General features: G+C 72.9%; 52 protein-coding genes (2 of these 52 only partly in view). 27 read left to right on the top strand and 25 right to left on the bottom strand.

The features are described from left to right. On the bottom strand, positions 1–128 hold the 5' end (the start) of the coding sequence (locus tag AB0G11_RS17535; protein WP_219505594.1) for a TldD/PmbA family protein. It extends 1,366 nt beyond the left edge of the window; 128 of the gene's 1,494 nt are visible here — the first part of the coding sequence; its start codon is at positions 126–128; its stop codon lies beyond the left edge, outside the window. A gap of 77 nt (positions 129–205) precedes the next feature. Between AB0G11_RS17535 and fabG the strand changes: the two genes are divergently transcribed. Beyond that, entirely contained in the window at positions 206–901 is a 696-nt protein-coding gene (fabG, locus tag AB0G11_RS17540) for a 3-oxoacyl-ACP reductase FabG (protein ID WP_219505592.1), read from the top strand. Position 902: 1 nt separating this feature from the next. Next, on the top strand, positions 903–1,667 hold the full coding sequence (fabI, locus tag AB0G11_RS17545; protein ID WP_219505590.1) for an enoyl-ACP reductase FabI: 765 nt from the start codon (positions 903–905) through the stop codon (positions 1,665–1,667). 60 nt (positions 1,668–1,727) lie between these two features. Here the strand turns inward: fabI and AB0G11_RS17550 are convergent, their stop codons facing one another. Both AB0G11_RS17550 and AB0G11_RS17555 read right to left on the bottom strand, forming a co-directional pair. After that, positions 1,728–2,630 carry a hypothetical protein gene (locus tag AB0G11_RS17550; protein ID WP_219505588.1) on the bottom strand — a complete coding sequence of 301 codons (903 nt, stop codon included), beginning with the start codon at positions 2,628–2,630 and terminating at the stop codon, positions 1,728–1,730. A 127-nt stretch (positions 2,631–2,757) separates the two neighbouring features. Then, on the bottom strand, positions 2,758–3,705 hold the full coding sequence (locus tag AB0G11_RS17555; RefSeq protein ID WP_219505586.1) for an aldo/keto reductase: 948 nt from the start codon (positions 3,703–3,705) through the stop codon (positions 2,758–2,760). A 64-nt stretch (positions 3,706–3,769) separates the two neighbouring features. Between AB0G11_RS17555 and AB0G11_RS17560 the strand changes: the two genes are divergently transcribed. From AB0G11_RS17560 to mshC, 5 genes are read left to right on the top strand one after another with little or no spacing between them, the layout of a single operon-like run. Then, a complete protein-coding gene (locus AB0G11_RS17560; RefSeq protein WP_357586771.1) occupies positions 3,770–4,456 on the top strand; it encodes an MSMEG_4193 family putative phosphomutase in 687 nt (228 codons plus the stop codon). Positions 4,457–4,465: 9 nt separating this feature from the next. Further along, positions 4,466–5,014, top strand: coding sequence for a DUF3090 domain-containing protein (locus AB0G11_RS17565; RefSeq protein ID WP_219505583.1), 549 nt, complete (start codon positions 4,466–4,468; stop codon positions 5,012–5,014). Beyond that, positions 5,011–5,775, top strand: a complete 765-nt coding sequence (locus AB0G11_RS17570; RefSeq protein ID WP_357586773.1) for an SCO1664 family protein — start codon at positions 5,011–5,013, stop codon at positions 5,773–5,775. Before AB0G11_RS17565 ends, AB0G11_RS17570 begins: the two co-directional genes overlap by 4 nt. A gap of 23 nt (positions 5,776–5,798) precedes the next feature. Next, entirely contained in the window at positions 5,799–6,449 is a 651-nt protein-coding gene (locus tag AB0G11_RS17575; protein ID WP_357586775.1) for an NRDE family protein, read from the top strand. A gap of 10 nt (positions 6,450–6,459) precedes the next feature. Continuing rightward, on the top strand, positions 6,460–7,683 hold the full coding sequence (gene mshC, locus AB0G11_RS17580; RefSeq protein WP_219505576.1) for a cysteine--1-D-myo-inosityl 2-amino-2-deoxy-alpha-D-glucopyranoside ligase: 1,224 nt from the start codon (positions 6,460–6,462) through the stop codon (positions 7,681–7,683). Between the two features lie 31 nt (positions 7,684–7,714). Here the strand turns inward: mshC and AB0G11_RS17585 are convergent, their stop codons facing one another. Genes AB0G11_RS17585 through AB0G11_RS17625 form a run of 9 tightly spaced genes read right to left on the bottom strand, consistent with a single transcriptional unit; the run spans position 7,715 to position 17,027 of the window. Continuing rightward, on the bottom strand, positions 7,715–8,689 hold the full coding sequence (locus AB0G11_RS17585; RefSeq protein ID WP_219505574.1) for a UDP-glucuronic acid decarboxylase family protein: 975 nt from the start codon (positions 8,687–8,689) through the stop codon (positions 7,715–7,717). Beyond that, entirely contained in the window at positions 8,686–9,558 is an 873-nt protein-coding gene (locus AB0G11_RS17590) for a glycosyltransferase family 9 protein (RefSeq protein ID WP_357586777.1), read from the bottom strand. The genes AB0G11_RS17585 and AB0G11_RS17590 overlap by 4 nt, the downstream gene beginning before the upstream one ends. Next, positions 9,549–10,223, bottom strand: coding sequence for an SDR family oxidoreductase (locus AB0G11_RS17595; protein ID WP_219505570.1), 675 nt, complete (start codon positions 10,221–10,223; stop codon positions 9,549–9,551). The genes AB0G11_RS17590 and AB0G11_RS17595 overlap by 10 nt, the downstream gene beginning before the upstream one ends. Continuing rightward, on the bottom strand, positions 10,220–11,542 hold the full coding sequence (locus AB0G11_RS17600) for a PfkB family carbohydrate kinase (RefSeq protein ID WP_357586779.1): 1,323 nt from the start codon (positions 11,540–11,542) through the stop codon (positions 10,220–10,222). Before AB0G11_RS17600 ends, AB0G11_RS17595 begins: the two co-directional genes overlap by 4 nt. 11 nt (positions 11,543–11,553) lie before the next feature. Beyond that, on the bottom strand, positions 11,554–12,102 hold the full coding sequence (locus AB0G11_RS17605) for an SIS domain-containing protein (protein WP_357586781.1): 549 nt from the start codon (positions 12,100–12,102) through the stop codon (positions 11,554–11,556). A gap of 2 nt (positions 12,103–12,104) precedes the next feature. Continuing rightward, positions 12,105–13,292: a glycosyltransferase gene (locus AB0G11_RS17610; RefSeq protein ID WP_357586783.1), complete on the bottom strand. Its 1,188-nt coding sequence runs from the start codon at positions 13,290–13,292 to the stop codon at positions 12,105–12,107. Then, positions 13,289–14,404, bottom strand: a complete 1,116-nt coding sequence (locus tag AB0G11_RS17615) for a glycosyltransferase family 9 protein (RefSeq protein WP_219520015.1) — start codon at positions 14,402–14,404, stop codon at positions 13,289–13,291. Before AB0G11_RS17615 ends, AB0G11_RS17610 begins: the two co-directional genes overlap by 4 nt. After that, the gene (locus tag AB0G11_RS17620) at positions 14,401–15,402 is read right to left on the bottom strand and encodes a glycosyltransferase (protein ID WP_357586785.1); all 1,002 of its coding nucleotides are present in this window, start codon (positions 15,400–15,402) and stop codon (positions 14,401–14,403) included. The genes AB0G11_RS17615 and AB0G11_RS17620 overlap by 4 nt, the downstream gene beginning before the upstream one ends. Then, positions 15,399–17,027, bottom strand: a complete 1,629-nt coding sequence (locus AB0G11_RS17625) for a carbamoyltransferase C-terminal domain-containing protein (protein ID WP_357586787.1) — start codon at positions 17,025–17,027, stop codon at positions 15,399–15,401. The genes AB0G11_RS17620 and AB0G11_RS17625 overlap by 4 nt, the downstream gene beginning before the upstream one ends. Before the next feature lie 172 nt (positions 17,028–17,199). Here AB0G11_RS17625 and AB0G11_RS17630 point away from each other — a divergent pair, with 172 nt between their 5' ends. Genes AB0G11_RS17630 through AB0G11_RS17640 form a run of 3 tightly spaced genes read left to right on the top strand, consistent with a single transcriptional unit; the run spans position 17,200 to position 19,016 of the window. After that, entirely contained in the window at positions 17,200–17,781 is a 582-nt protein-coding gene (locus tag AB0G11_RS17630; protein WP_308126249.1) for an HAD-IIIA family hydrolase, read from the top strand. Further along, entirely contained in the window at positions 17,778–18,698 is a 921-nt protein-coding gene (locus tag AB0G11_RS17635) for a glycosyltransferase (protein ID WP_357586789.1), read from the top strand. Before AB0G11_RS17630 ends, AB0G11_RS17635 begins: the two co-directional genes overlap by 4 nt. Positions 18,699–18,728: 30 nt before the next feature. Next, on the top strand, positions 18,729–19,016 hold the full coding sequence (locus AB0G11_RS17640) for a WhiB family transcriptional regulator (protein ID WP_219519072.1): 288 nt from the start codon (positions 18,729–18,731) through the stop codon (positions 19,014–19,016). Here the strand turns inward: AB0G11_RS17640 and def are convergent. Next, positions 18,952–19,434, bottom strand: coding sequence for a peptide deformylase (gene def, locus AB0G11_RS17645; protein WP_308126248.1), 483 nt, complete (start codon positions 19,432–19,434; stop codon positions 18,952–18,954). The genes AB0G11_RS17640 and def overlap by 65 nt on opposite strands. 238 nt (positions 19,435–19,672) lie before the next feature. On the opposite strand from def, the gene AB0G11_RS17650 reads away from it, so the two are divergent. After that, positions 19,673–20,812, top strand: coding sequence for a uroporphyrinogen-III synthase (locus AB0G11_RS17650; protein WP_219519057.1), 1,140 nt, complete (start codon positions 19,673–19,675; stop codon positions 20,810–20,812). Between the two features lie 22 nt (positions 20,813–20,834). Then, positions 20,835–21,689, top strand: coding sequence for a CbiX/SirB N-terminal domain-containing protein (locus tag AB0G11_RS17655; protein ID WP_357586791.1), 855 nt, complete (start codon positions 20,835–20,837; stop codon positions 21,687–21,689). A gap of 70 nt (positions 21,690–21,759) precedes the next feature. Here AB0G11_RS17655 and AB0G11_RS17660 read toward each other — a convergent pair whose 3' ends face one another. After that, the gene (locus AB0G11_RS17660) at positions 21,760–22,614 is read right to left on the bottom strand and encodes a PAC2 family protein (protein WP_219519052.1); all 855 of its coding nucleotides are present in this window, start codon (positions 22,612–22,614) and stop codon (positions 21,760–21,762) included. A 143-nt stretch (positions 22,615–22,757) separates the two neighbouring features. On the opposite strand from AB0G11_RS17660, the gene metH reads away from it, so the two are divergent. The 8 genes from metH (at position 22,758) to AB0G11_RS17700 (ending at position 34,380) form a co-directional block, all read left to right on the top strand. Further along, positions 22,758–26,219, top strand: coding sequence for a methionine synthase (metH, locus tag AB0G11_RS17665; RefSeq protein WP_357586793.1), 3,462 nt, complete (start codon positions 22,758–22,760; stop codon positions 26,217–26,219). 250 nt (positions 26,220–26,469) lie between these two features. Further along, complete coding sequence (locus tag AB0G11_RS17670; protein WP_357586795.1) at positions 26,470–27,114, top strand: HAD family phosphatase; 645 nt, start codon at positions 26,470–26,472, stop codon at positions 27,112–27,114. A gap of 605 nt (positions 27,115–27,719) precedes the next feature. Continuing rightward, positions 27,720–28,202, top strand: a complete 483-nt coding sequence (locus tag AB0G11_RS17675; protein ID WP_357586796.1) for a cellulose synthase — start codon at positions 27,720–27,722, stop codon at positions 28,200–28,202. A gap of 226 nt (positions 28,203–28,428) precedes the next feature. Beyond that, on the top strand, positions 28,429–29,421 hold the full coding sequence (locus tag AB0G11_RS17680) for an ABC transporter permease (RefSeq protein ID WP_219514732.1): 993 nt from the start codon (positions 28,429–28,431) through the stop codon (positions 29,419–29,421). A gap of 46 nt (positions 29,422–29,467) precedes the next feature. After that, positions 29,468–31,237: an ABC transporter substrate-binding protein gene (locus tag AB0G11_RS17685; protein WP_219514724.1), complete on the top strand. Its 1,770-nt coding sequence runs from the start codon at positions 29,468–29,470 to the stop codon at positions 31,235–31,237. An 85-nt stretch (positions 31,238–31,322) separates the two neighbouring features. Next, complete coding sequence (locus tag AB0G11_RS17690) at positions 31,323–32,336, top strand: ABC transporter permease (protein WP_219514722.1); 1,014 nt, start codon at positions 31,323–31,325, stop codon at positions 32,334–32,336. After that, complete coding sequence (locus tag AB0G11_RS17695; RefSeq protein WP_219514720.1) at positions 32,333–33,358, top strand: ABC transporter ATP-binding protein; 1,026 nt, start codon at positions 32,333–32,335, stop codon at positions 33,356–33,358. The genes AB0G11_RS17690 and AB0G11_RS17695 overlap by 4 nt, the downstream gene beginning before the upstream one ends. Then, entirely contained in the window at positions 33,355–34,380 is a 1,026-nt protein-coding gene (locus AB0G11_RS17700; RefSeq protein ID WP_219514718.1) for a dipeptide ABC transporter ATP-binding protein, read from the top strand. The genes AB0G11_RS17695 and AB0G11_RS17700 overlap by 4 nt, the downstream gene beginning before the upstream one ends. Positions 34,381–34,408: 28 nt before the next feature. Here the strand turns inward: AB0G11_RS17700 and AB0G11_RS17705 are convergent, their stop codons facing one another. The 3 genes from AB0G11_RS17705 to AB0G11_RS17715 all read right to left on the bottom strand — a co-directional run bounded on the left by AB0G11_RS17705 (position 34,409) and on the right by AB0G11_RS17715 (position 37,187). Further along, positions 34,409–35,092: a response regulator transcription factor gene (locus AB0G11_RS17705; protein ID WP_219514710.1), complete on the bottom strand. Its 684-nt coding sequence runs from the start codon at positions 35,090–35,092 to the stop codon at positions 34,409–34,411. Then, complete coding sequence (locus AB0G11_RS17710; protein WP_357586797.1) at positions 35,089–36,246, bottom strand: sensor histidine kinase; 1,158 nt, start codon at positions 36,244–36,246, stop codon at positions 35,089–35,091. Before AB0G11_RS17710 ends, AB0G11_RS17705 begins: the two co-directional genes overlap by 4 nt. An 80-nt stretch (positions 36,247–36,326) precedes the next feature. Then, complete coding sequence (locus tag AB0G11_RS17715; RefSeq protein ID WP_219514707.1) at positions 36,327–37,187, bottom strand: RecB family exonuclease; 861 nt, start codon at positions 37,185–37,187, stop codon at positions 36,327–36,329. 158 nt (positions 37,188–37,345) lie between these two features. Between AB0G11_RS17715 and AB0G11_RS17720 the strand changes: the two genes are divergently transcribed. Together AB0G11_RS17720 and AB0G11_RS17725 are read left to right on the top strand one after the other, a co-directional pair. Continuing rightward, complete coding sequence (locus AB0G11_RS17720) at positions 37,346–38,482, top strand: site-2 protease family protein (protein WP_357586799.1); 1,137 nt, start codon at positions 37,346–37,348, stop codon at positions 38,480–38,482. Positions 38,483–38,709: 227 nt separating this feature from the next. Beyond that, on the top strand, positions 38,710–40,290 hold the full coding sequence (locus tag AB0G11_RS17725) for an FHA domain-containing protein (RefSeq protein ID WP_357586801.1): 1,581 nt from the start codon (positions 38,710–38,712) through the stop codon (positions 40,288–40,290). A 95-nt stretch (positions 40,291–40,385) separates the two neighbouring features. Here AB0G11_RS17725 and AB0G11_RS17730 read toward each other — a convergent pair whose 3' ends face one another. Both AB0G11_RS17730 and AB0G11_RS17735 read right to left on the bottom strand, forming a co-directional pair. Further along, entirely contained in the window at positions 40,386–40,946 is a 561-nt protein-coding gene (locus tag AB0G11_RS17730; protein WP_357586803.1) for a hypothetical protein, read from the bottom strand. A gap of 117 nt (positions 40,947–41,063) precedes the next feature. Further along, positions 41,064–42,170 carry a GNAT family N-acetyltransferase gene (locus AB0G11_RS17735; protein WP_357586805.1) on the bottom strand — a complete coding sequence of 369 codons (1,107 nt, stop codon included), beginning with the start codon at positions 42,168–42,170 and terminating at the stop codon, positions 41,064–41,066. A 55-nt stretch (positions 42,171–42,225) separates the two neighbouring features. Here AB0G11_RS17735 and AB0G11_RS17740 point away from each other — a divergent pair, with 55 nt between their 5' ends. The 3 genes from AB0G11_RS17740 (at position 42,226) to AB0G11_RS17750 (ending at position 46,022) form a co-directional block, all read left to right on the top strand. Further along, complete coding sequence (locus AB0G11_RS17740; protein ID WP_219514694.1) at positions 42,226–43,077, top strand: tRNA (adenine-N1)-methyltransferase; 852 nt, start codon at positions 42,226–42,228, stop codon at positions 43,075–43,077. Between the two features lie 204 nt (positions 43,078–43,281). Further along, complete coding sequence (gene arc / locus AB0G11_RS17745; RefSeq protein WP_219514687.1) at positions 43,282–45,045, top strand: proteasome ATPase; 1,764 nt, start codon at positions 43,282–43,284, stop codon at positions 45,043–45,045. 62 nt (positions 45,046–45,107) lie between these two features. Next, positions 45,108–46,022, top strand: a complete 915-nt coding sequence (locus tag AB0G11_RS17750; RefSeq protein ID WP_357586807.1) for a LysR family transcriptional regulator — start codon at positions 45,108–45,110, stop codon at positions 46,020–46,022. A 53-nt stretch (positions 46,023–46,075) separates the two neighbouring features. On the opposite strand, the gene AB0G11_RS17755 is transcribed toward AB0G11_RS17750, so the two are convergent. The 5 genes from AB0G11_RS17755 to AB0G11_RS17775 form a co-directional block, all read right to left on the bottom strand. Beyond that, the gene (locus AB0G11_RS17755) at positions 46,076–47,044 is read right to left on the bottom strand and encodes a serine hydrolase (RefSeq protein ID WP_357586809.1); all 969 of its coding nucleotides are present in this window, start codon (positions 47,042–47,044) and stop codon (positions 46,076–46,078) included. Between the two features lie 194 nt (positions 47,045–47,238). Further along, positions 47,239–48,885, bottom strand: a complete 1,647-nt coding sequence (locus tag AB0G11_RS17760; protein WP_357586811.1) for a D-aminoacylase — start codon at positions 48,883–48,885, stop codon at positions 47,239–47,241. Next, the gene (locus AB0G11_RS17765) at positions 48,882–49,643 is read right to left on the bottom strand and encodes an amino acid ABC transporter ATP-binding protein (protein ID WP_281427413.1); all 762 of its coding nucleotides are present in this window, start codon (positions 49,641–49,643) and stop codon (positions 48,882–48,884) included. The genes AB0G11_RS17760 and AB0G11_RS17765 overlap by 4 nt, the downstream gene beginning before the upstream one ends. Beyond that, positions 49,640–50,479, bottom strand: a complete 840-nt coding sequence (locus tag AB0G11_RS17770; protein WP_219514681.1) for an amino acid ABC transporter permease — start codon at positions 50,477–50,479, stop codon at positions 49,640–49,642. Before AB0G11_RS17770 ends, AB0G11_RS17765 begins: the two co-directional genes overlap by 4 nt. After that, positions 50,476–51,345, bottom strand: a complete 870-nt coding sequence (locus AB0G11_RS17775; RefSeq protein WP_246646524.1) for an ABC transporter substrate-binding protein — start codon at positions 51,343–51,345, stop codon at positions 50,476–50,478. Before AB0G11_RS17775 ends, AB0G11_RS17770 begins: the two co-directional genes overlap by 4 nt. 139 nt (positions 51,346–51,484) lie before the next feature. On the opposite strand from AB0G11_RS17775, the gene AB0G11_RS17780 reads away from it, so the two are divergent. Both AB0G11_RS17780 and dop read left to right on the top strand, forming a co-directional pair. Then, positions 51,485–52,609, top strand: coding sequence for an acyltransferase (locus tag AB0G11_RS17780; protein ID WP_219514673.1), 1,125 nt, complete (start codon positions 51,485–51,487; stop codon positions 52,607–52,609). Between the two features lie 85 nt (positions 52,610–52,694). After that, positions 52,695–54,209 (top strand): depupylase/deamidase Dop, encoded by a 1,515-nt coding sequence (dop, locus tag AB0G11_RS17785; protein WP_246646523.1) that lies wholly within the window; start codon positions 52,695–52,697, stop codon positions 54,207–54,209. Between the two features lie 9 nt (positions 54,210–54,218). Here dop and AB0G11_RS17790 read toward each other — a convergent pair whose 3' ends face one another. Further along, on the bottom strand, positions 54,219–56,529 hold the 3' portion of the coding sequence (locus AB0G11_RS17790) for a LuxR family transcriptional regulator (protein ID WP_219514666.1). The gene runs 326 nt beyond the window's last position; 2,311 of the gene's 2,637 nt are visible here — the last part of the coding sequence; its start codon lies off the right edge, out of view; its stop codon occupies positions 54,219–54,221.

The raw sequence follows: 56,529 nt of genomic DNA on the forward strand, positions 1-56,529 counted from the left end.
GTCTCGGCTCTGATGCGTTCGAGCCGGAAGTCGGCGTGCTCCGCGCCCAGCTCGCGTGCGCGTTGCAGGGCGGCGTCCGCGAGCCGTCTGAGCGGCAGCGCGAGGAAATCGTCATCGATCTGGCGCATGTCCACGATCCTAACGCTGTGATCTTGTATCCCCCGGACAAGCCGGTACCGGCCGGTAGGAGATAGCGTCAGTTCTCATGGCACGCTCTGTACTCGTCACAGGAGGCAATCGCGGCATCGGCCTCGCGATCGCCCGCGAACTGGCCGCGGCCGGCGACGCCGTCGCCGTCACCTACCGATCGGGGGAGCCGCCTGAAGGGCTGTTCGGCGTCCGCTGCGACGTCACCAGCATGGCCGACGTCGAGGCCGCCTTCGACAAGGTCGAGGCCGAGCACGGCCCCGTCGAGGTGCTCGTCTCCAACGCCGGCATCACCAAGGACACGCTGCTGGCGATGATGAAGGAGGAGACCTTCACCGACGTCGTCGACGCCAACCTGACCGGCGCCTTCCGCGTCGCCAAGCGGGCCATCCGCCCGATGATGAAGCTCAAGCGCGGCCGCGTCATCCTCGTCTCCTCCGTCATCGCCATGCTCGGCCAGGCGGGCCAGACCAACTACGCCGCCTCCAAGGCCGGGCTGATCGGCTTCGCCCGCTCCATGGCCCGCGAGTACGGCTCGCGCGGCATCACCGTCAACGTCGTCTCGCCCGGCTTCGTGGCCACCGACATGACGGCCGAGCTCGACACCGACGCGATCGTCAAGAACATCCCGCTCGGCAGGCAGGCGACCCCCTCCGAGGTCGCCCGCGTCGTGCGCTTCCTGGCGAGCGACGACGCCTCCTACATCACCGGGGCCGTGATCCCCGTCGACGGCGGACTCGGAATGGGGCACTGACATGGGACTTCTCGAAGGCAAGCGCATCCTGGTGACCGGCGTGCTCACCGACGCCTCGATCGCCTTCTCGGTCGCCAAGCTGGCGCAGCAGGAGGGCGCCACCGTGGTGCTCACCGGGTTCGGCCGGCTCAGCCTGGTCGAGCGGATCGCCAAGCGGCTGCCCGCCCCGGCGCCGGTGCTGGAGCTCGACGTGCAGAACACCGAGCACCTCGAGTCGCTGGCGGCCCGGGTGGGCGAGCACGTCGACGGCCTCGACGGCGTCGTCCACTCCATCGGCTTCGCCCCGCAGACGGCGCTCGGCGGCAACTTCCTCAACACCACCTGGGAGGACGTCGCCACCGCCGTGCACGTGTCGACCTACTCCTACAAGGCGCTGGCCGTGGCCTGCCTGCCGCTGATGAAGGAGGGCGGCGCGGTCGTCGGCCTCGACTTCGACGCGACCAAGGCGTGGCCGGTCTACGACTGGATGGGCGTGGCCAAGGCCGGCCTGGAGTCGTGCAACCGCTACCTGGCCCGTGACCTGGGCAAGCAGGGCATCCGGGCCAACCTGGTGGCCGCCGGGCCGCTGCGCACGATGGCCGCCAAGTCGATCCCGGGCTTCAAGGAGTTCGAGGACAGCTGGCCGGAGAAGGCCCCGCTCGGCTGGGACCTGGCCGACACGATGCCGGCGGCCCGCGCGTGCGTGGCGCTGATGTCCGACTGGTTCCCGGCCACGACGGGCGAGATCGTGCACGTCGACGGCGGCGTCCACGCGATCGGCGCCTGACCCCGGAGAACCGGCTCGCAGGGCCGGCCTGACGCCGGGCGGGCGCGCCCGGCGGGCGGGTCAGGCGAGCCGGTGGAGGCCGTTGCCGCGCGCCGGCTCGAAGGGGATGGTCTCGCTCTGCTCGCGGCGGTGACGCCGCTGCTGCACGATGCGGGTGGCGGCCACGGCCGTGGCGAGCAGGATGATCGTCAGCGCCGTGCCGACCACGTCGGAGGCGCGGGTGGAGGGCCGTACGACGGGCCGCTCGTCGGCGGGCAGGCCTAACTCCTCGGCGAACGGGTTGGGCCACAGCAGGTCGATCCGGAAGTCCTCCGGGTCGGCCGACGGCTTGTCGCCCACCGGCTCCTGCCGGGAGTCGATCAGGTGCGGCTGGTTGTCCGGCGGCACGACCGTGTCGCCCGGCGGAGTGGTGACGACCTCGGCGGGCACGGCCGTGGTGTCCTCGCGCCGCCCGCGCTCGTCGGCGGGCCGGTCGTCCTCGCCGTCGTCAGGGCCGGTCGTCGTCGGCGTCGGCGTGGTGAGGCCGCCGAGCACGCCGTCCTCGTCGCAGCCCACCACCGGCAGGCACACCTCGTCGAGCGGCTCCGGCAGCAGCTCGGTGACCTTCGGGTCGGGCGGCTCGGGCGGCTCGACGGGGCCCGGGGGGTCGGGCGTGGCGGCGGGTTTGCCGGACGGCTTGCCGGAGGCGCGCGGCCGGCCGGTGGGGACCGCCTCGCCGACCGTGCCGAGCACCGTGTCGGTGGTCTTGTCGAGCCCGTCGGTCACCGGATCGGTGAGCCCGCCGGTGAGCTGGTCGACGGTGCCGGTGACCGCCTCGACGACGCCGCACAGGCTGTCGGTCACCCCGGAGAGCAGTCCGCCGCCGCGCTCGCAGTCGGCGGCCTGGGCGGGTGGCGCCGCGACCGGCACGGCCGCCAGCGCCATCGCCAGCACCCCGGCCGAGATGGCGCTCCTGCTCCCCATTCGTCCCCTCCCGAATCGCTCCCGGAGGAAATCTTTATGGACATCGGCCATCAGACGCAGGTGTTTTCCCGTTAATGTTGCGATTCGGTATCGACTAGTGATACGCGAGTTGAGCTCTCGTTCGCCGTCAATCGGGTGACGACACGTCATCCAGGGCCTCTCGGATCTCGATCGGCAGCACCACGTCCTCGGCCGGGAGGGTGCTCCTGAGCTGCGCCAGCGTGCGGGCGCCGACGATCGCCGAGGCCACCCCGGGCTGGTCGCGCACCCAGGACAGCGCGACGGCCAAGGGCGAGACCCCCAGCCCGTCGGCCGCGGTCATGACCGATTCCACCACCCGGCGGCTGCGTTCGTCGAGATACGGGCGGACGAAATCCGCGAAATGCGGCGTGGCGGCCCGGGAATCGGCCGGGATGCCCGTCCGGTACTTGCCCGTCAGCACGCCCCGGCCGAGCGGCGACCAGGCCAGCACGCCGACCCCGCAGTGCTGGGCGGCGGGCAGCAGCTCGCGCTCGGGGTCGCGGGCCAGCAGCGAGTATTCGGCCTGCACGGCGGTGATCGGCACCCGCCCCGGGGTCGCGCGCTGCGTCACGGCCGCCGCGGCGAGCTGCCAGCCGGTGTAGTCGCACACGCCCGCGTAGACGGCCCGCCCCGAGGAGACGATCGCGTCGACCGCGGCCAGCGTCTCCTCCAGCGGCACCTCGGCGTCGTAGGTGTGCAGCTGCCACAGGTCCACGTAGTCGAGTCCGAGCCGGCCGAGCGAGTCGTCGACGGCGGCGATCAGGTGACGCCGGGAGGCGTCGCGCGGCCGGCGCCCCAGCGGGGTCACCACGGCCTTGGTCGAGATCACCAGCTCGGCCCGCGGCACCGAGTCGCGCAGCATCCGGCCCAGCAGCCGCTCGGCGTCGCCGCCGGTGTAGACGTCGGCGGTGTCGACCAGTGTGCCGCCCGCGTCCATGAACGTGCGCAGCTGGGCCACGGCGTCGTCCGCGTCGGTGTCACGCCCCCACGTCATCGTGCCGAGGCCCATCCGGGACACCGACAGGCCGCTGCGGCCGACATAGCGCTGCTCCATGATCCCGCCAGGTTACCGCTCGGGTGGGTGAAACGCCGTGATAGACGCCTGCGACACTTGGGTCGTGACGACGCTGCTTCTGGCCCGCCACGGGCTCACCGACCTGACGGGGCCGATCCTGGCGGGCCGCACCCCGGGGGTGCACCTCAGCGACGCGGGCCGGGCGCAGGCCGCCGCGCTGGCCGGGCGCGTCGCCTCCGTACGGCTCGACGCGATCGTCTCCAGCCCGCTGGAGCGCTGCGTGGAGACGGCCGAGGCGGTGGCCGGCGGCCGCGGCCTGACGGTGCTGACCGACGAGCGGCTGATCGAGTGCGACTACGGCGCCTGGACCGGGCGCGCGCTCAAGGAGCTGGCGCGGGAGCCGCTCTGGCCGGTCGTCCAGGCCCACCCGAGCGCCGCCGAGTTCCCCGGCGGCGAGTCGCTCGCGGCGATGCAGGCGCGGGCCGTGGCGGCGGTCCGGGAGTGGAATAGACGCCTGGGGGAGAAGGCTGTCTACCTGGCGTGCAGCCACGGAGACGTGATCAAGGCGATCTTGGCCGACGCTCTGGGGCTCCACCTCGATCACTTTCAGCGGATAACTGCTGATCCGGCGGCTCTCACCGTGATTCGCTATGCCCCCTTGCGTCCCTTTGTTCTCAGAGTTAACGATATGGGGGAATTGCGGTTGCCCGAGGATTCGGAGGAGAAAGACGGGGGAGAAAACTCCACCGGGAGCGATGCCGCCGTCGGCGGCGGGCCCGGGACCACGTAAGGTCAGGCTATGCCGGTCTTCGACTACGACCCACCGGAGAGGTTCGTGGCTGGCGCCCTCGGGCGGCCGGGCGCACGAGCCTTCTTTCTGCAGGCCAGGGCCGAGGGCAGACTGACCACCGTGGCGCTGGAGAAGCTGCAGGTCGCCGCGCTCGCCGACAGGCTCGACGAGATGCTCGACGAGGTCCTGCGGCTCAGCGGCGGCACCGCCCGGGTGCCGGCCATCGCCCCCGCCGACCTGGCCGACGACGGCCCCCTCGACGTCCCGGTGTCGGAGGAGTTCAGGGTCGGCACGATGGCGCTGTCCTGGGACGAGGAGAGCTCCCAGGTCGTCATCGAGGCCCAGGAGGTCGTCGACGAGGACGACCTCGACGCGCCCGAGCCCGCGGTGCTGCGGGTGCGCATCAGCGCCGGGGCCGCCCGCGCCTTCACCCAGCGGGCGCTCAAGATCGTGTCGGCGGGACGCCCGCCGTGCCCGCTCTGCGGGCAGCCGCTCGACGCCACGGGTCACGTGTGCGTACGTCTCAACGGCTACCGCGGAGGTGAGGCGGCTTCATGACCGCTCCGGAGAGCGAGCCGGCCGTCAGGCCCACCCCTCTCACGGCCATGAACGAGGAGGAGACGCTCAAGCTGCTCCGCGACGGCCGCCTGGAGGTGGCCGGCCGCCTCGTCGAAGCCACCAACATGACCCTCTACTGCTCGGTCACGCTCGGCTCGCGCAGCGTCGCCTGCGTCTACAAGCCGGTGCGCGGCGAGCGGCCGCTGTGGGACTTCCCCGACGGCACCCTGGCCGCCCGCGAGGTCGCGGCCTTCGAGGTCTCCCAGGCGACCGGCTGGCACGTCGTGCCGCCCACGGTCTACCGCGACGGGCCGTTCGGTCCCGGCATGTGCCAGCTCTGGATCGACACCGAGCGCGAGGTCGACCTGATGCGGCTGGTGCGCAGCCGCAACCCGGTGGTGCGGCGGATGGCGGTGTTCGACGCGATCGTCAACAACGCCGACCGCAAGGGCGGCCACCTGCTGCCGATGCCCACCGGCCACGTCTACGGCGTCGACCACGGCGTCTGCTTCGCCGTGGAGGACAAACTGCGCACCGTGCTGTGGCAGTGGCGCGGCAAGCCGCTGGCCCGCGAGGCGGTGGCGGTGCTCGCCAAGCTGGAGCGCGACCTGGAGTCCGGCTCGCTCGGCCGCCGGCTGCGCGAGCTGCTGACGCTCGCGGAGGTGGAGGCGACGTGGAAGCGGGTGCGCAAGCTCCTCGACACCGGCGTGCACCCCTCGCCCTCCGAGGGCTGGCCTGCCATCCCCTGGCCGCCCATCTAATCCCGTTTACTACGCTTTGCCGCATGTGTACGGTGATCGTGAGAACGGGCCTGCCCCTCACCCTCATGGGGGTGCGCGACGAGTTCGCCGACCGCCCCTGGGAGGGCCCCGGCGAGCACTGGCCCGACTACCCCGGCGTGGTCGGCGGACGTGACCTCAAGGCCGGCGGCACCTGGCTGGCGGTTGACCCGTCCGCCCGGCGCGCCGCCGCGCTCCTCAACGGCCGCGGCCGCGAGGCCCCCGACGCCGTCAAGGTCTCCCGCGGCGACCTGCCGCTGCGCGCCGTCGCCGCCGGCGACCTGCCCGACCTCGACCTGACCCGCTACGACCCCTTCCACCTGGTGCTCGCCGACCCCGGCCGGGCCCGCCTGTTCACCTGGGACGGCGTACGGCTCACCACGACCGGCCTGCCCGACGGCACCAGCATGATCGTCAACAGCGGCCTCGACCCCGCCAGCGAGCGCGTCACCGCGTTCCTGCCCCGGTTCGCGAGCACGGCCGACTGGCACGAGCTGATCACCGATCCGCCCTCCGCCGACCCCGCCGCGCTCATCGTCGACCACACGCTGCCCGACGGCCGCCGCTTCACCACGCTCAGTGTCACCCTGCTCACGCTCGACACCGGCGGAGTGACGTACGACTTCACCGACATGACAGCTGATCGGGACGGATAGGCTCGAAGACATGAGATCGTGGTCCGCCCCCAACATCCCCAAGCTGCCCGGTGAGAGCGTCCCGCTGCGGCTCTACGACACCGCGGCCAAGCAGGTGCGGCAGACCGACCCGGGCCCCACCGCCCGGATGTACGTGTGCGGCATCACCCCTTATGACGCCACGCACCTGGGGCACGCCAACACCTACCTCGCCTTCGACCTCGTCGGCCGCCTCTGGCGCGACGCCGGACACGAGGTGCACTACACGCAGAACGCCACCGACGTGGACGACCCGCTGCTGGAGCGGGCCGAGAGCACCGGCGTCGCCTGGCAGAGCCTGGCCGAGCGCGAGATCGAGCTGTTCCGCACCGACATGGAGGCGCTGCGCATCCTGCCGCCGCGCGAGTACGTGGGCGTCACCGAGGTCGTCGACCGGGTCGCCGATCTCATCGCCGGCCTCGGCGCCAAGGGCGTCACCTACGACCTCGACGGCGACGTCTACTTCAGCGTCGCCGACGCCCCCAAGTTCGGGCAGGTGTCCGGCTACGGCGAGGCCGAGATGCTCACGCTGTTCGCCGAGCGCGGCGGCGACCCCGAGCGGCCCGGCAAGCGCCACCCGCTCGACTGGCTGCTGTGGCGCGCCGAGCGGCCCGGCGAGCCCGCCTGGGACTCACCGCTGGGGCGGGGGCGGCCCGGCTGGCACGTCGAGTGCACCTCCATCGCCCTCGACCACCTGGGCGCCGGCTACGACGTCGCCGGGGGCGGCTCCGACCTGATCTTCCCGCATCACGAGTGCGGCGCCTCCGAGGGCCACGCGGCCACGGGGGAGTGGCCCTTCGCCCGCTTCTACACCCACGCCGGCATGGTGGGGCTCGACGGCGAGAAGATGTCGAAGTCCAAGGGCAACCTGGTGTTCGTGTCCAAGCTGCGGGCCGCCCACGACCCGATGGCGATCCGGCTCGTGCTGCTCGCCCACCACTACCGGGCCGACTGGGGATACGTGCCGGCGATGCTCGCCGAGGCCGAGGCGCGGCTGGAGCGCTGGCGCTCGGCCGTGGCGCTCGCCGCCGCCCCGCCCGCCGGCGACGTGCTCGCGGCCGTGCGCGAGCGGCTCGCCGACGACCTGGACGCCCCCGGCGCGCTCGCCGCCGTCGACGCCTGGGCGGAGGAGGCGCTGGCGGGCCGGGGCACCGACCCCGGCGCCCCGGCCCTGGTCCGCGACCTCACCGACGCCCTCCTCGGCATCGCTCTCTGACGGGCGCGCCCCGTGGCGGCGGGGCGGCCGGTCAGGCGCCCGCCTCGGCGGCCATGGGGGCCGCCGGGGTGAAGCCGGCGAGCTCGGCCGAGAACCACTCGATGGTCCGCCGCAGCCCCTCCTCGGCGGGCACCTGGGCCTTCCAGCCGAGCCGCTCGGCCGCCAGCGACGTGTCCGGCCGGCGCACCCGGGGGTCGTCGGCCGGCCGGTCGATGAACTCGATCGGCGACGACGACCCGCTCAGGTCCCTGACCATCGTGGCCAGCTCCAGCATGGTCAGCTCGTCCGGGTTGCCGATGTTCACCGGCCCGGCGAAGTCGCTGGCCGCCATCGCCAGGATGCCCGACACCGTGTCGTCCACATAGCAGATCGACCGGGTCTGCGAGCCGTCACCGGTGATCGTGATCGGCTCGCCCATGAGCGCCTGCCGGATGAACGTCGGGATCGCCCGGCCGTCGAACGGCCGCATCCGGGGCCCGTACGTGTTGAAGATCCGCACGATGCCCGTGTCGGTGCCCCGGGCGTGCCGGTAGGCCGTGGTCAGCGACTCGGCGAAGCGCTTGGCCTCGTCGTAGACGCTGCGCGGGCCGACCGGGTTGACGTTGCCCCAGTACGTCTCGCGCTGCGGGTGCTCCAGCGGGTCGCCGTACACCTCGCTGGTGGAGGCGAGCACGAACCGCGCGCCCTTCTCCCGGGCCAGCCCGAGCGCGTGCAGGGTGCCGACGCTGCCGACGCGCAGCGTCTCGATCGGGTAGCGCAGGTAGTCGGCCGGAGAGGCGGCCGAGGCGAAGTGCAGGACCAGGTCCAGCCGGTCGGGCACGTGCACGTAGCCGGTCAGGTCGCATTCGATGATGCGGAACGACGGCCGGTCGATCAGGTGTTCCACGTTGCGTGGGCCGCCGGTGAGGAAGCTGTCCATGCAGACCACGTCCGCCCCCTCGTCCAGCAGCCGCTCGCACAGGTAGGAGCCGAGGAACCCGGCTCCTCCGGTGACCAGCGCCCTCATGACGTGACCTCCATTGCGGCGTCGACGACTTCGGATACTTCGATCTTCAGCAGCCCCGGGTCGGGCCGTTCCCCGTGCGGGTCCCCGTTGCGGCCCGCCCAGAGCGCGACGTGCCGCCAGCCGGGCGGCGGCCCCCACAGCGCGGGCGACACCGGCCCGAACAGCACCACCGACGGCACGCAGAACGCGGTCGCCAGGTGGGCGACGCCGGTGTCGCCGCACACGACCAGCCGGGCCCGGCCGACGAGGTCGATCAGGTCGGCCAGGTCGGTGCGGCCGGCCAGCATCCGTTCCGGCGGCAGCCCGGCCAGCTCGGCGACCCGCCGGGCGATGCCGACCTCGGCGGCGCTGCCGGTGACGACCACGTCGTCCAGCGCCGCCGCCACCCGGGCGAACCGCTCCGGCGGCCACCGGCGCGCCGGGTAGGCGGCGCCCGGGTGCACGATCGCCGGGCCGGTCCGATCGGAGACGCCGAGCGTCAGGTCGTCCGGGTCGGCGGGGATGCCGTGCCATTCCAGCAGCTCGCACCAGCGCCGCACCTCGTGCAGGTCGTCGCGCCAGGCGGGGCCCGTCCCGTAGCTGATCAGCCTGCCCGGGCCGGTACGGCGCAGCGCCTCGATGCTCTGCGGGCCCTTGCCGTGCAGGTTGACCGCGATGTCGGGCCGCTCGAACGGCACCGGCCCCGGCCCCGACACGTCGAGGTGCGCGTCCACCGCCCCGATGAACGGCAGCAGCGGGCCCAGCACGGCGGGCGCGGCGAGCGTGATCCGGTGCTCCGGGAAGGCCTGGCGCAGCGCGCGCAGCGGGGGGACGGCCGTCAGCAGGTCGCCCAGTCCCAGCCCGCGCAGCACCAGCAGTTCTAGGGCCATGACGTCTCCGTGCCGGGGCAGATGACGAGCTCCCTGATCTCGCAGCCGGCCGGTTGCGACAGCGCGAACACCACCGTCCTGGCGACGTCCGCCGGGTCGTTCAGCCCGGCCTCGGGACCCGGCTTGTACTGTTCGGGGCGGCCGTCGAAGAAGCTCGTCCGCATGCCGCCCGGCACCAGCAGCGTCACGCCGATCTCGCCGCGCATCTCCAGCGCCAGCGCCCGGGTGAAGCCGACGACGCCGAACTTCGACGCGCTGTAGGCCGAGGCGTCGCTGAGCGGCCGCAGCCCGAGAGTCGAGGCGCAGGTGACGACCCGGCCCCGCGACGCCTTCAGGTGCGGCAGCGCCGCCCGGACGACCGCGGCCGTGCCGAGCAGGTTCACCCGGATCACCCGCTCCCAGTCGTCGGCGGGCACGTCCTCCAGCCGCCCGCACGCGTCGATGCCCGCGGCGGTGACGACGGCGTCCAGGCCGCCGGCCCGCTCGGCCAGCTCCCGCACCGCCCGCTCGGCCTCGCCCCGGTCGGCCAGGTCGGCGGTCACGTGCTCGAAGCGCTGGTCGGGGTCGCGCACGTCGACGACCAGCGGACGCCAGCCCTCCTTCTCCACCGCTTCCGCCGTGGCCAGGCCGAGCCCGGACGCGCCTCCCGTGATCAATACGTTCATCGGATCTCCCTGATCAGATTCGTGGTCGACCGTCCCGGCAGCAGGCTCAGCACGACCGTTTCCGCGCCGAGCCCTGCCAGGACCTCGGATTCGGGCAGGTTCCCGCCCTCGTAGTCGCCGCCCTTCACCCACACGTCGGGGCGGAGCAGCTCGATCGCGTCCACGGGGGTGTCCTCGTCGAACACCAGCACCGCGTCCACGCAGCTCAGCGCGCGCAGCACCTCGACCCGGTCGCGGACGTCCACGACCGGCCGGGCGGGGCCCTTGAGCCTGCGCACCGACGCGTCGGAGTTGACGCAGACGACGAGCGCGTCGCCCAGCGCCCTGGCCCGCCGCAGCAGGCTCACGTGCCCGGCGTGCAGCAGGTCGAAGCAGCCCCCGGTGGCGATCAGCCGCCCGCCGGAGGCCCGGGTGAGCTCGGCCACCTCGACCGCGGTGCGCGGCCGGTCGCCCAGCTCCTGCTCCTGGACGCGGACCGCGGCGGCGCCGCCGCGCGCGACGAAGCGCGAAGCCTCGCCGACGCCGATCGTCACCGCCTCCTCCACGTCCGCGCCGGCCCGCAGGGCGAGCGCGGCGGCGCTCGCGAGCCGGTCACCGGCGCCGCACACGTCCTGGCCGGTGGCCAGCACGGGCGCCGGAATCCTGGTGAGGGAGCCGTCGCGCCGCGCCAGCGAGGCGCCGCGCGTCCCGGCCGTCACGGCGACCGCCCGGGCGTCCAGCTCGCGCAGCAGCCGCCGGGCGGCCCGGTCGGGGCCGGGGTAGGGGCCGGGGCACAGGCCGCGCGCCTCCGCCTCGCTCGGCGTGACCAGGGCGCAGCCCGCCGGGGGCCGCTCGCCCTTCGGGTGCGGGTCCCACACGACCGGCACGTCCACGCCCCGCAGCAGCTCCAGCGCGACCCGGGCGACGCCCCGGCCGTAGTCGGCGACCAGCACCGCGCCCGCCCCGGCGACCGCCTCGGCCGCCCTGGCGTGCTCGGGCGCCCGCCTGGCCCGGCCGTCGCCGGTGTCGATCCGCAGCAGCGTCTGGCCGCGCGACCTGATCCTCGTCTTGCGTACGGTGCCGCCGCGCAGCGGAAGGCGGACCAGCTCCAGCTCGTCGGCCAGCAGCCCGCACAGGCGGCGGCCGGCCGGGTCGTCGCCGATCGCGGTGATCAGCACCACGTCGGCGCCGTCGCGGGAGGCGAGCAGCGCCGCCAGGCCCGCGCCGCCGGGCCGGGCGCGCTCGGCGGCCACGTCCACCACCGGCACGGGCGCGTCGGGGCACAGGCGCTCGGTCTCGCCCTCGACGTCCACGTCGAGCAGCGTGTCCCCGATCACCACGAGCGGCCCCATCACAGCGCCTCTTCGACCGCGTCGCAGAGCATGTGGATCATCGCGAGGTGGACCTCCTGGACGGTGGCCGTGTCGTCGAACGGCACGGCGACGGTCTCGTCGCAGACGTCGGCCAGCGGGTTCGGCGCGGGCCCGGTCAGCGCCCAGGCGAGGATGCCGGCCTCCTGCGCCGCCAGCGCCGCGTTGATCACGTTCGTGCTGCCGCCGCTGGTCGACAGGCACACCAGCACGTCACCGGGCCGGCCGTGCGCCCGCACCTGGCGGGCGTACACCTCGTCGGCGCCGTAGTCGTTGACGATCGCGGTCATCGAGGAGGTGTCGGCGTGCAGCGGGATCGCCGCGTACGGCTGCCTGTCGTCCTTGAACCTGCCGACCAGCTCGGCCGTCAGGTGCTGCGCCTCGGCCGCCGACCCGCCGTTGCCGCAGGCCAGCAGCCGGCCGCCGGCCGACAGCACGCCCGCCAGCTTGCCGCCCCAGGCGCGGACCGTGACCGCGTGGCCGTCGACCCGCGCCAGGGCGGTGCGGAGCTTCTCCAGATGCGTGTCCATGGCTACCCCCCAAGAGCGGCCAGACGGCGCGGCTGGCCGTCGATGACCTGCGTGTACACGGCCTCGGTCAGCTCGGCGACCCTCGGCCAGCCGTACCGGTCGCGGGCCCGGCGGGCTCCCGCCTCGCCCAGCTCGCGGCGCCTGTCCGGGTTGTCGAGCACGTCGCGCAGCGCCCTGGCCAGGGCGCGCGGGCGGCGCGGCGGCACGAGCAGGCCCGCCCCGGCCACCGTGTCCAGGTGGCCGCCGACGGCCGAGGCCACCACCGGCACCCCGCACGCCATCGCCTCCACCGGCACCATCCCGAACGGCTCGTACCAGGGCACCGCGACGAGCACGTCGGCCGAGCGCATCAGCGCCGGCACGTCCTCGCGCGGCACGCTGCCGATCACCCGCACCCGGTCGGCCAGCCCGTAGCGGCCGGCCAGGTCGCGCAGCCGCACCGCCTCCTCGTCGTCGGCCCGCCCGCCGGCGATCACCAGGTCGGCGTCCGGCAGCCTGCGCAGCGCCGCGATCACCGTGTCGACGCCCTTGCGCGGCACCAGCCGGCCGATGCTGAGCACCAGCGGCCGCCCGTCGCGCGGCGCGACCGGCCCGTCCGGGCGGAACGCGTCCACGTCCACCCCGCACGGCACCACGGTGATCCGCCGCTCGGGCACGCCCATCGCGCGCAGCTCCAGCACCTCGTCCCGGCAGGTCGCCAGGATCGCGTCGGCCCGCTCGCCGATCTCGCGCTCGGTGGCGATCCGGTGCGCCGGGCTGGTGTCGGCGCCGCCCTGCCAGCGCCGCTTGACCGTGCCCAGCGCGTGGAACGTCTGCACCACCGGCACCCCGTCGGCGGCCTCCAGCGCCGCCTGCCCGCTCATCCAGAAGTGCGCGTGCACCACGTCCGGCCGGCGGCGCGCCCACCGCTCGGCCAGCCGCTCGGTGAACTCCGGCATGTACGGGGGAAGCTCGTCCTTGGGCACCGGGGCGAGCGGCCCCGCCTGGACGTAGGAGACCGTGACGCCCGGCGCGAGCGGCACCGAGACGGGACGGACGGGATCGGACCGGCGGGTGTGCACGACCACCGAGTGGCCGCGCCCGGCCAGCGCCACGGCCAGCGCGGCGACGTACACGTTCTGGCCGCCCGAGTCGACGCCGCCCACGGCGGCCAGCGGATCGGCATGCTCCGAGATGAGATCGATCTTCACTGCGCCAGCTCCCTTACTGCCTTGACCACCTGCTCACTCGTCACCTCTGACAGGCACGGATGCCCGGGTACCGGGCACAGGCGCGCCCTGCTCGCGCGGCAGGGCGCCTGCTGGTCACCGAGAAGCACCACCGGCACGCCGTACGGAGCCCAGCGGGCGGCCGGGACGACGGGAGCGAACAGGCTGACGACCGGGGTGCCGACCGCGGCCGCCAGGTGCGCGGGGCCGGTGTTGCCGGCCACCAGCACCGACGCGCCCTCGATCACGGCCGCCAGCTCGGCGAACGTCGTCCTGCCGCCCAGGTCGGCGGCGACCTGGTGGGCGACGAAGGCGGTGAGCTCGCGTTCCTTGCCGGTGACGACGACGCGATGCCCGTCGTCGACCAGCTCCTTCACGGTCTGGCGGTGCCTTTCTGCGGGCCAGGACCGGGCGGGGGCGGTGGTCCCCGGGTGCACCACGACATACGCGCCTTTGCCGGCAACGCCGCCGGCGCTCAGTGCCTGCCCGATCTGGCGGCTCATATCCGGAAGTGGCCGCCGAACTGCGAGTCTGCCGTCGTCGCCGGGCGCGAGTTCGAACCCGGCGGCGCGGGCCAGTTCGAGCATCCGCTCGGCCTCCGGCACGTCCTGGCTCTCGTCCACGACGTGACGCACGTCGAGCAGCGAGCCGGGGTAGTCGTTGCTGATCGCCGAGATGCGGCGCACCCCGGCCAGCCGCAGCAGCAGGGCCAGCGGCAGCGCCGACTGGTGGAAGGACGTGAGGATCAGCGCCTCGTCGATGCCGCGCACCCGCCGGACCAGCTCGTTCACCCGGTCGGCGTCCACGGCCGGCGGGTCGTGGTCGATCCACGGGGCCCGCCACTCGATCACCCGGTCCACCCCGGGCAGCAGCTCGGCGGCCGCCCGGCCGTGCGGGCCGGCCAGCATCACCACCTCGCGGGCGCCCTCCCGGACCGCCCGCACGGCGGGTCCGGCCAGCAGCACGTCCCCGGCGTCGTCGAGCCGCGCGACCAGCACCCGGCCCCGGCCGCGCCGCGGCCCGCGGCCCGCCGGCTCGCTCTCGGCGGCCGGCTGTGCCTGCGGGCGGGCCCGTGACAGCACCGCAGCGCTCATCGCCGCACCCTCCATTCCCCCCGAAGCCGGTGCGCGCAGGCGACCGGCGGGATCACGACGCTGGTGACGGCCATCCGCGCCACCTCGGCGGGCGTCCGCGGGCCGGGCGCGATCCGCGCCCACGCGAACTCCGCCGTCATCGCCGCCCACCCCGCGGCCGCCGCCCCGGCCGCCCACGCCAGCTTGCGGCTCCCGTACGCCGCCCGGGTGGCGCGCCCGGTCGCGGCCGGCGTGCGGCGGACGGCGGGGAGCGCGGCGGCGGTGGCGGCCAGGGCGAGGGCCGTCAGGCCGAGGGCCGTGGTGACGGCGTGGCGGCGCAGGCGGCCGCGCGGGCCGCCGATCGCCGCCCGCCAGCCGCGCCCGTGCAGGCGCCGCATCAGCGCGTCGTCGGCGTTGCCCCGCTGGAAGCGCACGCTGGACCAGTAACCGTCCTGCCGCAGCGGGTGCACGGTCACGCGCGAGCCCCGCACCAGCCGGTGGCCCGCCGCGCGCACCCGCAGCGCCAGGTCCGCGTCCTCCCGGTACGCGCGCGGGAAGCGCTCGTCGAAGCCCCTCACGATCTCCAGCGCCGACAGCCGGTAGGCCATGTCGGCCGTCGGCCACTCGGCCGTCTGCAGCCCGGCGGTGTGCCGTTCGGCGTCGGTGGGCGGCCGGTCGCGGGGCAGCGGCACCACGATGCGGCCCTGGCTGCCCGCCACGTCGTCCGGCAGGTCGGCCAGGTCCTTCCAGACCGCCTCGGCCCACCCGGGCTCCGGCACCACGTCGTCGTCCAGGAACGCCACCCACGGCGTCCTGGCGAGCCGCCAGCCGGCGTTGCGGGCCGCCGCCGGCCCCCGCCCGCCCGAGCGCACGACGCGGACGTGGGACGGCAGCGCGAGCGGCGGCGAGCCGGTGCGCCGGTCGTCGGCCACGATGATCGGCAGGTCCGTCCCCAGCGCGTCGAGCGTGGCCGCCAGGGACGGCCGCCCGATCGTGGGGATCACCACGGTGATCATCATCCGAACACCTCCGCGCGCCGCACCAGGTACGGGCCGAGCGCCAGCACCTCGACGGGCGAGGAGCCGAAGCACTCCAGGGCGTCACGCGGGTCGTCCACCATGGGCCGCCCCGCCGTGTTGAGGCTCGTGTTCACCACCACCGGCAGCCCGGTCAGGCACTCGAACTCGGCCAGCACCCGCGCCATCAGCGGTTGCGCGGCGGGGGAGACCGTCTGGATGCGGGCGGTCCCGTCCACGTGCACCACGGCCGGGATGCGGTCGCGCCAGTCGGGATGCACGTCGTGCACGAACAGCATGTACGGCGAGGGCGTCGGCCCCCGCCCGAAGATCTCGCCGGCCCGCGACTCCAGCACCATCGGCGCGATCGGCCGGAACTGCTCGCGCCCCTTGACGTCGTTGAGCCGTTCGGTGTTGCGCGCGTGCCCGGGATGGGCCAGCAGCGACCGCTGCCCCAGGGCGCGCGGCCCGTACTCGGAACGCCCCTGGAACCAGGCGACGATCCGGTCGGCGGCGAGCTCGGCGGCCACGGCGGCGGCCAGGTCGGCGGGCCGCGAGTGCGGCACCCGGGCCACCTCCAGCCACGCGCCCAGCTCCTCGTCGGTGAACCCGCGCCCGAGCGCGGCGCTGGTCATCGGCGCGGCGGGCTCGCCGTACGCCTGCGCCAGGTGCAGGGCGCCGCCGAGCGCGGTGCCGGAGTCGCCGGCGGCCGGCTGCACCCACACCTCGTCGAAGGGCCCCTCGGCCAGCAGCCGGGTGTTGGCCACGCAGTTCAGCGCGACACCCCCGGCCAGCGCGAGCCGCCGTTCGCCGGTGCGCTCGTGCAGCCAGGCGGCCAGCTCCAGCAGCACCTCCTCCAGCCGCGTCTGCACGCTGGCGGCCAGGTCGGCGTGGTCGGCGGTCCACGGCTCGCCCTTCTGCAGGGCCTTGGCGTAGCCGTTCCAGTCGACGGGCCCGGCGCGGAAGCCGCCGTCGCCGGTGGAGCAGATCAGCTCACGCAGCTCGGCCAGGTGGCGCGGCGTCCCGTAGGAGGCCATCGCCATGACCTTGTACTCGTCGCTGGAGCGCATGAAGCCCAGGTGCTCGGTGACCTCCTCGTACAGCAGGCCGAGCGAGTGCGGCAGCCGCTGCGTGGCCAGCACCTCCAGCTCGCCGTCGCGGTAGCGGCCGGCCAGGTGGGAGACGTCCTCGCCGCGCCCGTCGCACACCAGCACCGCGCAGTCGCGCCACGGTGAGGCGAGCCCGGCCGAGGCGGCGTGGGCCACGTGGTGCGGCACGTACCGCACCTGCGCCGGGTCCAGCCCGGGCAGCGCCGTGGCCAGGAACAGCGGGGCGCGCACCGCGTAGCGGGTGCGCAGCTCCTCCCAGTCGCCGTCGGGCGCCTGCCGGACCAGGGCGGGGTCGTAGGAGTAGGCCACGGCGTCGACGTCCTCGGGCCCGATCCCCGCCTCGCGCAGGCACCAGGCGGCGGCCTGCTCCGGCAGCTCCCACGCGGAGAACGGCAGCGGGCGCTTGCCGTGCTTGCGGCGGCTGAACCGCTCCTCCTCCGCGGCGGCGACCACCTTGCCGTCCACCACGAGCGCGGCGGCCGGGTCGTGGAAGATCGCATTGATGCCGAGAAATCTCATCAGTCCTCCCCCTGCGGATGGGAGAACCGCTACCGAGAGGAGCGGCTCTCAAACATGACCCGATCCCGGGAAATGCGGAAACGCCCTGCGCCAAAGGGTGGTTGATTACTCTAAGTAGTTGTTTGCCGGACATGCGGCCGGGTAGCTGCGAGGCACGCGACGGAGGTGGGCAGTGTTCGAACAACGACGTCCCGGGGCCGTGCTCTTCGACCGTGACGGGACCCTGATCAGGGACGTCCCGTACAACGGCGACCCGGCCAGGGTGATCCCGATGCCGGGCGCGCTGGAAGCCCTCGGCAGGCTGCGGCGCGCCGACGTGCCGGTGGCGGTCGTGACCAACCAGTCGGGCGTGGCCAAGGGCCTGCTGACGGCCGACGAGATGGAACAGGTGAACGCCCGCGTGGAAGAGCTGCTCGGGCCGTTCGACGCGTGGGCGATCTGCGTCCACGACGACGGCGACGGCTGCACCTGCCGCAAACCCGCGCCCGGCCTGGTGATCAGGGCGGCCGCGGTGCTCGACGTGAGCCCGCGCGACTGCGTCGTCGTCGGCGACATCGGCAGGGACATGGAGGCCGCCAGGGCGGCGGGCGCCCGCGGCATCATGGTGCCCACGGCGCTGACCCTCCAGGAGGAGATCGACCGGGCCGCCGAGGTGGCCGCCGACCTCATCGACGTCGCCGACCGCGTGCTGAGCGACACCGTCACCGTCGCCGCCGGCCAGGACGCCCGCCACGTGGACTGGAGCCACTGGTGAGGATCCTGCTCTGGCACGTGCACGGCTCGTGGACGACCGCGTTCGTCCAGGGCCGCCACGACTACGTCATCCCGCTCGTCCCCGGCCGTGGTCCCGACGGCCGGGGGCGGGCGGCCACCTACGACTGGCCCGCCGCCGCCCGCGAGGTGCCCTGGGACCGGCTCCGCGACGAGCCGATCGACCTGGTCGTCTACCAGCGGCCGCACGAGCTGGAGCTGGCCCGCGACTGGCTCGGCCGCGACCTGCCCGGCGTCTACGTCGAGCACAACACGCCCAAGGGCGACGTGCCCGAGACGCGGCACCCGCTGGCCGGGCGCGACGACGTCCCGCTGGTGCACGTCACGTACTTCAACGAGCTGTTCTGGGACAACGGCCGGGCGCCCACCCGGGTGATCGAGCACGGCGTGCCCGACCCCGGCCACCTCTACACCGGCGAGCTGCGCCGGGCCGGCGTCGTGGTCAACGAGCCCGTCCGGCGCACCCGCGTGGCCGGGACCGACCTGCTGCCGCGCTTCGCCGCCGCGGCGCCGCTCGACCTGTTCGGCATGAAGGTCGACGGCCTGCCCTACGGCACGTACGAGGACCTGCCGCAGCACGCCATGCACGCCGAGCTGGCGCGGCGGCGCGTCTACCTGCACCCCTACCGCTGGACCTCGCTCGGGCTGGCGCTGATCGAGGCGATGACGCTCGGCATGCCCGTCGTGGCGCTGGCCGCCACCGAGGCCGTCGAGGCGGTGCCGCCGGAGGCGGGCGTCGTCTCCACCCGCGTGGACGTGCTCGCCGACGCCCTCAGGGGCTTCGCCGACGACCCCGAGCGGGCCGCGCAGGCGGGCAAGGCCGCCCGCGCCGCCGCCCTGTCCCGGTACGGGCTCGACAGGTTCCTGCGTGACTGGGACCAGCTGCTCGAAGAGGTATGACCCGATTTCGCCTGGGTAGGCGCGATGGGCATGACGACGACGCTCGAATGGTCACGCAGGGCAGCCTGCCTGGACCTGGACCCTGAGCTGTTCTTCCCGATCTCGCACCAGGGCCCCGGCCGCTCGCAGGTGGAACGCGCCAAGGCGATCTGCCGCGACTGCCCTGTGCGCAGACCCTGCCTCGACTACGCGATCAGCAGCCGCCAGGCGCACGGCGTCTGGGGCGGCACCGACCCCGACCAGCGGCGGGCCCTCATCCCGAAGGCGTTGCCGCCGCCAGGAACCGCGCCCGCTCGTCCTCTTCGAGGTGGTCGCTGAACAACACCCCGTCGAGATGGTCGACCTCGTGCTGCATGACCCGGGCCAGCACCCCGAGCGCGCGCACGGTCACCGGCTTGCCGAACATGTCACGGCCGCGCGCCGTCACCATGTACGCCCGCTCCAGCGGCCACCACACGCCCGGCGCCGACAGGCACGCCTCGTCCGCCGTGATCCGGCGCTCCGACAGCTCCAGCCTCGGATTGACCAGATGGCCCTGCGCGCCGTCGTAGGCGTAGACCAGCACGCGCAGCGGCACCCCGAGCTGAGGAGCGGCCAGCCCGGCCCGGCCCTGACCGGCACGCAGCGTCGCCGTCAGGGACTTGACCAGCTTGCGCAGCTCGCGGTCGAAGTCCTTCACCGGCTCCGACACCACGCGCAGCGCCGGGTCGCCGAACATCCGGATAGGCACCGTCACCCGAAACTCCCCGATACGTCGCGTCGCACTCCCAAGGGGTTTCCCCGGCGCGAGCCCCGCCAACCGCGCGGATCCGGGCTTGTGGCACCGCGGTGACAGCCCTCCACGGTCCCAGCGGTAACAGTGCTTTTAGCACGGCGGTAACAGTGCCGAAACGCCCCGATCGCAGGATCGAAGACGTGATTTCACCATCGGCTCTCACCCGTGTGATGCCCCGCCCCGCCGGCGAGGTGCCCGCATGATCCTGGAGACCGCGCCCGACGCGCTGGCGGGCTTCACCGTCGGCGTCACCGCCACCCGGCGGCGCGAGGAGTTCGGCGCGCTGCTCGAACGGCGGGGCGCCCGCGTGCTGAGCGCCCCCGCGATCAGGCTCGTGCCGCTCGCCGAGGACGCCGACCTGCTCGCCGCCACCCGCCTCACCCTGGACGGACCGCTCCACGACGTGGTGATCACCACCGGGGTCGGCTTCCGCGGCTGGATGGCCGCCGCCGAGGGCTGGGGGCTCTCCGGCGACCTGGCCGAGCACCTGTCACACGCCCGGCTGCTCACCCGCGGCCCCAAGGCCAGGGGAGCCGTCCGCGCCGCCGGGCTGAACGACCACTGGACCGCGCCCGCCGAGTCCTGCGACGAGGTGAAGGACCACCTGCTCGCCCAGGACCTGCGCGGCCGCCGTATCGCGGTGCAGCAGCACGGCGAGCCCCTCACCGGCTTCGCCGACGCCCTGCGCGCCGCGGGGGCCGAGGTGATCGAGATCCCCGTCTACCGGTGGCTGCCCTACCGCGACCCGTCGCCGCTGCGCCGCCTCATCAGCCAGGCCGTCTCCGGCGCGGTCGACGCCGTCGCCTTCACCAGCGCGCCCGCCGTGCACGCCATGCTCGGCGCGGCCCGGGCCGACGGGCTGGAGGAGGGGCTGCTGGCCGCGTTCGCCGGGCCCGTCGTGGCCGCCTGCGTCGGGCCCGTCACCGCCGCGCCGCTGACCGAGCGCGGCGTCCCCACGCTGCAGCCCGACCGCTCCCGGCTCGGCGCGCTGGCCCGCGCCCTGGCCAGGCACCTGCCGGAGCACGCCGTCACCCGCCTGGACGCCGGCGGGCACCGGGTGGAGATCCGCGGCCACGCGGCCGTCGTCGACGGCGAGCTCAGGCCGCTGCCGCCCGCCCCGATGGCCGTGCTCAAACGCCTGGCCGCCAAGCCCGGCCACGTCGTCTCCCGCGCCGACCTGCGCACCGTGCTGCCGGGCAGCGCCGCCAAGGAGTCGGCCGAGCACGCCGTCGAGATGGCCGTCACCCGCCTGCGCCGCGCCCTCGGCCCCGGCGGCATCGTCGAGACGGTCGTCAAACGCGGCTACCGCCTGGCCTGCGCCTACGACCCCGCCCCATGACCCGCACCCGTAAGGCAGGCCCATGACCCCCGCACCCCCGCCGACCGGCAGGCCGGCGACCCCTTCGCTTCCGCTGAGCGGCAGGCCGACGCCCCCTTCGCTGGTGCTGAGCGGCAGGCCGGCGCCTCCTTCGCTCGTGCTGGCCGCGCACGGGACGCGTAGCCGGGAGGGGGAGCGGACCCTGGCGGCGCTGGCCGGGGCCGTGCGGCGGGCCCGGCCCGGCGTCCGCGTCGAGCTCGCCTACCTGGAGATCAGCTCCCCGCCGCTCCCGGCCGTGCTGGCCGCCGCGCCCGGCCCGGTCGTCGTCGTCCCGCTGCTGCTCGCCGGCGGCTACCACCTGCACGTCGACCTGCCCGCCGTCGTCGCCGCGCACCGCCCCGGCGCCGTCGTGGCCGACCGGCTGGGCCCGCACGACCTGCTCACCGCCGCCCTGGCCGCCCGCCTGGCGCAGGTGGGCCTGCGTGCCGGCGACGCGGTCGTCCTCGGCGCGGCCGGCTCGTCCGACCCGGCCGGGCTCGCCGACGTCCGCGCCGCCGCCCGCCTCCTCAGCGCGCGCCTGGCGCGGCCGGTCACCGCCGCGTTCGTCTCCAGTGGCTCCCCGTCGCTGGGCGAGGCGCTCGCCCGCGCCCGCTCACCGCGCGTCGCCGTCGCCTCCTACCTGCTGGCCCCCGGGTTCTTCCACGCCCGGCTGCGCGACTCGGGCGCGGACGTGGTCAGCGCCCCGCTCGGCCCCGCCCCCGGCGTGGCCGACCTCGTCTGGCTCCGCTACGACGCCGCCGTACGCGCCCGGCCGGACGGCCCCGGCTCCCGGGCGGTCTCCCCGGCGCTCGCGTCCCGGCCGGTCACGCCGTACGCGCCGGCGACCGGCTCGATGTAGGCCCGGTGGACCCACCCGACCGGCAGCAACCCCGGGTGCCGTTCCCGCGAAAGACGGGAGGCCGTACGGGTCAGGAGTCCGTGTCGCGGTCGCGGCGCCGCAGGTAGCGCTCGAACTCGGCGGCGATCGCGTCACCGCTCGCCTCCGGCAGCTCCGCCGCGTCCTTGCGCTCCTCCAGCTCCTTGACGTACTCGGCCACCTCGCTGTCCTGCGAGGCGAGCTCGTCGACGCCGTGCTCCCAGGCGCGGGCCTCCTCGTCGAGGTCGCCCAGCGGCATCGGGATCTCCAGCACGTCCTCCAGGCGGCGCAGCAGCGCCAGCGTGGCCTTCGGGTTGGGCGGCTGGGCCACGTAGTGCGGCACCGACGCCCACAGCGTGATCGCGCCCAGCCCCGCCTCGCCGAACGCGTGCTGCAGCACCCCCACGATGCCCGTCGGGCCCTCGTAGCGGCTCAGCTCCAGGTTGGTCGAGCGGGCCAGCGCCTCGTCGGTGGCCCCGCCCAGGATCGGCACCGGCCGCGTGTGGGGGGAGTCGTTGAGCAGCGCCCCCAGCATCACGGCCAGCTCCACCCCCAGCTCGCGGCAGACCTCCACGATGTCGGCGCAGAACGCGCGCCAGCGCATGTTGGGCTCGATGCCGCGCAGCAGCACCACGTCACGCTCGCTGCCCGGCGGCCGGGCGCGCAGCAGGCGGGTCGTCGGCCACACGATCGACCGCGTCAGGCCCTCGCCCATCTCCACGACGGGACGGGTGACCTGGAAGTCGTAGTAGTCGTCCGGGTCGAGCTCGGCCAGCGGCTCGGCCTTCCACGCGGACTCGAGATGGGCGATCACACCGCTCGAAGCCTCGCCCGCGTCGTTCCACCCCTCGAACGCGGCAATGAGCACCGGGTCGACGAGCTCGGGGAGCCCTTCGAGCTCGATCACGTGTCGCCTCCTGTCTCCGCCATCCCGCTAAGCCTATGCGGTGGGGGCCCTCTCATGTCACTCGGTAAGCGTGATCAGCGCCGCGTGCCCTGAGGGGCATCCCGCAGGAAAATCCGCGCGGGCACAGCCGATAGTCTTGGACCATGAGCATCTCCTCCTTCCGTGATGTGCTGTCCCAGCGCGTGGTCGTCGCCGACGGCGCCATGGGGACGATGCTGCAGGCGCAGGACCCGACGCTCGACGACTTCCAGGGCCACGAGGGCTGCAACGAGGTGCTCAACGTCACCCGGCCCGACATCGTCGCCGGCGTCCACGACGCCTACTTCGCGGTGGGCGTCGACTGCGTCGAGACCAACACCTTCGGCGCCAACCTGAGCGCACTCGGCGAGTACGACATCGGCGCCCGCGTCTACGAATACTCCGAGGCCGGCGCCCGCATCGCGCGCGAGCGCGCCGACCACTGGTCCACGCCGGAGCACCCGCGCTTCGTGCTGGGCTCCATGGGCCCCGGCACCAAGCTCCCCACGCTGGGCCACCTGCCCTACTCGACGCTGCGCGACGCCTACCGCGACAACGCGGCCGGCCTGATCGCCGGCGGCGCCGACGCGCTCATCATCGAGACCTGCCAGGACCTGCTCCAGGTCAAGGCCGCCGTCGTGGGTGCCAAGCGGGCCATCGAGGCGGCCGGCCGCGACGTGCCGATCATCGCCCAGGTGACGATCGAGACCAACGGCGCCATGCTGCTCGGCTCCGAGATCGGCGCCGCGCTCACCGCCATCGAGCCGCTCGGCGTCGACGTCATCGGCCTCAACTGCGCCACCGGCCCCGCCGAGATGAGCGAGCACCTGCGCTACCTGGCCCGCCACTCGCGGCTGCGGCTGTCCTGCATGCCCAACGCGGGCCTGCCGGTGCTGACCGCCGACGGCGCCTACTACCCGCTGAGCGCCGGCGAGCTCGCCGGCGCCCACGACACCTTCTCCCGCGACTACGGCCTGTCGCTCGTCGGCGGCTGCTGCGGCACCACCCCCGAGCACCTGCGCCAGGTCGTCGAGACCGTGCGCGGCCGGGAGATCGCCGCCCGCCGCCCGCACCCCGAGCCCGCCGCGTCCTCCCTCTACCAGTCCGTCCCGTTCCGGCAGGACACCTCCTACCTGGCCGTGGGCGAGCGCTGCAACACCAACGGCTCCAAGGCCTTCCGCGAGGCCATGCTCGAAGGCCGCTGGGACGACTGCGTCGAGACCGCCCGCGACCAGGCCCGCGGCGGCGCGCACATGCTCGACCTGTGCGTCGACTACGTCGGCCGCGACGGCGTCGCCGACATGAAGGAGCTCGCCTTCCGGCTCGCCACCGCCTCGACCCTGCCGATCATGATCGACTCGACCGAGTCCGAGGTGATCCGCGCGGGTCTGGAGATGCTCGGCGGGCGCGCCGTCGTCAACTCCGTCAACTACGAGGACGGCACCGGCCCCGACTCCCGCTTCCAGCGCATCATGCGCCTGGTCCGCGAGCACGGCGCCGCCGTCGTCGCCCTCACCATCGACGAGGATGGCCAGGCCCGCACCGCCGAGTGGAAGGTCCGCGTCGCCACCCGCCTGATCGAGGACCTGACCGGCAACTGGGGGATGAGGGTCGAGGACATCATCGTCGACTGCCTCACCTTCCCCATCGCCACCGGCCAGGAGGAGACCAGGCGCGACGGGCTGGAGACCATCGAGGCCATCCGCGAGCTCAAGCGCCGCTACCCCGGCGTGCAGACCACGCTCGGCCTGTCCAACATCTCCTTCGGCCTCAACCCGGCCGCCCGCATGGTGCTCAACTCGGTCTTCCTCAACGAGTGCGTCAACGCCGGGCTCGACTCCGCCATCGTCCACGCCTCCAAGATCCTGCCGATGGCGCGCATCCCCGACGAGCAGCGCCAGGTCGCCCTCGACATGGTCTACGACCGGCGCCGCGAGGGCTACGACCCGCTGCAGCGCTTCATGGACCTGTTCGAGGGCGTCGACGCCGCCGCGATGCGCGCCGGCAAGGCCGAGGAGCTGGCCGCGCTGCCCCTGTGGGAGCGGCTCAAGCGGCGCATCATCGACGGCGAGAAGAAGGGGCTGGAGGCCGACCTCGACGAGGGCCTGTCCCAGCGGCCCGCGCTGGAGATCATCAACGACGTGCTGCTCGACGGCATGAAGACGGTCGGCGAGCTGTTCGGCTCCGGCCAGATGCAACTCCCGTTCGTGCTGCAGTCGGCCGAGGTGATGAAGAACGCCGTCGCCTACCTCGAGCCGCACATGGACCGCGTCGAGGGTGAGACCAAGGGCCGCATCGTGCTCGCCACCGTCAAGGGCGACGTGCACGACATCGGCAAGAACCTCGTCGACATCATCCTGTCCAACAACGGCTACGAGGTCGTCAACCTCGGCATCAAGCAGCCCGTCTCCGCCATCCTGGAGGCCGCCGACGAGCAGCGGGCCGACGTCATCGGCATGTCCGGCCTGCTGGTCAAGTCGACGGTCGTGATGAAGGAGAACCTGGAGGAGATGAAGTCCAGGGGCCTGTCCGACCGCTACCCGGTGCTGCTCGGCGGCGCCGCCCTCACCCGCGCCTACGTCGAGCAGGACCTGGCCGAGCTGTTCCCCGGCGAGGTCCGCTACGCCCGCGACGCCTTCGAGGGCCTGCGGCTGATGGACGCCTTCATGGCCGTCAAACGCGGCGTCGAGGGCGCCACCCTGCCGCCGCTGCGCGAGCGCCGCGTCAAGACCGGCGCCGTCCTCGACCGCACCCCCGTCGAGGCGCTGCCCGCCCGCTCCGACGTGGCCGCCGACAACCCGGTGCCCACGCCGCCCTTCCACGGCGACCGCATCGTCAAGGGCATCCCGCTCGCCGACTACGCCTCCTTCCTCGACGAGCGCGCGCTGTTCCTCGGCCAGTGGGGCCTCAAGCCCACCCGGGGCGGCGACGGCCCCGGCTACGAGGAGCTCGTCGAGACCGAGGGGCGGCCCCGGCTGCGCATGTGGCTGGAGCGCCTGCAGACCGAGGGCCTGCTGGAGGCGGCCGTCGTCTACGGCTACTTCCCGTGCGTGAGCGACGGCGACTCCCTGATCATCCTCGACGACAAGGGCGACGAGCGCACCCGCTTCACCTTCCCGCGCCAGCGCCGCGACCGGCACCTGTGCCTGTCCGACTTCTTCCGCGGCAAGGACTCCGGCGAGGTCGACGTCGTCGGCTTCCAGATCGCCACCATGGGCGGCAAGATCTCCGAGGCCACGGCCGAGCTGTTCGCCAAGGACGCCTACCGCGACTACCTGGAGCTGCACGGCCTGTCGGTGCAGCTCACCGAGGCGCTGGCCGAATACTGGCACGCCCGGGTCCGCTCCGAGTGGCGGATCGGCGGCGACGAGTCGCTGGACGACATGCTCAAGGTCAACATCCAGGGCTGCCGCTACTCCTTCGGCTACCCCGCCTGCCCCAACCTGGAGGACCAGGTCCAGCTCTTCCAGCTGCTCGACCCGGAGCGCATCGGGGTCACGCTGTCGGAGGAGTTCCAGCTCCACCCCGAGCAGGCCACCTCCGCCCTGGTCGCCCACCACCCGGAGGCCAAGTACTTCAACGTCTGACGGAAGCGGGCGGCCGCGCCCTGCCCGGCCGCCCCGCCCGATCCGCCCCGCCCCGAAGCCGTCCGGCGCTCTGCCGGCGTCCTCCGGTGCGGGCCGGTTTCCGCTGGTACGGGCCCCGTACGACATCTGGGGATATGCCGTCGGGTGGGCGATATGTGGCCCCCGTTGGGGCGGGTCCGGGGGGACGGCCTACGGTGGAAGGCGATGTGCAGCGGCGGCGACGCCGCCTTTTCGTTGGAACGGGGGATGTGTGGAAGCGGTCTTCTTCGACATGGACGGTCTGCTCGTCGACACCGAAAAGGTGTGGCTGGAGATCGAGACCGGCGTGATGGCGCGGCTGGGCGGCGAGTGGTCGCCGGAGCACCAGACGCACCTCGTCGGCGGTTCCATGGAGCGCACCGTGGAGTACATGCTGGCCGTGTCCGGCTCGGACGCCTCCGAGGCGACCGTGCGCGAGTGGATGGTCAGCGGGATGGTCACGACGCTGAACGGCGGCGTCGAGGTCATGCCGGGCGCCTCCGAGCTGCTCGACGCGCTGCGGGACGAGGGCGTGCCGGTGGCGCTGGTGACCTCGTCGCTGCGGGAGATCGCGGACGCGGTGCTGAAGGCCGTGGGCCGCGACCGGTTCGACGCCATCGTGACGGCCGACGACGTGACCCGCACCAAGCCCGACCCCGAGCCGTACCTGACGGCCGCCCGCCTGCTCGGGGTGGAGCCGGTGCGCTGCGTGGTGCTGGAGGACTCGCCCAACGGCGTCGCCGCAGGCACGGCCGCCGGGTGCGCGGTGGTCGCGGTGCCCAGCCTGCTGCCCATCGACCCGGCTCCGGGCCGCCTGGTCGTCTCCTCCCTGACCGAAGTCACCCCCGCCGACCTGCGCGCCCTCATCCCCGCCTGACCCCGCTCTCGCCCCCTGAGGGGCGCACAACGCCGTACGAGGCCGCGCCCGTACGGCGAGACGCCCGATAGGCCCCACACCGCCGGGAAGCCCGGGCTCATCCGAAAGGCGTCCTGCTGGACGTTTTCCGCGACGGCCACCCCGGATCAACGGCCACCCCGCATGAACGGCCACCCCCGCATGCGGAGCCCCCCGCCCACCGGCAGACGGCGCCTCCCGGGAAGGACCGCCGCCAGGCGCGCCCTCCACGGGGGCCGTCTCGCGGGGTGTTCCCGCGAGGTGGCGCTCTGGCCGGGCGGGACCCGTGGGAAGCGGCACCCCACGGAAGCCCGGCCCGCTGGCCCGCCCGCCCGCCCGGCCCGCCCGCCCGGCCCCCGCCCGGTCCGCCCGGTCCGCCCGCCCGGTCCGCCCGTCCGGCCCGCCCGGGCCGCCCGGCCCGGAAAGGGTGGGCTGGCGGGATCGGGGCGGTTGGGTGACGATAGGGGGCCGGTCCCGGACGGGTGGGTGGTTCGTCCCCTAAGGGTCGGGTGGTTCTCGGGGAGGAGGAACACGCGCCATATCGCGTGCCAGGATGGAGAGGTAACCGACGACGGAGGTGGCCCCGAATGCCTTTCGAAACGATCGCATGGTTCCCGCTCTGCACCGGGCTGACCCTCGCCGGGCTGTTCCTGAGCTTCTTGGCGTTCCGGCGGCGCGGCGCGGCGTCGGGCATGCGGACGGCTGCGTGGGCGCTGCTGCCGCTGGCCGCCTATCTGACCGGGGCGCTCCAGGCGTTGTGGACGATCGGCACGACGGTCGTGGGGTTCGTGACGAGCCTGGTGTTCAATCCGATGGTGTGGGCGGGCGTGGCGGTGGCCGGGCTGTCGGTGGTGCTGTTCGTGGCGTCGGGTGTGATGCGCGGACGCAGGCTGAAGGGCGCGGGGCGCGGCAAGGCGGAGAAGGTTCCCGCAGCTCAGGCGCCCGCGGCGGCCGGGAAGGCGCCTCAGGCGGCGCCCGCGAAGCCGGCGGTGGAGCAGAAGAAGGCCGCCAAGGGCGATGACGACTTCTCCGACATCGAGGACCTGTTGCGACGCCGGGGCATCAGCTGAGCGGTTCCCGTGTCACAGTTCCGAGACGCAACCGGGACGGGGTCTTGACATTCTCGTCAAGATCAATACGAATGAGTTTCGCGTGAATCACAGTTGAGCCACACTGCGGTCTGAGGGACTAGTCAGCGCAGCTCAGGGCATAGATCCTGCCTCCTGAGGTCGCGACGAGCGGTCTGTATTGCGAACGAGCAGACAACGTCGTCTGAAAATCAGGGGGCTATCCGGCATGACCGCACCGCTTGACGTTTCCGGCTCCGCCTCGGAGGCGCGCCCGGAGTCCGTGCTCGAGGGAGCGGGCAAGGCCGTCCAGGGGCGTTCCCTGAGCCGGATCGCCTGGATGCGGCTGCGCCGTGACAAGGTGGCGCTGGCCGGCGGGATCACCGTGATCCTGCTCGTCCTGGTCGCGATCTTCTCCTCGCCCATCATCAGCCTGCTCGGCCATCCGCCCCTGGAGTTCCACCAGGACCAGATCGACCAGAGCACGCTGCTGCCCAAGGGCGACTTCGGCGGCATGAGCAGCGAATACCTGCTCGGCGTCGAGCCGGTCAACGGCCGTGACATCTTCAGCCGCATCGTCGCCGGCGCCTGGATCTCGCTGCTCATCGGCATCCTGGCCACGCTGGTGTCGGTCGTCATCGGCACGGTCATGGGCGTGATCGCCGGCTACTTCGGCGGCTGGGCCGACCAGATCATCGGCCGCCTGATGGACGTCTTCCTCGCCTTCCCGCTGCTGGTGTTCGCCATCGCGCTGGCCGGCGTCATCCCCGACAAGGGGTTCGGGCTGGAGGGCAACGGGCTGCGCATCGCGATGCTCGTGTTCATCATCGGTTTCTTCAGCTGGCCGAGCATCGGCCGCATCGTCCGGGGCCAGACGCTGTCGCTGCGCGAGCGCGAGTTCGTCGACGCGGCGCGGAGCCTGGGCGCGCGCAACGGCTACATCCTGTTCCGCGAGATCCTCCCCAACCTGATGGCGCCGATCCTGGTCTACGCGACGCTGCTGATCCCGACGAACATCCTGTTCGAGGCGGCGCTGTCGTTCCTGGGCGTCGGCATCAACCCGCCGACCCCGACCTGGGGCGGCATGCTCTCGGAGGCGGTGCGCTTCTACACGCTGCCGCACTTCGTGCTCTTCCCCGGCTTGGCGATCTTCATCACTGTCCTGGCGTTCAACCTGTTCGGCGACGGCCTTCGGGACGCCTTCGACCCGCGGGCGCACTGACCCTTCGCCCTGCTCCATCCCCATCTCCACTAACAAGGGGTAGTCAATGAGAAGGAAATCCGCACTGGCAGCGGCCGCGACAGCGACGCTGGCCCTGGTGCTCTCCGCCTGTGGCGGCGGAGGGGGCGGCAGCAATTCCCAGCAGCCCGCCCAGTCGGCGTCCGGCGCTGCCGCGCAACCCGCGTTCAACGCCGCGCTCACCGAGGTGTTCAACCCTTCCACCAAGAAGGGCGGCACTCTGAAAGTCGCGAACTATGCAGACTGGGACAGCCTGGACCCCGCTGACACCTACTACGGCTACTCGTTCAACTTCGGCCGGTACTACTGGCGGACGCTGACGACGTACAAGACGGGCCCCGGCAAGGACAGCAACACGGTCGTCCCGGACCTGGCCGAGGCGCTGGGCGAGCCGAGCGACGAGGGCAAGACCTGGACGTACAAGATCAAGAGTGGTCTGAAGTTCGAGGACGGCACCCCGATCACGGCCAAGGACGTCGCCTACGCGGTGGCGCGGTCGTACGACAAGGAGACCTTCCCGCACGGCCCGTCCTACCTCAACGAGCTGCTCGACTGGCCGAAGGACTTCAAGGGCGTCTACAAGACCCCGGACGCCGACTACAGCTCGGCCGTCGAGGCGACCGACGACTCCACCGTCGTCTTCCACCTGAAGGAGCCGTTCGCCTCCTTCGACTACATCGTGCAGATGCCGATGACCGCCCCGGTGCCCAAGGACAAGGACACCGGCGCGAAGTACAAGGAGCACGTGATCTCCTCCGGCCCGTACAAGTTCGAGACGAACGAGGCCGGCAAGCGCTTCAGCCTGGTCCGTAACGAGAACTGGGATGCGGCGACCGACCCGAACCGCCCGGCGCTGCCGGACAAGATCGAGGTCCAGCTCAACGTCAACGCCGACGACGTGGACAACCAGCTCATCTCCGGTGACATCCACCTCGACGTCCAGGGCACCGGCATGCAGCCGGCCGCTCTCGGCAAGGTGCTGCCCGACCCGGCGCTGAAGGCCCGCACGGACAACCCGACGATCCCGAGGCTCTGGTTCGTCTCGGTGATCCCGGAGACCCCGCCGCTGGACAACATCGAGTGCCGCAAGGCCGTCATGTGGGCCGCCGACCGCGTCGCCAACCAGACCGCCTTCGGCGGCGAGGTCGCCGGCGGCGAGATCGCCACGAACGTGATGCCGCCGCCCATCGTCGGCCAGGAGAAGTTCGACCTGTACGCGACGCCGGAGAACAAGGGCGACGTCGAGAAGGCCAAGGCCGCGCTGACCGCCTGCGGCCAGCCGAACGGCTTCTCCACCACGATGACCTTCCGCGCCGACCGTCCGCGCGAGAAGGCGCTGGCCGAGTCGATGCAGCAGGCGCTGGCCCGGGTCGGCATCAAGCTGACGCTCAAGGGCTTCCCCGGCTCCAGCTACTTCTCGGACTATGCCGGCAACGTCAACTACGTCAAGAAGAACGGCGTCGGCCTCGCCGCCCACGGCTGGGGCTCCGACTGGCCTGACGGCTACGGCTTCATGCAGGCCATCGTCGACAGCCGCACCATCCGCCCCGCGGGCAACTACAACCTGAGCGTCAAGAGCGACAAGGTCGACGGCCTGATCGACCAGGCCAAGGCCGAGCTCGACGAGACCAAGCGCAACAAGCTGTGGGTCGACGTCGACAAGGCCGTCATGGAGGACGCCTCCATCCTCCCGGTGGTGTGGGCCAAGTCGCTGCTGCTGCGCGGCCAGGGCGTGACCAACCTCGCCTACAACGAGGGCCAGAGCCAGTACGACTACGCCCTGCTCGGCGTGGAGTGACCAGGCGGGCTTCGGGGAACTAGCGAAGGCAGGTGAAGGCAGGGATGGCCTGCCCGGCGACGGGCAGGCCATCCGGCCGGCAGCGGTGCTCACATACATCATCAGACGACTCATCGGCGCCATCGCCATGCTGATCGTCATCAGCATGGTCACCTTCGGCATCTTCTTCGTGGTGCCGCAGTGGGCCGGATCCAGTCCCGAGGCGATGGCCTCCCGGTACGTCGGCCGCGCGGCCACACCGGAGACGGTGCACCTGGTGGCGCAGAAGCTCGGCTTCTACGACCCGGTCATCGTCCAGTACGGCCGGTTCGCCAAGGGCATTGTCGCCGGTGCCGAGTACGACTACGGCGCCGGGGTCGAGCAGTGCCCCGCGCCCTGTTTCGGCTACTCCTTCATCTCCGGGCAGCCCGTGTGGCCGGACCTGCTGGACCGGATGCCGGTGACGTTCTCGCTGGCCATCGGCGCGGCCCTGCTCTGGGTGCTGGGCGGCGTGTCCGTGGGCGTCATCTCCGCGTTGCGGCGCGGCACCTTCTTCGACCGGTTGTCGATGGGCACCGCGCTGGCCGGGGTGTCGTTGCCGATCTTCTTCACCGGCATGCTCTCGCTGGTCGTCTTCAGCTACGGGCTGGGCTGGACACCACCGGGCGGCTCGTGGACGGACTTCACCGAGAATCCGGCGCAGTGGGCCTTCAACCTGCTGCTTCCCTGGATCACGCTGGCGTTCCTGTTCGCGGCCACCTACGCCCGGCTCACCCGCGCCGGCATGCTGGAGACCATGGGCGAGGACTACGTGCGCACCGCCAGGGCCAAGGGCCTGAGCGAACGCGACGTCGTCGTCAAACACGGCCTGCGGGCCGCGCTGACGCCGATCCTCACCCTCTTCGGCATCGACTTCGGCCTCCTCATCGGCGGCGCGGTCCTCACCGAGACCACCTATACTCTGCCCGGGCTCGGCCAGTTCGCCATCCTGGCCATCCGCAACCAGGACCTGCCGCAGGTGATGGGCGTGGTGTTGTTCGCCGCCTGCTTCGTCGTGGTCGCGAGTCTGATCGTCGACCTGCTCTACGCCTGGGTCGACCCGAGGGTGAGGTTGTCGTGAGCTTCCTGGACGTCAAGGATCTCAAGATCCATTTCCCGACCGACGACGGCGTCGTCAAGTCCGTCGACGGGCTCACCTTCGGCCTGGAGCGCGGCCAGACGCTCGGCATCGTGGGCGAGTCCGGCTCCGGCAAGAGCGTGACCAGCCTCGGCATCCTCGGCCTGCACAAGGGCGGGCGGGCCAAGATCTCCGGCGAGATCTGGCTCGACGGCGAGGAGCTCGTCTCGGCCCCCGCCGAGCAGGTGCGCGGGCTGCGCGGCAAGAAGATGGCGATGATCTTCCAGGATCCGCTGTCGTCCATGCACCCCTACTACACGGTCGGCCACCAGATCATCGAGGCGTACCGGATCCACAACGCCGTCAGCAAGCAGGTGGCGCGCAAGCACGCCGTCGACCTGCTCGGCCGCGTCGGCATCCCGGAGCCCGGCAAGCGCGTCGACAGCTACCCGCACGAGTTCTCCGGCGGCATGCGCCAGCGCGCGATGATCGCCATGGCGCTGTCGTGCGACCCCGAGCTGCTCATCGCCGACGAGCCGACCACCGCGCTCGACGTCACCGTGCAGGCCCAGATCCTCGACCTGATGCGTGACCTGCAGCGCGAGTTCAACTCCGCGCTCATCATCATCACCCACGACCTCGGCGTCGTGGCGGAGCTGGCCGACGACATCCTCGTCATGTACGGCGGCAAGTGCGTCGAGTACGGCAAGACCGACGAGATCTTCTACAACCCCGAGCACCCCTACACGTGGGGGCTGCTGGGCTCGATGCCCCGCCTCGACCGGGAGCCCACCGAGCGGCTGCTGCCCATCAAGGGCTCGCCGCCGTCCCTCATCAACGTGCCGCCCGGGTGCGCCTTCCACCCGCGCTGCCCGTACGCCGACCGCACCGAGGGGCGGGCGTCCACCGAGGTGCCGGACCTGGCGCCGACCGAGCGCGGCCACCTGGTGCGCTGTCACATGCCCAGGACGGAGCGGCGGTCGCTGTGGGAGAACGAGATCAAGCCAGTGCTGGAGACCCAGTGAGCGAGAACGAGCCGCTTCTGTCCGTCAGGAACGTGGAGAAGCACTTCCCCGTCACCGCGGGCCTGTTCAAGAAGCAGGTCGCCGCCGTCAAGGCGGTCGACGGCATCAGCTTCGACGTGTTCAAGGGCGAGACGCTCGGCCTGGTGGGGGAGTCCGGCTGCGGCAAGTCGACCACCGGCAGGCTCGTCACGCGCCTGCTGGAGCCGACCGGCGGCTCGGTCGAGTTCGAGGGCCGCGACATCACCCACCTGAGCCAGGGCAAGCTGCGCCCGCTGCGCCGCGACATGCAGATGATCTTCCAGGATCCCTACTCGTCGCTGAACCCCCGCCACACGGTCGGCGCGATCGTCGGCGCCCCGTTCCGCATCCAGGGCGTCCGCACCGAGAACGGCGTCAAGAAGGCGGTCCAGGACATCCTGGCGCTGGTCGGGCTCAACCCCGAGCACTACAACCGCTACCCGCACGAGTTCTCCGGCGGCCAGCGCCAGCGCATCGGCATCGCCCGCACGCTCGCGCTCAAGCCGAAGCTCATCATCGCCGACGAGCCCGTCTCGGCGCTGGACGTGTCGATCCAGGCCCAGGTCGTCAACCTGCTGGAAGACCTGCAGAAGGAGCTCGACCTCACCTACGTGGTGATCGCGCACGACCTGTCGGTGGTGCGCCACATCAGTGACCGGGTCGCGGTCATGTACCTGGGCAAGATCGTGGAGATCGCCGATCGCAAGCGCCTCTACAGCTCGCCCATGCACCCCTACACCAACGCGCTGCTGTCGGCGGTGCCGGTGCCCGACCCGAAGGCGCGCAAGGAGCGCGAGCGCATCCGGCTCAAGGGCGACGTGCCCAGCCCGCTCAACCCGCCGCCCGCCTGCCGCTTCCACACCCGCTGCTGGAAGGCGCAGGAGATCTGCAAGACCGTGGAGCCGCCGCTGGAGACGCTGGCGAGCGGCCACAGCGTCGCCTGCCACTTCCCGGAGAACGCCCCGGTCGCCGCCGCCACGGCCGGCGAGGCGGGCAAGGACTGACGCGCCGCGCCCTGTCCCGGCCCGCGGGTCAGGACAGGGCGCCCGGCGTGATCAGGCCCGTCTCGTACGCGAGCACGACGGCCTGCACCCGGTCGCGCAGCCCCAGCTTCGTCAGCACGTTGCCGACGTGGGTCTTGACCGTGGTCTCGCTCACCACGAGCTTGGCGGCGATCTCCGCGTTGGACATGCCCTTGGCGATCAGCCGCAGCACCTCCAGCTCCCGGTCGGTCAGCCGGTCGAGCCGGGCCGGGGTGGCCTGCTCGTAGGCCGGGGGCAGCCGGGCGGCGAAGCGGTCGAGCAACCGCCGGGTCACGCTCGGCGCCACGATCGCGTCGCCCGCCGCCACCACCCGGATCGCCTGCACCAGCTCGTCCGGCGGCACGTCCTTCAGCAGGAACCCCGACGCGCCCGAGCGCAGCGCCTCCACGATGTACTCGTCGAGGTCGAAGGTGGTCAGCACGAGCACCTTCGGCACGTGCGCCGCCGGCGCCGCCTCGCGCACGATCCGGCGGGTCGCCTCGATCCCGTCCACACCCGGCATGCGGATGTCCATCAGCACCACGTCGGGCAGCAGCGCCCGGGTCTGCTCCTGCGCGCCGGTGCCGTCGCCCGCCTGGCCCACGACCGTGATGTCGGGCTCGGCCTCGAGAATCAGGCGGAAACCGGTGCGCAGCAGCGGCTGGTCGTCGACCAGCAGGACTCTGATCGTCATCGCTCGTCCTTCAACGGGAACCTCGCCCGCACCTCGAAACCGCCCCCCGACTTCGGGCCCACGTCAATGATCCCACCATAGAGGGCCACGCGTTCGCGAATGCCCACCAGCCCGTGCCCGGGCGGCCGGGCCGCGGCCGCCGCGCCCAGGCCGTCGTCCTCGACCCGTACGTCCAGCTCGCCCGGCGCGTGGCGGACCGTCACCTCGGCGCGGGCGCCCGCGCCCGCGTGCCGCAGGCTGTTGGTCAGCCCCTCCTGGACCAGCCGGTAGGCGGCCAGGTCGACGCCCGCCGGGAGCGGCCGCCCGGCCTCGCCGTGCACCGACAGGCCGGTGTCGAGACCGGCCTCGCGCATCTGCTCGACCAGCGCGGGCAGGTCGCGCAGGCCCGGCTGCGGCCCCAGCTCGGCCCGCGTGCCGGCGCGCAGCACGCCCACCAGGTCGCGCATCTCGGCCATCGCGACGCGGCCGGTGTTCTCGATCGCCGACAGCGCCTCGCGGGCCAGCTCCGGATCGGAGGCCAGCACCTTGCGGGCGGCGGCCGCCTGCACCGTCATCACGCTCACGTGGTGGGCCACCACGTCGTGCAGCTCGCGGGCGATCCGGGAGCGCTCCTCGGCCCGCGCCGCCCGGGTGTCGGCCGCGTGCGCGCGCTCCAGCCGGGCCGCGCGGTCCTTCAGCTCGGCCAGGTAGGCGCGGCGCAGCCGCAGGCTCCGCCCGGCCCCCCACAGCGCGACCAGCACCACGATCACCACCAGGTGGTCGCTCCAGCGGGCCGGCGTCACCGGCCCGGCCGACACCCCCACCGTGTAGACGGCCAGCGACAGCGTCAGCGCGCACAGCGCCGCCGCCAGCCCCCGGTGGGCCGCCACCGAGTAGAGCAGCACCAGCCCGGCGGGCGCGGCCGGCCCGAACCCGTAGCCGAGCGCGGCCAGCAGCGTCTGGGGCACCAGGCTCGCGCACAGGCCCGCCAGCGGCCACGACCTGCGCACGGCCACCGGCGCCGACATGAGCAGCACCAGCGCCACGCCGAACGCGTCGGGCGCGCGGGTCCACTCGGCGCGCGCGGCGCTCTGGAGCAGGAACAGCGGCACCGAACCCACGGCCACGAGCAGGGCCAGGACCGAGTCATGGAACGTCATTCGGCCGGTGCGCACCGCTTCACTGTAGGCCCAGGTGAGAGCCCGGAACCTCCTCCCCAAGAAGGATCCCGGGCCAGGACCGGGCAGGGAGGGGGCTACAGCTCGTCGCTGGCCGCCCGCCGGTTGCTCCGGACGGTGTCGCCGGGCTGGCGGTCGGGCACCGGCGGGGGAGTGCCGCCGAACTCCGGGCACAGCGCCTGGTGGTCGCACCAGTCGCACAGCCGGCTCGGCCGCGACCGCCACTCGCCGGTCTCCAGCGCCCGCTCGATCGCCGCCCACAGCGCCCGCACCTTGCGCTCGGTCGCCAGCAGGTCGGCCTCGTCGGGCGCGTAACGCAGCACCTCGCCCCGCCCGCCCAGGTAGACGAGCTGCAGCAGCCGGGGCACCTCGCCGCGCAGCCGCCACAGCACCAGCGCGTAGAACTTCATCTGGAACAGCGCCTTGGCCTCCCACTCCGGCCCCGGCGCGCTGCCCGTCTTGTAGTCGACCACCCGGACCTCGCCGGTCGGCGCCACGTCGAGCCGGTCGACGTAGCCCCGCAGCATCAGCCCGCCGTCGAGCACCGCCTGCACGTAGAGCTCGCGCTCGGCGGGCTCCAGCCGGGTCGGGTCCTCCAGCGTGAAGTAGCGCTCCAGCATCGCCCGCGCCTGCGCCAGCCACTCGGCCCGCTCGGCGTCGTCGGCGAACATCTCGCCGTAGAGCGGCTCCTCGGCCAGCAGGCGCTCCCACTGCGGCTCCAGCAGCTCCAGCGCCGCCTGCACCGACCGGCGCGGCGCCGGCAGGTCGTAGAGCCGCTCCAGCACCGCGTGGACCACGGTGCCGCGCACCGCGGCCTGCGACGGCTTCTCCGGAAGCTGGTCGATCACCCGGAACCGGTAGAGCAGCGGGCAGGTCATGAAGTCGCCCGCCCGGGACGGGGAGAGGGCTCCGATGATCACCGGCTCGGTCAGCGTCATGCACCGCACTCTAGGTCACCGGCCCGACATAATACGGCGGCGAGTCCTGGATCACGTGGTCCGGCGCGTAGCATCAAGGGCAGCGGCGGCATCCGGTGATGCGGCCGGTGACGCGGCCGAAGGTGCGGCCGGTGGCGGCGTGGACGGCGAGGAGTGCGGTGAGCGAGCAGAGCCCGCGGCAGGAGTTCTCGGGCATCCGGATGGGCAAGCCCTTCGGCATCCCGGTTTACGTGTCGTGGACGTGGTTCATCGTCGCGGCCTTCATCACCTGGCTGTTCGGCGACACCGTGCGCGACATGCTGCCGCACCTGTCCAGCGGCGCCGCCTACGCGGTCGCGTTCGTCTTCGCGGTGCTCCTGTACGTGTCGGTCCTGCTGCACGAGCTGGCCCACAGCGTGCTGGCCAAGGCCTACGGGCTGCCGGTGCGCCGCATCACCCTCTACCTGCTGGGCGGCGTGTCGGAGATCGAGAAGGAGCCGCCCACGCCCGGCAAGGAGTTCATGGTCGCGGCCGCGGGCCCGGTGCTGTCGCTGGGCCTGGCGGGGATCGGCTACGCCGCCGACGAGTTCCTGATCAACGGCGGGGGCATCCCGGAGGTGCTCATCTGGCAGCTGTGGGTGTCCAACCTCATCGTGGGCGTGTTCAACCTGCTGCCCGGCCTGCCGCTCGACGGCGGGCGGCTGCTGCGCGCCGGTGTGTGGAAGCTGACCAGCAGCCCCGGCGCCGGCACGGTCGCCGCCGCGTGGGGCGGCCGGATCCTCGCCGTGGCGCTGGTGGCGATCCCGTTCGCGATGTCCACGATGTCCGGTCAGGAGCTCGACCCGCGCGACCTCATCTGGCCGTTCGTGCTGGCCTCCTTCATCTGGGTGGCCGCCGGGCAGTCGCTCAAGGCGGCCCGGTTCCGGGCGCGCATCCCGCAGCTCAACGCCCGCGGGCTGGCGCGCCGGGCGATCCCGGTGACGGCCGAGACGCCGCTGGCCGAGGCGCTGCGGCAGGCCGCCGAGAGCCGGGCGGGCGCGCTCGTCGTGGTCGACCACGACGGCAGGCCGCTGGCGATCGTCAACGAGTCGGCCGTGCAGGCCACCCCCGAGCACCGGCGGCCCTGGGTCGACGTGGGCGCGCTGGCCAAGTCGCTGGAGCCGTCCGTGGTGCTGGCCGCCGATCTGGAGGGCGAGGCGCTCATCGACGCCATGCGCGAGGCGCCCGCGGGCGAGTACCTGCTCGTGGAGCGGGGTGGGGAGATCTACGGGGTGCTCGCCACCGCCGACGTCAACCGCGTCTTCATCGGCGTCTGATTTGTCCCACTCGTCTAAGCGACCGGCCCCGGATAATGTCATTGATCGGGACGCCGGAGTTTCGATGCTGCGACGTCTGGCCGATAGTGTGCTGTTTGCCCGAGCTTGCACAGTTGGGGGCGGCGCGACGGCCTCGCGTCCGGGATGCGTATGAGTGCCGTCATACCGTCGGCTTTCGGTAAGGAGAGTTGAGTGACCGAGCGCAGCACGGTCATGGGGGAGGACTCATGACTGACCACGGCTTCGGGACCGTGCGCCCGCTTCCCGGCGACGGCCTGGTCGCCTATCTGGGCGGCCTGCTGCTGGTGTGCGACGCGGACGAGGCCGCCGGCACCGGCCTGATCGAGGCGCTGCGCGAGACGGCCGCCTCCGGCGGCGACGGCAGGGCGCTGGCCCGGCGCGCCGCCCAGGTCCTCGCCGCCAACATGGCCGGCGACCCGGCCACCTGCGCGGTCGCGGGCCCGGTCGGCGGCGGCGTGGCCGTCCTGGTCAGCGGCTCGGCCTCGGCCACCGTCACCACTGCCTCAGGCGAGACCCGCCTGGCCGGCAGCGACTCCCTCACCTGGTCCGACCGGCTCATCGCCGGCCCCGTCGAGCGGATCGAGCTCAGCCTCCCCGGCGCCCGCGACCCGCACCCGGCCGTCGGCTTCTCCGGCGGCGTCGTGCACGGCGGCGGCATCACGGCCGCCCCCGGCGACGCGGACGAGCCGGGCGAGCCCGCCGGCAGCCGGTCCGGCGCCGACGAGCGCTCCGAGCGCTCCGAGCGCTCCAGGTCGCTCACCAGCGAGATGCCCAACACGGCCCTGCACATGGAGCCCGACCTGCTGCCGCGCGCCGAGCCGCCGGCCCAGGCCCCGCCCTACCCGCTGTCCGGCCCCGAGCCCGGCCCGCCCTCGGGCCCGCAGTTCCGGCCGCAGCCGCCGTCGGCGCCCCACCACCCCGGGCCTCAGTCCCAGCCCCAGCCCCAGATCCAGTCGCAGCCTCAGCCGCCGTCGCAGCCGCACCTCGCGCCACCGGGGGCCGAGCACCCGGGGCCGCCGGGCCCGCCGCCGTTCCCCAGCTACGACGAGCCCGCGCCGGGCAACGGCACCGTCCCCGAGTACGAGCAGGCCCCGCCGCAGCAGGAGCACTTCGAGTCAGGCCCGCCCCTGATGGGCCCGCCCTCGCTGGACCCGCCGCCGCACCTGGGCCCGCCGCCCGGCGACCACCCGCCGCACCTCGGCCCGCCGCCGGAGCCGTTCGACCAGCCGCAGGGGCCGCCCCCGCCGTTCGACCCGCAGGGGCACCCACAAGGGCACCCGCAGCCCGGCCACGAGCAGCCCGACCACGGCGACCGGCCGCTCGTCTACGGCGTCGACTGCACCAACGACCACTTCAACGACCCGCGCGCCCCCTACTGCGCGGTGTGCGGCATCGCGCTCGTGCAGCGCTCGCTCGTCCCGTACAAGGGGCCGCGCCCGCAGCTCGGCGTGCTCGTGCTCGACGACGGCTCCGCGCTGCCGCTCGACAGCGACTACCTGCTCGGCCGCGACCCCGAGCGGGCGCCCGAGGTGGCCGGCGGCAACGCCCGCCCCGCCAAGGTGACCAGCCCCGACGGCTCGGTCTCGCGGCGGCACCTGCGGGTGGCGCTCGACGGCTGGGACGTCAACCTGGTCGACCTCGGCTCGGTCAACGGCACCCAGATCCAGCCGCCCGGCGACCCGAACTTCTACGACATCCCGCCCAACGAGCCCGTCACGATCGCGCCCGGCACGACCGTGCGCGTCGGCGTCTCACGGACGCTGCGTTTCGAGGCCCACCGCGGCTGAACCGTTTCCCGGCGCGCATTCACCACGCGGCTCTGCCCGCGCCGGGAAACGCCGTACAACCGGTAAACGCCGGACGTACGGAAACGGCGTACGGGTCAATCCGGGCCGGTTACGGGCGGCCGGATCCGCTGTTGCGGACGTACGGGAACGCGGGGGCGGCGGGGCGGTGTGAAGGCCTGCACGCCGCGCAGCAGGCGGGTGGCCGCCTCCAGGTCGCCGGCGGCCTCCAGGGCGCGCCCGGCGGCGGTGGCGAAGCGGCCCAGCAGGTGTTCGTCGGCCGTGTCGAAGGCGCGGCCCGCCACCCACAGCGACACGTGGTCGCACGTCGTCAGCGGCACCGGCGTGGCCAGGAAGCCGGGCGCGCCCACCGAGACGTCCCGGGCCAGGCACAGGGGCCCGTCCGCGGCGGCCAGCTCCTTCAGCACGCCCGACTCCGCCAGCCAGGCCCGCATCCGCAGCGGATCGCCCGGCGGCCCGTGCGTGTGGACGGCGTGCGCCTCCTCACGCAGCGGATCGCAGCGGACGAACCCCGCGTAGGCGGCGCAGGCGACCGTCGCGGCGGCGCGCGCCAGGCGATCGGTCAGCCCCGCCCGGTCCAGGCAGGAGAACGCGGAGATGAGCTCGCGCATGGCGACATGGACACGTTCGTCTGGCATCGTGACATCCCTCGGCTGAGGCGCTCAGGACCAAGCCGTTCGTTCACGCTGATTGCAGGGGCGGTGACTCGGAGTATCTTCCGCCGCGCGCCCCTTGGCCAGACCTCAAAGCGGTAATCAGGATTTCTCGCCCGCATCGGGACGCATCAGGACCCAGCACAGCTCGTCCGCGTGGCCGCCGCCGGCCTTCGGCAGGAGCTTGTGGCGCATCCCCTCACGGACGAACCCGGCGCGCTCCAGCACCGCCTGCGACGCGGTGTTGGACACCTCGGTGCCGGCGACGATCCGGTGCAGCGGGGTCTCGGCGAACGCCCACCCGGTCAGCAGGCGCACCGCCCGCGTCATGAAGCCCCGGCCGCGGAAGCGCTCGGTCAGCGAGTAGCCCACCATGGCCTGCCCGAACTCGGGGACGATCTGCACGAGCTGGATGTGCCCGGCGAACTCGCCCGTCCCGGCGTCCCTGATCGCCAGCTCGACCCGCTGCCCGGACACCCAGAAGTAGCCGGTGTAGCGGCAGCGGCGCTCGTCGTCGGCCGGCGAGTTGGCGGCGCCCACGCCGTACTCGGCCACGCTCGGCTCCTGGAGCATCCGGTGGAAGGCGCCGGCGTCGTCCACCGTCATCGGCGTCAGGCACACCACCCCGTCGGACAGCTCCCCGCCGGCGAAGAACGGCAGGAACGGCTCCCAGAGCCCGGCCGGGTCGCGGCCGATCCTGCCGAACGTCACCACGTCCGTCCGCCGCCCGTCGCGCAGCGTCTTGGCGTCGCGCCTGCGGCCCTCCTCGGTGAAGCCCGAGCGGTAGGCCGCCCGCAGGCTCGCCACGTTCTCCACCTCGGCCTCCAGCTCGACCCGCGCCACGCCGTGGTCGAGCAGCCAGTCGCTCAGCCCGCGCGCCGCCGCCGAGGCCACCCCCTTGCCGCGCGCCCACGGCGACACCAGGTAGCCGAGCCGCACCGTCCCCCACCCGTCGGGCGCGCTCACCCCGACGGCGCCCACGTAGCGGCCGTCCTGGGTGATCGCGAACTCCGCGGCGCCCTCGTCCCACTTCTCCTCCGCGCGGGCCAGGTACGCCAGCGCGTCCTGCCGGGTGTAAGGCGAAGGCAGCAAGGGGAGGAACCTGGCCGACACCGGATCGTCGCAGGTGGCGACGATGGCGTCGGCGTCGTCGGCGCCCGGGACGCGCAGCACCAGGGAGCCGACGGAGATCACTTCACGAGGGAACATCCCCCATTGATATCGCGCGTCCAGACGTGCTCGAAAGCCCTATAACCTTGCCGCCATGGGTTTCCGCAGGCATGGGCCGTTCCGGCCCGGGGATCAGGTGCAGCTCACCGACCCCAAGAACAAGCGCCACACGATCACGCTCAAGGAGGACGGCGTCTTCCACACGCACAAGGGCGCCATTCCGCACAGCGAGCTGATCGGTCAGCCCGAGGGCTCCGTGGTGCGCTCCTCCGGCGGCACCCAGTACCTGGCCTTCCGCCACCTGCTGCAGGACTACACGCTGGCGATGCCGCGCGGCGCGGCGGTCATCTACCCCAAGGACGCCTCGATGATCGTCGGCATGGCCGACATCTTCCCGGGCGCCCGGGTGATCGAGGCCGGCGTCGGCTCCGGCGCGCTGACGTGCTTCCTGCTGCGGGCCGTCGGCCCCGAGGGGCACGTGACCTCGTACGAGCGCCGCCAGGAGTTCGCGGACGTGGCGGCCAAGAACGTGGAGAAGTTCTACGGCGGCCCGATGGACGACAACTGGCGCCTGGTCGTGGGGGACCTCGTCGCCTCGATCGACGAGAGCGACGTCGACCGCGTCATCCTCGACATGCTGGCTCCCTGGGAGTGCGTCGACGCCGCCGCCAAGGCGCTCACGCCGGGCGGCGTGATCTGCTGTTACGTGGCCACGACCACCCAGATGTCGAAAACCGTCGAGGCCATTCGCGATCACGGGAGTTTCACCGAGCCTCAGGCGTGGGAGACCCTGGTTCGCGACTGGCATGTCGAAGGGCTCGCCGTCCGGCCCGATCACCGGATGATCGGCCACACGGGATTCCTCGTCTCCGCCCGTCGCATGGCCGACGGCGTGACCCCGCCGCCGCGCCGCCGACGACCGAAGGGGACGACCGAGGAACTATGACAATTTGGCCACGAGGGTGCGTTGGCGCGTGACACGGGAACAGATCACCGTGTGCATATGCTGGGAGTATTAAACGCACTATTGGGGATTATTCACCAAATACTGATTGTCACTGTACGAACACTGCCCGGCCAGGTTACGGAGGGGCCCGAGATAGGTAAGGTCCTAAGTAGTCGCCCTCGACTGGGAAGGAGGTGACGGGGCGTGGCAGCTCGCGATGATGCTGAGGCTCGAGCCGCGCAGCGCGAACGGGAGGTCGCTGATCTTTCAACACAGGTCTCCTTCCTCCAGGAGGAGATCACCGCGCTGAGGCGGAAGCTTGCCGAGTCACCCCGTCAGGCCAGAGTCCTCGAAGAGCGTCTCCACGAAGCGCAGGCTAACCTCGCGGCCGTGACCGGCCAGAACGAGCGCCTGGTGGCAACGCTCAAGGAGGCCAGGGATCAGATCGTCGCCCTCAAGGAGGAGGTCGACCGGCTGGCGCAGCCGCCATCCGGGTTCGGCACCTTCCTGGAGGCCCGGGAAGACGGCACGATCGAGGTGTTCACCGGCGGCCGCAAGCTGCGGGTGAACGTCAGCCCCGCCGTCGACGTCGACTCGCTGCGGCGTGGCCAGGAGGTCATGCTCAACGAGGCGCTCAACGTGGTCGAAGCACTCGGCTACGAAGAGGTCGGCGAGATCGTGATGCTCAAGGAGCTCCTCGACGAGGGCAAGCGCGCCCTGGTCATCTCGCACGCCGACGAGGAGCGGGTCGTGCGGCTCGCCGAGTCGCTCGTCGGCCAGCCCATCAGGGCCGGGGACTCGCTGCTCCTGGAGCCGCGCTCGGGTTACGTCTACGAGCGCATCCCCAAGTCCGAAGTCGAAGAGCTCGTGCTGGAAGAGGTGCCCGACATCTCCTACGAGGAGATCGGCGGCCTCATGCGGCAGATCGAGCAGATCAGGGACGCCATCGAGCTGCCCTATCTGCACGCCGACCTGTTCCGTGAGCACAAGCTCCGCCCGCCCAAGGGCGTCCTGCTCTACGGCCCGCCCGGCTGCGGCAAGACGCTCATCGCCAAGGCCGTCGCCAACTCCCTGGCCAAGCAGGTCGCGGAGAAGACCGGCCAGTCCGGCAAGAGCTTCTTCCTCAACATCAAGGGCCCGGAGCTGCTCAACAAGTACGTCGGCGAGACCGAGCGGCACATCCGCCTGGTCTTCCAGCGTGCGCGTGAGAAGGCCTCCGAGGGCACCCCGGTGATCGTGTTCTTCGACGAGATGGACTCGATCTTCCGCACCCGTGGCTCCGGCGTCTCGTCCGACGTCGAGAACACCATCGTCCCCCAGCTGCTGTCGGAGATCGACGGCGTCGAGGGCCTGGAGAACGTCATCGTCATCGGCGCCTCCAACCGCGAGGACATGATCGACCCGGCGATCCTGCGGCCCGGCCGCCTGGACGTCAAGATCAAGATCGAGCGGCCGGACGCCGAGGCGGCCAAGGACATCTTCTCCAAGTACCTGATCGCCGACCTTCCCCTCCACCCGGACGACCTCGCCGAGCACGGGCAGTCGCGCGAGGCCACCATCCACGGCATGATCCAGAGCGTCGTCGAGCGCATGTACACCGAGAGCGAGGAGAACCGCTTCCTCGAGGTGACCTACGCCAACGGCGACAAGGAAGTCCTCTACTTCAAGGACTTCAACTCCGGCGCGATGATCCAGAACATCGTCGACCGGGGCAAGAAGATGGCCATCAAGCAGTTCCTCGAAAGCGGCCAGAAGGGCCTGCGGGTGCAGCACCTGCTCGCGGCCTGCGTGGACGAGTTCTCCGAGAACGAGGACCTGCCCAACACCACCAACCCCGACGACTGGGCCCGCATCTCCGGCAAGAAGGGCGAGCGGATCGTCTACATCCGCACGCTCGTCTCCGGCAAGCAGGGCGCCGAAGCCGGCCGGTCCATCGACACCGTCGCCAACACCGGCCAATACCTGTAAGACCCCGAGAGGAGCCGCCGGCCGCGTCGAAAGCGCTGGTCGGCGGCTCCTATCGTGGGAGGGTGCTCAGCAGCAACCGCCTCCGCGTCCTCCTCGAGGTGTTCCGCGCCGGCAGCATCGCCGCCGCCGCCCGCGAGCTGAAACTGTCGCCCTCCGCCGTCTCCCACCAGCTCGCCCGCCTGGAGGACGAAGCGGGCGTCGGCCTCGTCGAACGCAACGCGCAGAGCCTGCGCCTCACCGACGCCGGCCGCCGCCTCGCCCACCGCGCCCAGGAAGTCGTCGACATCCTCGAAGCCGCCGAGAAGGACCTGCGCGCCCAGGCCCGCGTCGACGCCGGGGCGCTGCGCATCGGCTTCTTCGCCTCCGCCGGCTACCGCCTCGTGCCGCTCGCCCTGTCGCGCTTCGCCAGCCGCTACCCGGCCGTCACGCTAGACCTCGTCGAAGGGCAGCCGTTCGAGCTCCTGACCGACCTCGAACGCGGCGCCCTCGACATCCTCGTCGTCTTCGAGCACGCGCTCGACCCGTGGGAGTGCCCCGAAGGCATCGAAGTGCTGCCGCTGCTCGACGAGCCGCAGCTCCTCGTCGTCCCCAACGGCCACCCCGCCGCCCGCCGGCCGCGCATCCGCCTCGCCGACCTCGCCGACGAGCCGTGGATCACCACGTTCGGCGCCGACCACCCCGTCTCCATCCTCGAACGGGCCGGCGCCCTCGAAGGCTTCACCCCGCAGATCCGCTGCCGCAGCGACCACTACGAGGTCACGATCGGCCTCGTCCGGGCCGGGCTCGGCGTCGCCCTCGTGCCCAGCCTCGGCCTGCACGGCGTCACCGGCGTCCAGATCCGCCGCCTTCAGACGCCCCAGCTGCACCGCCGCATCGGCGTTGCCCGGCGCGCCACCAACCCCAACCCGGCGGCCAAGTCCTTCACCGCCTACCTCCGCACCGCCGCCGCCCAGCTCCGCAACTCCCTGCCGAGCTGACGGCCCCGGGCGGCCCTCTGTTTCTCGGGGGCGCGCCCGTACCGCAGGCTTCCCTACCGGGTCGCGGCGGCGGCGATCAGGGCGCCCGTGAGGCGGACCGCCCGCACCAGGTCCTGGTCCGAGCCCGGCGGGCCGCCGGCGAGGACCGCGTAGGCGAGCGGGCCCATGAGCCCCACGTCCGTACGGATGCCGTCGTCCGTGCCCGTCTTGCAGGCGACCCTGCCGCCCTCCGGATCATGCCCCAGCAGCGCCGGGACCAGGCCGTGGTCGGTGTTGGCCAGCATCCACTCGCGCATCAGCACCTGCCACCCGGCCGGGCCCGCCACCAGCGCCGCCAGCCCCGCCAGCTCCCCGGCCGTGCCGATCGCGAACGTCGCCGGATGCTCCGGGCCGCGCGGCTCCCTGATCCGGTCCAGCAGCCGCGTCCGGGTCAGCCCGAGCGCCGCGCCGGCCGCGTTCACCCGGTCCAGGCCGATGCGGCGCAGCAGCGCGTTCGTCGCCGTGTTGTCGCTCACCGCCGCCGTCATCAGGGCCAGGTCGCCGACCGTCCACGTACGCGCCGACAGGCCCAGCAGCAGGCCCGACCCGCCGCAGTAGTCGTCGTCGTGCACCCGCACCGGCTCGTCCGGGTCCAGGATGCCGCCGTCGACGCTCATCGCAACCTCGGCCAGCAGGAGCAGCTTCCCGACGCTGGCCAGCGGCAGCTCCACATCCTCGTTCAGCGACAGCTCCCGGTACGCCTGCCCGTACGCCTCAGGACCGGGCCCGTCGTCCGGCAGCGCGGCGCGGGCGGCCTGCTGCCCGTCCCCCTCCGGAACCTCGCCGCCGGACGCCGGCGGCCTGCTCCCCTCGGGGGCGGGCCCGAACGGCACACCGGGCGGCGCGAGCGCGGCCGGCCGCACGGCCACGGCCAGCGTGCCGGGGCACGCCGCCGCGATCCGCTCCAGCGCCCCGCCGACCGCTGCCGAGCCGTCACCCGCCTGAGCCCCGGCCTCCACCACCGCGGCGACCTCCCGCAACAACCCCGCAACCTCCCGCGCGACCCTTCCGGCCAGAAGCCCACCCCCGGACGGCGGCGCGCCTCCGGACGGCGGCGCACCTCCGGATGGTGGCGCACCCCCGGATGGTGGCGCACCCCCGGGCGGTGGCGCACCACCGGACAGGGGCGCATCAAGGGGGCGCCCGGCGTCAGCGGGGGCCTCAGGGTCGGTGGGGGTCATGGGGTCACGATCCTTCCTGGGCGGGCGGGGGTGACCGTGTTGTCGCGGACCGCCACCTGGCCGGCGGTGACGACGAGGCGCAGGCCGGTGGGGGGCAGCAGCGGGTCGGTGTACGTGGCGCCGTCGGCGATCGTGGCGGGGTCGAACAGCACGAGGTCGGCGTGCGCCCCGTCGCGCACGACGCCGCGGTCGCGCAGCCCGAAGCGGGCCGCGGCCATCCCGCTCATCTTGTGCACCGCCTCCTCCAGCGTCACCAGCCCCTGCTCGCGCACGTACCGGCCGAGTACGCGGGGGAAGGTGCCGGCCAGGCGCGGGTGGGGGTGGCCGGGTTTGGGCACCCCGTCGGAGCCGATCATGGTGAACGGGCTCGCCAGCACCCGCTGGACGTCGTCCTCGCGCATGGAGTGGCTGATGATGGTCACCTCGCCGTCCTCCGACAGCAGCAGGTCGGCGGCCACGTCGACGGGGTCGCCGCCGAGGTCGGCGATGGTGCGGCCCTCGACGGCCGGGTTGCGGGGGGCGCAGGCGACGGAGATGCGGTCCCAGCCGCCGTTGCCGACGGTGTTCTCCCAGCCGGGCACGCCGTCGGCGATCGCGCGGCGCATCAGGTCGCGCTGGCCGGGGTCGGCCAGGCGGGTGAGCAGCGCGCGGGTGCCGCCGTCGTTGGCCCACGGCGGCAGCATGGCCGCCAGGGAGGTGCTCGCCTCGGTGTAGGGGTAGACGTCGCAGGTGACGTCCAGGCCCTGCTCGCGCAGCTCGGCGATCCGCGCCAGGGTGCGGACGGTCCTGCCCCAGGCGTGGCGGCCGGCGGTCTTGTGGTGGGAGACGTGCAGGGCCGCGCCGCTGCGGCGGGCGATCTCGACGGCCTCCTCCAGCGCCTCCTCCACGCGGGCCATCTCGTCGCGCAGGTGGGTGACGTACGGGCGGCCGTGGCGGGCGGCGACGGCGGCCAGGGCGACCACCTCGTCGGTGCCGCCGTAGGTGCCGGGGGTGTAGATGAGACCGGTCGACAGGCCGGTGGCTCCCGCGGCGAGGGCGTCGTCGAGCAGGCCGCGCATGACGTCCAGCTCGCGCGGGGAGGCGGGGCGGTCCTCGTAGCCGAGCACGCCCGCGCGCAGGGTGCCGTGGCCGACGAGGGAGCTGAGGTGGTTGGAGCGGGGGGCGGCCCGATGCGCCTCCGCAAACCCCTCGAAGTCCGGAAAAATCGGGACTCGTCCGCCGAAGGTGACCCGGCTCGACGCCCGCATCTCCGGCAGCCGCTCCGGCAGCCCCGGGAACAGCCCGGACCCGCAGTTGCCGCAGATCTCCGTCGTCACGCCCATCCGCACGGGCGCGACCGCCAGCTCCCACGCCTCCTCGCCCAGCAGCGTGACGGCGTCGGAGTGGGTGTGCACGTCGATGAACCCGGGCGCGACCACCAGCCCGGCCGCGTCCACGACCTCGGCCGCGTCCACGACCTCGGCCGCGTCCACGCGCCCGGCGGCGTCCACGCCCCCGGGCCCGCCGGTCGCGCCGGGACCGGCGGCGGCGCCGCGTTCGAGCACGGTGATCCGCCCGCCCGTCACGGCGACGTCCGCGCGGCGCGCCGGGGCGCCGGTGCCGTCGGCCAGCAGGCCGCCGGCGATCAGCAGGTCGGCGTTCACAGCACCTGCCCCAGGAACGCGCGGGTGCGCTCGTGCTGGGGGTCGGACAGCACGTCGCGTGGCGGCCCCTCCTCGACGATCATCCCGTCGTCCATGAACACCAGATGGTCGCCCGCCTCCCTGGCGAACCCCATCTCGTGCGTGACCACCACCATGGTGATCCCGCTCGTGGCCAGGTCCCGCATGACGCCGAGCACCTCCTGCACCAGCTCGGGGTCGAGCGCGCTGGTCGGCTCGTCGAACAGCATCACCTTCGGCTCCATCGCCAGGCTGCGCGCGATCGCGACCCGCTGCTGCTGGCCGCCCGAGAGCTGGGCGGGGTAGTGGTGGGCCCGGTCGGACAGGCCGACGCGTTCCAGCAGCGCGCCCGCCTGCTCGCGGGCCCGCTGCCGGGAGACGCCCTGCACGGTGCACGGCCCCTCCATCACGTTCTCCAGGGCCGTCATGTGCGGGAACAGGTGGAAGCGCTGGAACACCATGCCGATCTTGCGCCGCTGCCGGCACAGCTCGGCCGGCTTGAGCAGGTGCAGCTTCCCGCCCACCTCGCGGAAGCCCATGAGCTCGCCGTCCACCCAGATGCGGCCCGAGTCGATCGTCTCCAGCCGGTTCACGCACCGCAGCAGCGTCGACTTGCCGGACCCGGACGGCCCGACGACGCAGACCACGCCGCCCTCGGGCACGTCGAGGCTGACGCCCTTGAGCACCTCCAGCGACCCGAACCGTTTGCGCACCGAGCGCACGCTCACCATGACACTCATCGTCCGGCCTCCCCGCGGCTGAACCTCTTCTCCAGGAAGTGCTGGCCCACGCTCGCGACGGTGGTCAGCACCAGGTACCACACCGACGCCACGACCAGCAGCGCGATCACCTCGAAGTTGCCCAGGTAGATCCGCTGCGCCACGGTCAGCAGCTCGGCGCCCGCGATCACCGACACCATCGACGTCGTCTTGAGCATCGAGATGAACTGGTTGCCCGTCGGCGGGATGATCACCCGCATCGCCTGGGGCAGCACCACGCGGCGCAGGATCTGCCGGTGGGACATGCCCAGCGCCTCGGCCGCCTCCCGCTGGCCGGGGTCGACGGACCGGATGCCGGCCCGGACGATCTCCGCCATGTAGGCGCCCTCGTTGATCGTCAGGCCGAGCGCGGCCGCGATGAACGGGGTGATGAGCACGTTCGCCTGCCACTCGACGAGCATCGGCCCGCCGAACGGCACCCCGATGCCGATCACCGGGAACACCAGGCCGACGTTGAACCAGAAGATCAGCTGCACCAGCAGCGGCGTGCCCCGGAAGAACCACGTGTAGAGGCCGGCGGCGCCGCGCAGCACCGGGCTGTCCGACAGCTGCATCACCGCCGCGATCACGCCGAGCGCGACGCCGATCACCATCGACAGCACGGTGAGCGCGATCGTGACGAGCAGGCCGCTCAGGATCCTGGGGTCGAACAGGAACGCGACGATCACGTCCCAGTGCAGGTTCTCGTTGACGATGATCGTGTACGCGAGCCAGGCCAGCGCCAGCCCGGCCAGGGCGGCGGCGACCACCCTGCCGGGCCGGGGCGGGCGCACCGCGTCGATCGGCAGTTCCGTCACGACGCGCCCGTGTTGATCGTCACCTTGGGCAGGCCGTTGGCGGCCACGCCGTAGGTGTCGAGGATGGCCTTGTAGCCGCCGCTGTCCATCAGCTCCTGAAGGCCCTTGGCGACGGCGTCACGCAGGGCGGTGTCCTTCTTGTCCACCGCGATGCCCCACGGCCCGGCGTCGTACTGCTCGGACAGGACCTCGTACCTGCCGGTGTCCTTGGCGTACATGTGGCCGACGGGGGAGTCGACGATGGTGGCGACGGTGCGGCCGGAGTCGATCGTCAGCAGGCCGGTCGGCGCGTCCTCGCTCTGCAGGATCTCCATCTTCTTGTCGCACTTGTCGTTCTGGCGCATGCCGATGTCGAGGTTGGAGCTGCCCTTGGCCAGGACGACCTTCTTGCCGCACAGGTCGGCGAGGGTCTTGATGCCTTCGGGGTTGCCCTTCTTCACCAGGATCGAGCCGCCGGCCTGGAAGTAGTCGACGAAGTCGACCGCCTGGCGCCGCTGCTCGGTGTCGCTCATGGAGGACATGGCCAGGTCCCACCGGCCGGCCTGGAGGCCGGGGATGAGGCCGTCGAAGGCCGCGTTCGTCACCTGGGTCTTGAGCCCGAGCTGCTCGCCGATGGCCTTGGCCAGGTCGATGTCGACGCCCGTCAGCTCCTGGGTGCCGGGCTTGTACATCTCCATCGGCGGATAGCCCTCCGCCGTGGCGACCCGCAGCACGCCCGTCTTGCGGACGTCCTCGGGGACGAGATCCTTCGCGCTCTTGCCGGTGGTGGGGGGTACGGAGGGCGCCGCCGCGCCGGAGGTGGACCGGCCGCAGCCCGCGCTCAGCAGGGCGACCGCCGCCACTGCGATGACCAGGTGATTTCGCATGGCCGACATGGTGACGAGCGGCACACCCCGGCCCCAACGACCGTGACGGCTTACGGCTCTCAGCCACGAAAATTTCGATGCTTGTTGTGACAGAAGCGAAGGAACGGAACCAAAGTGATCGTTGTGACGTCTAAGGGCCGTGCGTCAAGCGAACCGGCCGAAGCATGCTCGCGGGGACGGCCGGCTGGCCGAGCTCGACCTCCTGCGGTTCATCGCCGCCCTCGCCGTGCTGGCCTTCCACTACCTGATCGCCTACGCCTCGGTCTGGGGTGACCGGCCGGCCGAGCTCTTCCCCGCCGTCGCCCCGATCGCCGGGCTGGGCATCCTCGGCGTGGAGCTGTTCTTCGTCATCAGCGGATTCGTCATCCTGATGAGCGTGTGGGGGCGCGGGCTCGGCGCGTTCGCCCGCTCCCGGCTGGTGCGGCTCTACCCGGCGTACTGGCTCAGCCTGATCGCCGTGGCGGCCTTCTACGGGCTGACCGCCGCCAAGCCGCTCAACCCAAAACTTTCGCCAGGCGACTACCTGGTGAACGCCACCATGTTCCAGCGGCTGTTCAAGGTCACGGACGCGACGGGCGTCTACTGGTCGCTGTGGGCAGAGCTCCGCTTCTACCTGCTCATCTCGATCCTGGTGATCGCGGGCGTCACGTACGGCCGCGTGCTGGCCTTCTCGGGCGTCTGGCTGGTGGCCGCGCTGGGCGCCGAGCTGCTGGGGAACCCGCTGCTCAACGAGATCGTCATGCCCCGGTACGCGCCCTACTTCATCGCCGGCATGTCGCTCTATCTCATCCACAAGCACGGCAGCGCCTGGCTTCCCTGGCTCTACGTGGCCGGGTCGTACGGGATGTCGCTGCACGCCGCGCTCGAACGTGTGCACGGCCGGATCGAGCTCGCCGGGTTCAGGAACATGCCCGTCAGCGACGTCAGCGTGATCATCACGGTCACGCTGATCTTCGTCGTCATGTCGCTGGTCGCGCTCGGGCTCATGCGGGTGCGGGCGCGCCCGGCGCTGACCGCGCTCGGGGCGACCACCTACCCGCTTTACCTGTTCCACTCCGTGGTCGCGGCGGCCCTGATCCCCCTGCTCGTCGGGGATCTGCCCCCGCTCGCGGTGGTCGCGGTGACCACGCTGGCGGCCGTCGCGCTGTCGTACGCGATCTACCTCTTTGCCGAACGGCCCATCCAGCGGCTACTCAAGCCCCGCAGAACTCCACAAAGCACAACAACTCCCGCCGTACAGGTTGAAAAGGCGTCGGTGCCATAACTCTGTGACCCCGGGGCACTGTGAAGGGCATAGGCTCGGGCATATAAACGGCGGATAGACAGATCCGGACGAACAGAGGGTGCGCATGACGGTGCGTCGGGTGATGGGCATCGAGACCGAGTACGGCATCTCCGTACCCGGTCAGCCAGGCGCCAACGCGATGGTGACCTCCTCCCAGGTCGTGAACGCCTACCTGGCGGCCTCGGCGGCCAGGGCACGCAGAGCGCGCTGGGACTTCGAAGAGGAGAACCCCCTGCGCGACGCCAGGGGCTTCGACCTCGCCCGCGAGGTCGCCGACCCCACCCAGCTCACCGACGAGGACCTCGGGCTGGCCAACGTCATCCTGACCAACGGCGCCCGGCTCTACGTCGACCACGCGCACCCCGAATACTCCACGCCGGAGTGCACCAACCCCCGCGCCGCGGTCATCTGGGACAAGGCGGGCGAGCGGGTGATGTACGACGCCGCCCAGCGGGCCGGCGCGATCCCCGCCAACGCCCCCATCCAGCTCTACAAGAACAACACCGACGCCAAGGGCGCCAGCTACGGCTGCCACGAGAACTACCTGATGCGCCGGGCCACCCCGTTCGCCGACATCGTCCGCCACCTGACGCCGTTCTTCGTCTCGCGGCAGGTCGTCGTCGGCGCCGGCAAGGTCGGCATCGGCCAGGACTCACGCGGCGAGGGTTTCCAGATCAGCCAGCGCGCCGACTTCTTCGAGGTCGAGGTGGGCCTGGAGACGACGCTCAAGCGGCCGATCATCAACACCCGCGACGAGCCGCACGCCGACCCGGAGAAGTACCGGCGGCTGCACGTCATCATCGGCGACGCCAACATGTCGGAAATCTCCACCTACCTGAAGCTGGGGTCGACGGCGCTCGTCCTCGCCATGATCGAGGAGGGCTTCCTCAGCCGCGACCTCGCCGTGGAGAACCCCGTGCAGTCCCTGCGCGCCGTCTCCCACGACCCGAGCTGCCGCTACGAGATCCCCATGCGCGACGGCCGCAAGCTCACCGCCGTCCAGCTCCAGATGGAATACCTGGAGCAGGCCCGCAAGTACGTCGAGGAGCGCGGCACCGCCCAGGACGAGATGAACAAGGACGTCCTCGACCGCTGGGAGTCGGTGCTGACCCGCCTCGCCGAGGATCCGATGCAGCTGTCCAAGGAGCTCGACTGGGTCGCCAAGCTGGAGCTGCTGGAGGGCTACCGCAGCCGCGACGGCCTCGCCTGGTCGCACCCCCGCCTGCAGCTCGTCGACCTGCAGTACTCCGACATCCGCCCCGACCGCGGCCTCTACAACCGCCTCGTGGCGCGCGGCCGCATGCAGCGCCTCATCACCGAGGACGAGGTCGAGCGCGCCGTCGAGAACCCGCCGACCGACACCCGCGCCTACTTCCGGGGCCGCTGCCTGCGCCAGTACAGCGACTCCGTGGCCGCGGCCTCCTGGGACTCGGTCATCTTCGACATCCCGGGCCGCGAGTCCCTCCAGCGTGTTCCCACGCTGGAGCCGCTGCGGGGCACCAAGCAGCACGTCGGCGAGCTGTTCGACCGCTGCCGCACCGCCGCCGACCTGGTCGCCGCCCTCACCGGCGGCGAGTGACCGGCGGGCTCAGCCCTCCGGGCCGCTGCCCAGCACCTGCGCGAGCCCGTGCCGTCCGGAGACGCCGAGCTTGGCGTACACCCGGCCCAGGTGGTTGTTGACGGTCCGCAGCGACAGGCCGAGCCGGCCGGCGACCTCGCGGGCCGGCAGCCCGGCGGTGACCAGCTTGGCGACCTGGAGCTCCCGGGGCGTCAGCGACGCCTCGCTGCCCGTCAGGTCCGTCAGCGGCGTCCGCACGGCCCCGCACTCGGCGAGCCGCTCCCTGGCGAAGGCGAGCGCGGTCTTGGCCGCCGTGCGCCGCCCCGCCCTGGCGTGCAGCCGGTGCGCCGTCGCCGCCGCCTCGGCCGCGTGCAGCAGGTGGCCCGTGTGATACAGCGTCTCGGCCGCCGCCGTCAGCTGCCGGGCGTCGTCGGTGGCCAGCGCGGTGGACGCCCGCGCGAACGCCGCCGCCGCGGGCGCCGCCGTCTCCCCGGCGATCCGGTGCAGCCGGGCCGACACCTCCCTGGCCTCGCCGAAGCGCGCCGCGTCGAACAGCGCCAGCGCCTCGACCATCGGCGACTCGGCCTCCCGCGCCGCCTTGGCCGCCTGCATCGCGTGGTTCGCGGCGCCCAGCAGGTCGAGCGCGGCGGCGGCGGCCCACGCCCGGTTGCGCTCGATCCACGGGTCGAACAGCGCCCCCGGCGGCGGGGGACAGCCGTCCATCCGGCTGAGCCAGGCGTCGGCCTGCACCGTGTCACCCGCCATCGCGTACGCGCCCGCCAGCTCGGCCAGGTAGACGCCGCGCAGCCGCAGCGGGTCGTGCTCGCCGAGCAGCACGACGGCCTCGCGCAGCGCCTGCTGGGCCGGCGCCACCCGGCCCTGCGCCTTGGCCACGAAGCCGCGCACGACCGCCCACACGCCGACGACCGGCGCGGTCAGCTGGCCCTCGACGGCCTCCCGGTAGCCCGTCTCCACGTCCTCGGCGGCGGTGGTGAGGGCGCCTCCCAGCAGCAGCGCCAGGCAGCGGGCGGCGCCCACCTGGGCCCGCGCCCACGGCGACACCGCCCGGCCCGCCGAGGTGACCGCCACGCCGCGGGCGTACGCGGCCTCGGCCCGGTGGGTGTCGCCCATGAGCCCCGCCGCGAGCTGGACGGCCGTGGCGGCGCGCACCGCCGCCTCGGCGGGCAGCGGGTCGGCCGGCCCGAGCAGCGCCGTCCCGGCCGCCAGGGAGCGCCTGACGTGCCCGTCGAGCAGCATCGTCCAGGCCCGCACCGCCTCCGCGGCCCGCTCGCCGCCCGGGTCCTGCGGGTCCGGCGTGACCTGGCGGCGCCAGTAGCCGATCTTCTCGCGGAGGATCGCCCGGCGTCCGGCGCGTTCGGCGTCGCGGCACTGCTCGGCCGCCGGGAGCAGGCCCGCGGCGTCGGCGTGGCGTCCCTGGTGGCACAGGACCTCGGCCAGCGTGAGGGCCGCGTCCACGCCGCCCCCGGCGTCCAGCGAGGCGGTGGCCAGCCGTTCTGCGGCCTTCAGCTCCAGCCGTCCCGCGGTGCGCTGCGCGGCGTGCAGCAGCTCGCGCGCCGACGTGCCGAGACCGGCGTTGAGCCGCGCGACGGCCAGGTCGAGCGCGTCGTCCTCGCGGCGGCCCGGTAACGCGGCCAGCTCCCGGGCGAGCCGCCCCCAGATCGCCCGGGCCTGGGCGCGCGGCATGCGGGCGCGCAACACCTCGCCGTAGGCGGGGATCGTGAGCCGGGTGCGCTGCCGCGCCCCGCAGAGCTCTACCGTGACCAGCCCCTGCCGTTCGGCCTGCGCGACCGCGGCGGGCCCGGCCAGGCGTTCGAGCACCCGCTGGCCGAGCGGCTCCTGGCAGGCCAGGGTCTCCAGCACGCCCAGCACGGCCGGGTCGCCGACCTGCATCTGCGCCTCCAGGAGGTCGCCGAGCCGCCCCGTGACCCGCACCTGCTCGCCCAGGTGCCACAGGCCGTCGACGCGGTGCAGCACCGCGCCCTCCAGCCCGGACTGCACCAGCTCGCGCAGCACCAGCGGGTTCCCGGCCGACAGGCGGCGCAGCGTGCGCCGGGTGACGGCGTCCAGCGGCCCGCCGAGCGCGCGTTCGAGCAGCGTGTCGACGTCGTGGTCGGCGAGCGGGCGCAGCTCGACGCGCCGGGCCAGCCGTTCCTTCCACAGCGCGGTCACCACGTCGGGCGCGGGCTGCCCCTGCCGGGCGGTGAGCAGCACGAAGGCGCGCGTGTGCAGGGCGAGCCGGTGGACGAGCGCGGCCGAGACGCTGTCGAGCAGGTGGGCGTCGTCCACGACGAGCACCGGGCGCTCGGCGGCGGGGGCGCTG

It is taken from the genome of Nonomuraea sp. NPDC023979, from assembly GCF_040639085.1.
Lineage (GTDB): Bacteria > Actinomycetota > Actinomycetes > Streptosporangiales > Streptosporangiaceae > Nonomuraea > Nonomuraea ceibae.

Bases quoted from the DNA above. Each gene is read 5' to 3' on its own strand.
- fabG (WP_219505592.1), top strand. From the start codon at position 206: ATGGCACGCTCTGTACTCGTCACAGGAGGCAATCGCGGCATCGGCCTC.
- fabI (WP_219505590.1), top strand. From the start codon at position 903: ATGGGACTTCTCGAAGGCAAGCGCATCCTGGTGACCGGCGTGCTCACC.
- AB0G11_RS17550 (WP_219505588.1), bottom strand. From the start codon at position 2,630: ATGGGGAGCAGGAGCGCCATCTCGGCCGGGGTGCTGGCGATGGCGCTG.
- AB0G11_RS17555 (WP_219505586.1), bottom strand. From the start codon at position 3,705: ATGGAGCAGCGCTATGTCGGCCGCAGCGGCCTGTCGGTGTCCCGGATG.
- AB0G11_RS17565 (WP_219505583.1), top strand. From the start codon at position 4,466: ATGCCGGTCTTCGACTACGACCCACCGGAGAGGTTCGTGGCTGGCGCC.
- AB0G11_RS17570 (WP_357586773.1), top strand. From the start codon at position 5,011: ATGACCGCTCCGGAGAGCGAGCCGGCCGTCAGGCCCACCCCTCTCACG.
- AB0G11_RS17575 (WP_357586775.1), top strand. From the start codon at position 5,799: ATGTGTACGGTGATCGTGAGAACGGGCCTGCCCCTCACCCTCATGGGG.
- mshC (WP_219505576.1), top strand. From the start codon at position 6,460: ATGAGATCGTGGTCCGCCCCCAACATCCCCAAGCTGCCCGGTGAGAGC.
- AB0G11_RS17585 (WP_219505574.1), bottom strand. From the start codon at position 8,689: ATGAGGGCGCTGGTCACCGGAGGAGCCGGGTTCCTCGGCTCCTACCTG.
- AB0G11_RS17590 (WP_357586777.1), bottom strand. From the start codon at position 9,558: ATGGCCCTAGAACTGCTGGTGCTGCGCGGGCTGGGACTGGGCGACCTG.
- AB0G11_RS17595 (WP_219505570.1), bottom strand. From the start codon at position 10,223: ATGAACGTATTGATCACGGGAGGCGCGTCCGGGCTCGGCCTGGCCACG.
- AB0G11_RS17605 (WP_357586781.1), bottom strand. From the start codon at position 12,102: ATGGACACGCATCTGGAGAAGCTCCGCACCGCCCTGGCGCGGGTCGAC.
- AB0G11_RS17615 (WP_219520015.1), bottom strand. From the start codon at position 14,404: ATGAGCGCTGCGGTGCTGTCACGGGCCCGCCCGCAGGCACAGCCGGCC.
- AB0G11_RS17620 (WP_357586785.1), bottom strand. From the start codon at position 15,402: ATGATGATCACCGTGGTGATCCCCACGATCGGGCGGCCGTCCCTGGCG.
- AB0G11_RS17625 (WP_357586787.1), bottom strand. From the start codon at position 17,027: ATGAGATTTCTCGGCATCAATGCGATCTTCCACGACCCGGCCGCCGCG.
- AB0G11_RS17640 (WP_219519072.1), top strand. From the start codon at position 18,729: ATGACGACGACGCTCGAATGGTCACGCAGGGCAGCCTGCCTGGACCTG.
- AB0G11_RS17650 (WP_219519057.1), top strand. From the start codon at position 19,673: ATGATCCTGGAGACCGCGCCCGACGCGCTGGCGGGCTTCACCGTCGGC.
- AB0G11_RS17655 (WP_357586791.1), top strand. From the start codon at position 20,835: ATGACCCCCGCACCCCCGCCGACCGGCAGGCCGGCGACCCCTTCGCTT.
- metH (WP_357586793.1), top strand. From the start codon at position 22,758: ATGAGCATCTCCTCCTTCCGTGATGTGCTGTCCCAGCGCGTGGTCGTC.
- AB0G11_RS17675 (WP_357586796.1), top strand. From the start codon at position 27,720: ATGCCTTTCGAAACGATCGCATGGTTCCCGCTCTGCACCGGGCTGACC.
- AB0G11_RS17680 (WP_219514732.1), top strand. From the start codon at position 28,429: ATGACCGCACCGCTTGACGTTTCCGGCTCCGCCTCGGAGGCGCGCCCG.
- AB0G11_RS17685 (WP_219514724.1), top strand. From the start codon at position 29,468: ATGAGAAGGAAATCCGCACTGGCAGCGGCCGCGACAGCGACGCTGGCC.
- AB0G11_RS17705 (WP_219514710.1), bottom strand. From the start codon at position 35,092: ATGACGATCAGAGTCCTGCTGGTCGACGACCAGCCGCTGCTGCGCACC.
- AB0G11_RS17715 (WP_219514707.1), bottom strand. From the start codon at position 37,187: ATGACGCTGACCGAGCCGGTGATCATCGGAGCCCTCTCCCCGTCCCGG.
- AB0G11_RS17725 (WP_357586801.1), top strand. From the start codon at position 38,710: ATGACTGACCACGGCTTCGGGACCGTGCGCCCGCTTCCCGGCGACGGC.
- AB0G11_RS17730 (WP_357586803.1), bottom strand. From the start codon at position 40,946: ATGCCAGACGAACGTGTCCATGTCGCCATGCGCGAGCTCATCTCCGCG.
- AB0G11_RS17735 (WP_357586805.1), bottom strand. From the start codon at position 42,170: ATGTTCCCTCGTGAAGTGATCTCCGTCGGCTCCCTGGTGCTGCGCGTC.
- AB0G11_RS17740 (WP_219514694.1), top strand. From the start codon at position 42,226: ATGGGTTTCCGCAGGCATGGGCCGTTCCGGCCCGGGGATCAGGTGCAG.
- AB0G11_RS17765 (WP_281427413.1), bottom strand. From the start codon at position 49,643: ATGAGTGTCATGGTGAGCGTGCGCTCGGTGCGCAAACGGTTCGGGTCG.
- AB0G11_RS17775 (WP_246646524.1), bottom strand. From the start codon at position 51,345: ATGCGAAATCACCTGGTCATCGCAGTGGCGGCGGTCGCCCTGCTGAGC.
- dop (WP_246646523.1), top strand. From the start codon at position 52,695: ATGACGGTGCGTCGGGTGATGGGCATCGAGACCGAGTACGGCATCTCC.